We start from the raw sequence: 56,555 nt of genomic DNA, 5'->3' as shown, positions 1-56,555 counted from the left end.
TGAATATCCTGATGTTCATCTATATCGTCATGTCCCCTATCATGATTTTTGTCATCCTAACCATGGGCTGGAGCGGTATGCGCATCATGGGTGCCTACCTGCTGTTTGCCGCATGGATCAATTCCTGGCTGCCGCTCAACAGCGCGATTTCGTTCTATATGTTGCAAAACTACCACAATCGTATGCGCGACTTGGTATTAGCCATTGCCGGATCAGACGAACCCGGTCGGATATTGTCGCCGGCGGTCATCAACGGTATTTTCAACAGCACGCAGGATATGCTGGCATCGGCTTCCACCCTGATGGCCGCAACGCCGCTGGTCATGCTGTCCCTGTTGAGCGGTTCCATCTACGGCATGGTGCAGCTGGCACAGCGGATGAACATGGGCGGCAAAGATTATGTGGACGAAAGCAAAGCCGCACCGCAACTGGATCAATCCGAAGTGGTCGGTATGGCAAGAATGCTGCAAAACAGTTCCGCCGGCGGTACTTTGGGTACACAGAATTTCGCCCAAAACATCATGAGCAACGCCGATGCCACCAATCCTGCCGCCATCAGCCTGCAAACGAGCCAACAGGCAATAGACAGCGCACGGACATCCGCTGCAGCCAAAGTACAGATGATGGAAGGAGCTGCGGAAAGCAGAACACTGGCACAAATCGACAGCGATGGCAAAGTAACGCAGACAGGGATTGTTTATACGCAAACCGTGGATGGTAAAGATGTTGCACGTATTGCACATACTGGAGAACATGCCGTGGCAGCTAATGAGAAATTTGCTTTAGGCATTAGCGGCGATAAAGTTGTAAGCATTGGAGCAAAAGGAGAAATCAGCGATAGTGTTACCTACAAAGATACCGAAGGTAATAGCCACGACCTCACACAAGGAACTAATATAGGCAATACCGAAAGCATCCAAACCTCTTTCGGCACCATGAACTCGCACCAATTGAACAGTTCCATCAGCCAAAACCTGTCAGATGCACGCGAACAGGCACGCAGCATCGAACAGGCAACCAGCGACACCGTCAGCCACGGATTCAGTACCAGTATCAACCGTACCGGTTTCGCTTCCTTGGTATCCAATGATGCAGTGCTGGCTCAGCAGCAATTATCGGCAGGCGCAGCCTCGGCGGGCAAATACGATGCCGCCGCCGGTTCAGCCTTGCAGGCTGCCAGCAGCAACAGCAGCGCATATTTCAGTACTCTGACAGGACTATCGACAGGTACGGAAAGCGAACGCTTTGCAGCATTAGCGGCTCTTCATGGATTGTCTGCCGCCAATCCGGCCGGACATGCACAAGCCTATGCCAACATGGCTCAAGGGGCATTAGCCGTACAGGAGCAGAACCGTACCATGCGTACCGACAATCAGGCAACCATTGAGCAACAGATTTCATCCGACAATGCCGGCCAATTAGGCAGCTTCCAAAACCCTCTGAACAACAAAGAGCAGTTGGAGGCAGCCAACCCACAGGGACGTACCTCTTCATCGTTCGGAGATCCGAGAAACAGCAACACGCTGTCCAGTAACGGACACAGCCAACCGGAAGGATTAACACCCGCCGAACGTCAGAAGATTTTGGAATACAACCGAGCCAGAGTAGCCGAAATGACCGAATTCAATAACAGCGTTATGAAGGAAGTCAATGACCGCCCTGCTTTGCAGAAATTCTTCGATTACACACAGGCTGATGCGTGGAAGGCATGGCATAACGCGGGAGAACAATTGGATAAAGGCGATTACGGTGGTGCCGCTCTCGGGTATTTGACCAGCGGTCTGGAAGCGGCTTCATTGGGTACGGGACGTTTGCTCCGAGACATCACAGGAACACAGGATACAAGCCCGACCGGCTTATCCGATACAAACAACCCCGAACTTAATGCCAAAATCAGACAGATGGAAGCCAATCAGAAAATGATGAGTGGTTTTAATATGTCCGACACAACCAAAACCATAGACGGCAAACCGATTGAAGAAATCATCGGCAGAAATCCTGCGGCTCCGATAGCCAATTCCGTACCGACAACAGCCAGCAATGGCGGGGACGGAATGGCATTGCCAACCAGCCGGTCAGGTTTGACCCATTTACAGAGAAATGAAGCATTTGCCGGAGAGAAAATAAACGGCATCGAAACCCACAAAGGCACGCTGGCCATTGCCCATGCCATGGAGAAACTGTTTGATAACCAACAACAGGATGTCAGATTTAGCGCATTTAACGACCGATACCATGTAGAAGAAAGGCCGAGAAGCCTGCATACAAAAGGATTAGCAGTCGATATGGTGCTTGATCAAGAAGGGAAATCCTTGGACGCTTTAAGTACACGTCATTCCAACTGGGAACAGGCAGAGTCGCGCATCCACAAACTCATGCAGGATAACGGCTTCCAGAAAAAAGACTATTCTGTCGATTACGAATGGAAAGGCAAGAATGGAGCGACAGGAGATCATGTCCACTTCCAATTTAACAACCAGGAAGCCGCCAACCGTTTTGCCTCATTGGCAGAAGCCGGTCAGGTAAAAGGATTACTAGGAACGACATCCAGTAACAATGAAAGCACCCAAGCTTCAACTACTGGTAACAGCTCTTTCCTTTCTCAGACTGGTTCATCTTATGTTGGTCAAGGTCGTGTCCCATCACTCAGTAGCGAGCAAAAAATCAACATGTTGGCTATTTATGATGCAGCAAGAGCTAATGGATTATCACATGCTCAAGCATCTGCATTTACTGCCGAGGTAGGTCGTGAAAATAGCTTCCGTACAAACATAATGAGTGGCTCACATACGGATGATCATAATAATAAAACAAATAAAGGTATTATTTCATGGCAAAGCGGCAGAGAAAAACAACTTGATGCATGGATGAAAGAAAGAGGTTTAATGAATTCTGATGGCAGTTATAAACAAGGACAAGCTGCGGTTAACGCTCAAGTTGCATTTGCAATTCACGAGATGCGCAATGTAAATGCTTATAACAAAACGGAACAAATATTCTTAAACAATCCAAATGTAAGCTACCAAGAAGCAACAAAAGTGTTGGGAACCAACTATATTGCTTGGAGATATAACGATCCCGCTTATGCGGCAGGACACAGCAATCGTGATAGCTTTTACAATGCCTTGCAAAAAGCATTAACCGACCGTTCAGCAAAATAACAGACAGGCCACTAAGTGGCCTGTCTATTGAGGGAGATTCAAAATTATTCCTGAACTTGATAGCCGAACCTGGATACAGCATCCTCTATAGTACCAGTAAAATTATGACATGCTTTCAAATACAATTCAGCACTACCAACTAGGGTACCAGGCACCCCACCTGAAGGATTTCCTAGTGGAATAAGTGTTGGCTGCTGTCCAATTTTTTCAATGACAGGTCGAGACAAAGAGCAATTAACAATAAGTGTGTGCGGTTTTTTATTCCAACTAACACTTTTACTTTCATACGCTCTTTCCCCTCCTAGCAGAATTAATTTTATCCGAGACGTGTTAGCAGTATGAGATATATTTTCAAAAGATAATACCTTTGCGACCACACACGGTTCACGATAACAAGATTCTGAAATTGCTCCCTTTTGAATTCCTGTATGATTAAATTGGGTAATTAGATTAGAGTTCCTAGCTGAAACTTCATAGGAAATTAAGGTTAAAAATAAAGAAAGCACCAAATAGATATGTTTCATAACCTACCCTCAACATCAACTACAAATAGCAACTATAGCTGCCAAGCTCAATGCCACAATCAAGGCATAACGAAGCCATTTGTTTTTAGCAAGTGTAGCAATAATTTCATCAGTATCATTTCTGATTTTTTTGCGCCGACGTGCGCCCCACAAGATATGGTCTTCATCATAAATCATACGAATTTCCTAGCTTGGCAAGTTAATTGAGCAATGAATTAATTAAGGAATCCTATCAATGAAAAATAAAAAATTCACCTGTACAAAATATTTTATTTTATTAACAACTTTATTCATTTCTCCCTTGACACATGCCGATAAAATCTCAGGCTGCCTGAAAGGCTACATCAACACACCCGAATGCCGCCGCATGATTGCAAACTACTGGCAGCACGCTCCTTCTATCGAACGGATTGCCGTACAGGAAGGGGTTGAACCTGAGTTGCTCAAAGCCTTGATCGCATATGAAAGCAGTTACAACCATCGGGCTGTATCTCGGGTGCAGGCAACAGGTCTGACCCAAGTGATGCCCGGTACGGCTAGGGGAATGGGCGTACATCCCGACAAGCTGTATATTCCCACTGTTTCCATTCGTGCCGGTGCCCGTTATCTGCGTCAGATGTTCCGTGATTTCGGGCGTTTGGATTTGGCTCTGGCCGCCTACAACGCCGGCCCTGGCAGAGTAAGGAAAGCCGGTAGAAAAGTTCCGAATATAAAAGAAACCCAAAATTATGTGCGCAACGTGAGTGCATTATATACTGAATTCAAACGCAAAACAGCTTACGCAAACAACACAGGTCGTAACAACATAGCGGCCGTATCGGGCAAAAACACCTCCCCGTCCTCTGGCACACAGCCTGCCAAGTATTCCGCAAACAGTGCCTATCAATCCCATACGTCCAACGTCAATTAGCGGGCGGATTGCGTTACTTTGTGTAAACTTTATATCGGCAATTCCTGCCAATCTTTATTTTTAAAAAAGGAAACCGATATGTTACCGTTACACATTGCAGAACAGTTGAAGCAGTATATTCACGATTATTTAGACAACTGCCGTTACCGCAGCATGTCTCCCGGAACAATCGAGGGGTATCGGAGCAACCTGAAACAGTTTACCGGACTACTCCATTTAAGACCAAACAGTACCTATGTGACGGAGTTTGCCGAAATATGCACCGAACCGGTAATGATTGAAACCGTCATCCTGAAAACCGGTCAAAACCCGGATTTAACAGCCTACACCATCCGGCGTTACGTTTGTGCCTGGAGGGGATTCATTTGTTACCTAGTCAAAACCAAAGTGCTTGACCTATCCTATGACCGCTTTGAATTCGAATTACCGAAGCTACCCGAGGCATTACCCAAAGCCGTCGATATGGACGAACTGGAAAACCTTTTGGACTACGGCTTAGTCCACCATGACAACCCTAACTGGATCGATTGGCGCAATCTCTGTATTTTCGAATTGATGGCCTACTCCGGACTGCGCATATCGGAAGCAACCGGTTTAACCGTAAACGACGTATTTCTCAGTCAAAACCAAATCAGGGTAACAGGCAAAGGCAGCAAAACCCGTTTAGTGCCGATTACAGACTGTGCCGTTGATCGGATACGAAATTACCTGAAAGCACGGAGTGCGGCCAACATCAAAATCAAAAGCAACCATTTGTTTGTCGGGCGGCACGGCAACGGTATCGGTAACTCCACCATCAGGCTGCACCTGAAAGAATGGGCGAAGCAGTCAATGGGGACGGACCGGAGAATGACGCCACATATGCTCCGGCATTCCTGCGCGACGCATTTTGTCAAAAAAACACACAATCTCAGATTCGTACAAATGCTGCTGGGCCATAAAAACATTTCGACGACTCAGGTATATACTCATTTGGACACCGATTTCGTCAATACACTGTTCCACAACAACCACGACCGCAAAACGGGAGAATAACGTAACTGGGGCAAAATATCGTCTTACCATGAGCAGCGGCAGAAACTGCCGTAAATTTCAATCTGACACGGAGTATGACAAATGAAAAGTTTAGCGACCGCCATAACAGTCTTGACATTGGCAGCCTGTTCTACCAATCCGGACGGCAGTATCAACTGGTCGGACAACCCTCTAAATACTGCGGCAACGAAGATCGACCAAGGTATTCAGGCAGGCAACCGAAAACTGGATCAGTTACCGGGAACACAGGGCAAACGTTCCGATCTGACTTACGATGACTTGATAAAAATGGGCTATATCAGACGTAACCCGGACTATCCCAAACTGTCCCAACAGCGTTATGTGTTCACATCTAAGAACTGCAACAAAAGCCGTCAGACCTTATGCCTGCATCCGGACGCGAATATCGCCGAACGTCCATAACGCCTGAAAATCAGGGACGGATACGCTGTCCCTTTTCGTTGACGATATGGGTGCCGTTGAAATTCCATTGCATTCCGGCCCGCTTATTGCAGCGCACCATCTTGCCGCTGAATCTTGAAGCATGGGCATAACCGTGGATATGGATAGCGTTGCGCCCCTCCGGACGTATCTCCAGTACGCTGCCGCTTTCGGTAGTTACCCCCTCATCCCGGTAGGATTCGATGCCGAATACGATCAGTTCGCGGCCGCCGGCAGGCTTAACCATGACCACCTTCGACATACCGACATCGGTATTGGGCGCAAACCAGTCGGCAGCGATAATGGCCGGATCGTGGCACTCGGCCGTTTTGCTCCATACACCCCTGTATTGCACGGGTATCTCTTGTGCTGCCGCATATAAAGGCAGGGTTACAGCAAATGCGGCAATCAGTTTTTTCAGCATGGTGTAGCTCCTGGAAGTGTTTTCGGGTATCTATCCGTTCAGGGATCAAAGGCAACGTTTTCAGCCGCTTTTTTCAATTCCGCCCAGTCGTCCGGAGGATTACCGTTTTTCAGCATAGCCGCGAATACGGCGTACGCATCGGTTTTACTGCCGTAGGCACGTTTGGTTTTGTCGTCGTTGACCCACACATAGACAATGATTTTTTCTTTTTCGCTGTACCGGAAAAACAGACGGTACTGCTGGAAAAATTTGGCTCTGAACCAGTGCTTATACGCACTGCCGAGAGTATTGCCCTGACGGTAAACGTCCAAAGACGGATCAGTGGGAATAATCTCAAAAGCCAGCTTGTGAACGGCTGCCAGCATTTTGGCTGCCTTTGTGGCCTGATAGGTCTCCGGCTTCTTCTGTTTTAAGGCTTCCACCTCTTCCCGTAATTTGAGATATTGGCTCCAAAACAGTTCATGAACATAAATCTGCCAGCCGTTAATCTGTACGGTTTCGCGGACGATACTCACAGCGTTTCATCCAAATCAACTTCAACACCGGTAAGTAGTTGTTCGGTTTTTGAAAGTTCCTGTGCAGATATGGCACGGATGCTCTGCGGATTTTCCCGTATATCTCGTTCCAACAGACTTAAAAACGGCAACAGAGCGGGGTCGGTATTACCTGAGGCTTCAGATTTTTTGATGGTAACAACACCTTTCTCAGAGATAACGTATTCCAATTTATCCTGTTTACCCAGCCCCAGAGTTTTACGCACCAATTCCGGAACGGTGGTTTGGAAGCGGCTGGTCAGGGTTGAGGATGCTGTAAGCGGTAGAGGCATGACAATACTCCTTAAAAATTCACAATCAACAATGCAATTGCATTGCTTGAACATGGTAAGGACTTTGCATTACCTTGTCAATACCTGTCTGAAAATATCCGCCTGTTCCTCATCCAATCGACCAGTCCGTTTTTTATGCTCTTTACTGACGCGCAATACTGTCGATTCGCTGCATTTCAGGGTTTTGGCCGTTTGCGAAATACTGACCCCTTTAAGTCTCAGGGCAATAATGTCCTGATGCAGCCCTTTATCTGCCGGTCTGCCTTTGTAGCGGCCGTTTTTCTTCGCCAACGCAATGCCCTCTTTTTGGCGTTTGCGCCGGGTCTGCCAGTCTTGGTGTGCCATATTCAGCGCAATGCGCAGGAACATTTTCTGCATGGCGGCAAACAGCGGTTCGAACAGGTATTTGGGCAAAGAGTCGTCATCGCCCAACACCGCATCGAACTGGGTCAAGTCGAAAATCTCCGGCACTTGGATGACCGCTCCCTTTTCGGTAATCCGTGCAATCAGTTTTTCCGCCTCGCGAGGCGGCAGGCGGGTAATCCTGTCGATGCTTTCGGCAAATACCCAATCGCCGTTTTGCAGATCGGTCAACAGCCGCTGCAACTCCGGCCGGTCGGGCGTGATGCCGGAGGCTTTTTCGGCATAAATGCCGGCGATGTAGAATCCCTGCGCCTTAGCTTCGTCAACCAACCGTTGTTGTCGTTCCAGATTCTGCTCGTCCGTGCTGACCCGCATATAGATACGGGCAATTTTGGCATTCATGGCATACCTTCCTTTTTTTAAGTCCTGAAATTATACTGCCTTTTTTTAAATCATAGAAAAATAAAAAAAGGGGATATCTAGATATACCGTTTTTTAGCTCTACCCAAATAACAGATAAATACAAAAAAAAGCTGCCTGAAATTTTCAGGCAGCCTTCGTCATCAAGAGAACCGCAATCAGAGTTGCAGCAGGTTTCTCAAATAACCGCGCAGTTCCGGCATCGGTATCGGCCAATACGGATCGGTATCGAACCAGTTGTCAATTCCATTCCAAAACTGAGCCACAGTTGTGGTCTAAAATTGAGCCACCCTATGAGCGGTGTTTCATCCGGTAAGAATCATTGCCCGTCTCAAAAATATCGCAGCAATAAGTCAGGCGGTCCAGTAAAGCACCCGTCATCTTTTCATCCATAAACAGCTTCACCCATTCGCTAAAAGCCAAATTGGTCGTCATGACAATACTCGTCCTTTCATGCAGTTGACTCATCAGATGAAACAGCAGCGCACCGCCTTTCTGACTAAACGGCAGATACCCCAACTCATCAAGAATCAACAAATCGTACCGACATTGCTGTTCGGTCAGTTTCAGACGGCCTTCGTCTTTGTCTGCTTCCAATTTGTTGACCAAGTCCAGTACATTCCAAAAACGTACCCTAAATCCTTGTGTCGCAGCTTCGATACCCAGTGCTGTGGCAATGTGTGTTTTACCCGTACCCGGTCCGCCTACCAACACCACATTACGCTTTTGTCTGATATAGCCCCCGCCCAACAGCAGTTCCAAGGCCGGACGGTGTATCAAACTCTGCTCAAAATCAAAGTCGGCCAAACTGCGGTGTTGCGGAAACCTTGCCTGGCTAATCCGGTTTTGGGTGCTTCTTGCTGTTTTGGCTATATGTTCGGCAGTCAACAACCGCTCCAGAATATCCAGCGTACCCCGTTTGCGACGGATGCCGTCCACTACGATTTCATCCCATTGCTCCGCCATCGCACCGAGTTTCAATTCTTTCAGCAATCCAACCAAACGTTCATGCTGCATGATGTTTCTCCTTCACCGTATCCGTTTGTTTGCCCGACAAACTCAGTAAGCGGTCATAACGGCTGCAATCAACTGACGGCGGGACGGTAAGTGGGATGTCCCTGATATGGAAACGGGGTGAAGGCGGTTCTTTCAGACGGTTGATGATGTTCAATACCGCCTCCGGTGTCGGCATACCTTCGTCCAATGCCAATTCCGCCGCCGTCAATGCCAAGTCAGCATCGTATTCGGCCATCAGGTTCAGCAGTTTGACCATCACCCTGTCTCCTTTGGGCTGTTTAAGCAAACAGGCTTTCAGTCGCTCTATGACGGGCGGCAGCACCCAGCCGATAAAAGCCCTGCCGTCTCTTAACGCGCCGGGTTTCTTTTGCAGATAGGGCAAAAAATGCCAAGGGTTATAGCTGATGCCGTCCTTCACAAAGCTGCGCGGATGTTCGGCAATGCAGTCGGTATCGCTACAAAAGCGGACGGTCTGTGCGCCGATATAAGCCCTAACCGTATTGCCCGCCCATTCGACCGGTACGCTGTAACGGTGACGTTCGACGGTAACCAAAGACTGGTTGCTGACTTTGAGTATCTCCAAACGTTCTGCCGGATAGGGACGGAAAGCGGCCAACGAATGCTTCTCCCTTTCCCATATGTCGGTAACCGGCTGCCTGTATTCGGGATGTTTGTGCTGCTGCATCAGCCGTAGGCATTGCTGCTGCAGGTAGTCGTTGAGAGAGGTGAAGGAATCAAAAGCCAAAGTCGGTTTGAACAATCTTTCACGTAGGTAGCGTATCTGCCTTTCGACCTGCCCTTTCTCCCAGCCGGAAGCCGGGGTACAGGCAACCGGTTCAATGAGAAAATGGGTCATCATCTGTAAAAACTGCGCGTTAAATTCCCTCTCCTTACCTTTGCCGATGCGGGTAACGGCGGTCTTCATATTGTCGTAGATACCGCGGGTAGGTACGCCGCCGAAGAAAGCGAATGCGCGGTTGTGCGCATCCATCAACATATCGGCTTTCTGATTGGGATAAGCACAAATGAAAAAAGCCCTGCTGTGGCATAAGCGGAAATGGGCGATATTCACCTTGACGGTCTGTCCGGCCAAACAAACGGTTTCGATACTCCAGTCAAACTGATAAGCATCACCCGGAGCAAAAGCCTGAGCCATAAAGACCGGAACTGGTTTGGGTTGGTGCTGTTGACGGAATTTGCGGATAAATGCGGCAACGGCGCTGTACTGTCCGGTATAACCGGCATCTTTGATGCGTTCGAAATGCCGGCGTGCGGAAAGGTGTTGCTGTTTGGGCAGTTTGGCTTCTTGGAGCAATTGTTGGGCTAATGCGTCAAGAAAAGGACCGAGCTTGGGGTAATGGGTTTGTTCTCTGCGGTAGACGGGGGGTTCTACGGTGGCGTGCTGCAGATATTTAGCGACTGTATTGCGGGAGAGTTTGAGTTGTTTGGCGATTTCACGTTGTGAGAGTTTCTGCCGGTGAAAAAGCCGGTGCACTTTTGCGATGGTTTCCATACATAACATCCAGGTTGGGCTCCGCTGTGTGATAAAGCGGAGCAGTTTATAACAAACGGAGAGTGGCTCACTTTTGGAGCACAACTCCCCATTTCCCTGGCTCAGTTTTGCACGATATTTAACATTCAGACAGCACGGTTTCCTCCGCTTCCGCCGTTTCGCCCTCTTCGTTTTCAGACGGCATGGCGGCGTTTTCGGGCAGCACCAATTCGCCCAATTCGGTCAGCGGCGGCAGGTCTTCCAGACTTTCCAAACGCAGGTCGCTCAAAAACGCCGCGGTCGTCGCCCACAGCGCGGGGCGGCCTACGGAATCGCGGTGGCCGATTACCTCAATCCAGCCGCGGTCTTGCAGCGTCTGCATCACGTTTTGAGACACGGCCACGCCGCGGATGCTTTCGATGTCGCCGCGGGTAACCGGCTGCTGGTAGGCGATAATCGCCAGCGTTTCCATTACCGCACGCGAATAGCGCGGCGCACGCTGTTCCTGCAAACTGCCCAGCCGCTCGAATGCGGCTTGGGCAATCTGGAAACGCCAGCCTTCATGGGTATGCACCAGTTGCAGTGCACGGTTCTGCCAGCGCGTTTTCAGGTTGGCCAGCACGTCAATCAACTTGTCGGCCGACAACGGCGGCACGCACAACTCGCGCATGGTTTTTTCGCTGAGCGGTTCGGTTTGGGTGAGCAACGCGGCCTCGATAAGCGCGTCGGGTGGGAGTTTGTCGGTCATGGTTTTATTGGTTTTTCAGACGGCCTGATATGGCGTTAAGTAGTATGGTTTAGTGCGGTTAGTTATGCTTACTTTTTACGATAGACTTCATCTAAAGTTAAGCCACGTTCTGTGCGCCAATATTGCCAACCGTTACGATTGTTGCCCAGCACCAATGCTGCAGCCATACTCGGGCTGGTGCATAATTGTGCCGACTGCAAAACATAATAATCGGGATCTTTACTATCTGCCAAAAAGTTGCTTGCGAGCCATTGTTGGTAAATTTCCCTCCAGCCCGAGGACAATGTTTCAGAAATCTTTCGATAAATCATCGTGCCCTCAAGCAATAAAATTTGCTCTGTTTCCACATTAAACAGACCCTTCCCGCGTAAGATTTTATCTCTACTTCGGCAGAATACCGTAATAGTCCGACCTGTCCACGTATTAGGGATTGAATATTCGTTTATATTGTCTTTAGACGAGTTTTCTTGTGCAGGATGAATTTCAAATTGGGCTGTTGCTTCAAGCAGTGCCTCTACTTCAACAATAGACTTTTGTTTTTCATTAAAAAAATCCTGATTCAACACTGCTAGTAGTGTGTCGATTTCATCAAAAATATTTTCGCAATCGGAACGAATGGAATCATGTAAATGGCGGTGGGTGTTACCGGCCGTACCATTTTCTAACGAAAATCTGCCTGCGGCTTGAGCATGTTCGATAGCCGTTTTTTCCAAGCAATATAAATGATCGAGGGTTCGAAAATCATTGTTTAATACGACAATAAAAGCACGCTGCCAAAACGCTTTAGTTTTGTCATGTTGTTTAATACGGGTACTTAAATCCATCGTTTGGCCGATATAAAGCTGATTACCTCCAACTAGAAAATAAATACCCATATCCCCCGCTTCTTTCATCTCGTAAAAAAGATGTAAGTCGGTACGAGGGATTTCAATCAGGCGAATATTACTGTTACTGGTGCGTTCAACTTTACGGATTCCGCGCGGGTTTCCTGAAGGCAGAAAAATCCTAATGGTTTGGGAACGTGGTTTAGACATGATAGGCAGTTTAATATTTTCGTAAAATAAACAGATTATTTTTCAGACAGGCCGTCTGAAAGCTGAAATAAAATTAATCTTTCTTCTGCAACACTTTAAACCCGCGCTTTTCAGCTTCGCTTCGATCTTTCGTATCAATCGTGTAAACGTTGATGCTGCCGGTCTCTCCTCCGCATACTTCAGGATAGGCTTTGTCTAAAAGCTCGCTTTTTTCTGCCGCATAAACGCGGATGCCTTGCAGTTCTTTTTGCATGTCGGTGGGGCTGATACCTGCTTCGCACTGGCGGGAACCGTCGTGCTTGTACACTTGAATACGACTTTCATGGCTGCCGCCGGTTATGGGTAAGCAGGCGGTCAGCCATAAAGTGCCGGTCAATAAAGCGGCGCGGAAAATGGTTTTCATAAGGCACTCCTTCGGTAAGTCGGATTGCGGTCGGGCTGCGTAGGGCGGGCATCCTTGCCCGCCGTCGGTTTCCATTTTAATGCAAGGCAAACATTTATCGGAAGCGGCGGGCAAGGATGCCCGCCCTACTGTTTCAATCTTTTTCAGACGGCCTTTGTCCTTTACGCTCCGCTTTTCTGGCTTCGCGGGCGGCTTTCAATTCGGCTTCTTTCTGTTTGGCTTTTTTGAGCCATGTTTCCCACTGGTTTGGTGTTTCGAGTGTGATTCTGCCGATGTGGCCGTCGCGGAAATCGGTGAGGGTGTTTTCGGCGGCTTTTTGGTAGTTGATGCGGCCGCCGCTTAATACGGCTCCGCGTTTTTTGGCGATCCATTCGAGCCAGTCGGTGTCGTTCCAATGGCTGCTGGGGTCTTTGTCGGCTTGGTAGCGTGCCTGCAACAGCGGCAGGTAGTGGCGACGCAGGTAATCGACCAGCTCAAGGGCGACTTCTTCTTCGTCGAGCGCGTTGCGGCCGACGGCGCCGCTGGCGGCAAGGTTGTAGCCGCTTTCTTCGACGATGATTTTCGGCCACAGCATGCCGGGGGTGTCGTAGAGCCAGAAGTCGTCGGCGAGAAACAGGCGTTGTTCGGCTTTGGTGATGCCGGGTTCGTTGCCAGTTTTGGCGGATTTTTTGCCAATCATGCCGTTGATTAGGGTGGATTTGCCGACATTGGGAATGCCGCAAATCAAGACACGCAGGGGTTTGTCGATGCCGCCGCGGTTGGGCATCATGGCGCGGCAGGCGGCAGTGATTTTGGCGGTTGCGCCTTTTTCGGACGAATCCAGGGCGATGGCGCGGGTATCGGGGCGGCTGTTGTAGTGTTCGAGCCAGACGGCGGTGCGCTCGGGGTCGGCAAGGTCTTGTTTGTTTAGGATTTTGAGTTTGGGTTTGCCTTTGGAAAGCCGGGCGAGCAAAGGGTTTTCGCTGGAGGCGGGCAGGCGGGCGTCCAGCATTTCGATGACCATGTCTATGGTTTTGATACGCTCGGCGATGGCTTTTTTGGCTTTATTCATGTGGCCGGGGAACCATTGGATTGCCATGGGTGTATTCCTGTGAGTAAGGCCGTCTGAAAAGTTGAACGAGTCGTTTTTCAGACGGCCTGTGTGGTCGGGATGCTTGATGCCGTCTGAAAATCAACGGCCGGCAAGGTTCTGCGCCTGACGGTGGCGGACGAGAAGTTCGTATTTGCCTTTGAACCGTTCGGCGAGTTTTTCGACGACGTAAACGGAGCGGTGCTGTCCGCCGGTGCAGCCGACGGCAACGGTAACGTAGCTGCGGCTTTCTTCCTGCATCCGCGGCAGCCAGCGGTTGAGGAAGCGGTCGATGTCGTCGGCCATTTCCTGCACCTGCGGCTGTTTGTCGAGGTAGTCTTGAATCGGTTTGTCCATACCGGTGAAGGGGCGCAGTTTCTCGTCGTAATAGGGATTGGGCAGGCTGCGCATGTCAAACATGAAATCGGCGTTGGTCGGTGTGCCGTATTTGAAGCCGAACGATTCGAGAATCACCAACAACCCTTTGCGTTCGATGTCGAGCCATTGCTGGACGGCATGGCGGAGCTGTTGGGCGTTCATTTTCGAAGAATCGATGCAGTAGGCCAAATCGCGCAGCGGCGAGAGCCAGGCGCGTTCTTTTTGCAGGCTTTCCAAAAGGGTCATGCTGAGACCGGAAAACGGATGGCTGCGGCGGGTTTCGGAAAAGCGGCGCACCAAAACGCCCTCTTCGGCCTCGACAAACAGAATTTCGACTTCATGCCCTTCATCGCGCAAAAACTGAATCTGCGCTTGGGTTTGCGCGATGTTGATGCGCGAACGGATGTCCACGCTGACGCCGAGGTTGCTTTCTTCGCCGTGCTCGATGTGGTGCAACACCAGAGAGGGCAGCATTTCCAGCGGCAGGTTGTCGACGCAGTAATAGCCCAAATCTTCGAGCTGCTTGAGAGCGACGGACTTCCCAGAGCCGGAAAGCCCGCTGATTAATACGATTTTCATGCGTTTTGTTCGTTTTCTTTGAGTAATGACTGATGGCGTTCCAAAAATTCTTTGGTGCTGTCTTTACCGCGTAATTGCAGAATGTAGTTGCGCACCGCCGCTTCCACCAATACCGCCAGGTTGCGGCCGACGGCTACGGGCAGGGTTACGGAGCGGATGTTGACGTTTAGGATTGACTCGGTTTCGGTGCGGATGCTCAGGCGGTCGAGCTGCTTCATGTATTCGTCGTCGGCGGGCACGAGGTTGATGATGAGCTGAAGGATTTTTTTCGGACGGATGGAGGTTTCGCCGAAAATGTGGCGGATATTCAAAACGCCCAAACCGCGCACTTCCAAAAAATCGCGCAGCATCGGCGGGCATCGGCCTTCGAGCATTTCGGGGCCGGTGCGGAAGAGTTCGACCGCATCGTCGGCAATCAGACTGTGCCCGCGCGAAATCAGCTCAAGCGCCAGCTCGCTTTTGCCCAAACCGGAATGGCCGGTAATCAAAACGCCGATTTCAAACACATCGAGAAACACACCGTGTTTGACCGTAGAAACCGCCAGCGTTCGTTGCAGATAAATCCGCAATACGTCCATCAGATACGGACTTTCGAGCTTGGAAGTCAGGAGCGGAATGCTGCGGGTATGGCAGAAATCGCGCAGACGCGGGGAAACAGGCAAATCGTTGGCAACAATTACCAGCGACATCGGAATATTAAACAGCGCATCGAAATCATAGGCCAACTCGCCCGATTCCAAACGCGCCAAATATTCCGCCTCGGCCACGCCGACGACTTGGATTTGATTGGGGTGGATAAAATTCAGATGGCCGACCAGCGCCAAAACGGGCTTGTCGGCCTCGACACCGATGCGGCTGTCCGCACCTGAATTACCTGCCTCCCAAGCCAGTTGCAGCTTGTATTGGTTGTCTTGATAGACTTGGCGGACGGAAACACTGGGCATAACTTATTCTTCGGTCAGAAGACGGTGCACTTCTTCGGCCGTGGCAGCCGACATCAGCGCCTCGCGTACGGATTTTTGGGAGAAGCGCCCTGCCAGTTTTGACAAAACTTCCAAATGTTCGCCCGTCGCATTTTCGGGCACCAGCAGGATAAAAATCAGCGACACGGGCTTGCCGTCGGGCGCATCAAACGCCACCGGCTCGGCGGTGCGCACAAACACGCCGACCGCTTTTTTCACGCAGGCATGGCGGCCGTGCGGAATCGCAACGCCCTGCCCCAAACCGGTCGTCCCCAGCTTTTCGCGGGCAAACAGACAGTCGAACACATCCGCGCGCGGCAATCCGGCTTCATTTTCCAACAGCAAACCCGCTTGTTCAAACAAACGTTTTTTGCTACTGACTTCCAAGTCCAAAACGATATGGGACAAAGGCAGAATCTCGCCAATCAGGCTCATAAAAGGCTCTTTTTCAGAGGTATGGAACGGTATGATTGTACCTACTGTCGGTTTAAATCTCAATCCTAAACGGGGGTTTTACGTCAGGCGCTTCGGTGTTTTACTTTAGAAATCCGGAAGTGCCGGCCGTGAAGCAGATGGTCTGATCAAAAACAAAAGCCGTTGATTTAAAAATAAATAATGAAATCTTGACGCAAAACTTCCATGCCGTCTGATACTGCTTTCATACGGCATTCCTCAAGCGCGGGAAGTTACGCCTGTAAAAGGCCGTCTGAAAACCCGACAGCATTTTCAGACGGCCTGAGCAGTTTGGTTTCTACAGTTCAGACTCCCCACCAAGACGACCACAGATAATGCCCGGCCAGCCCAGCAAACCAAGCCAAACCGATGCGGTTGTTTTCCAAAAAAGTGCGGAAGCAGACGTCGCGGTTGCGGGTTTGGATGGCTCTGTATTGCTCGAACTGCCATTTCACCGTCAGCGGCAATGCAAGCCAATACGGCCAGCTCGCATGAATCTGCCAGCCTAAAACCACCATCAGCGCGCCAAACCAAAAGTGGCAGAGCGCGACCATTTTGATGTCGTGCTCGCCGAAGGTGACGGCGGAGGTTTTGATGCCGATTTTCAGGTCGTCTTCTTTATCGGCCATCGCGTAAATCGTGTCGTAAGCCAGTGTCCACAAAACATTGGCGACAAAAATCAGCCATGCAGTTGACGGAACGCCGCCGGTTACGGCGGCAAACGCCATCGGAATACCGAAGGAAAACGCCAGCCCGAGATAAAACTGCGGAATCGGGAAAAAGCGTTTGGTAAACGGATAAGTCATCGCCAAAAACAGCGCAGGCAGGCTCATCAGGCGGGCGGCGGTGTTGAGCGGAACGAGGCACAAAGCCGCCGCCATACACAAAATCACGGTCAGCAGCAGCGCTTCGGTTTTTGTCACCAAGCCTTTGGCAAACGGGCGGTTTTTCGTGCGCGCCACCGCGCCGTCGTATTTTCGGTCGGCAAAATCGTTGATGACGCAGCCGGCGCTGCGCATCAGAAACACGCCCGCGCAAAACGCAATCACAATATCGGTGTCCGGCTGCCCCTGCGATGCCACCCAAACCGCCCACAAAGTCGGCCACAGAAGCAGCAGCGTGCCGATAGGCTTGTCGGCGCGCATCAGCTTGGTGTAGATGACCAGCCGGCCGACGGTGTAGCGCGACAGGTATTTAAGGAGAAAACGTCTGATGTTCATGTAAGAATATTTTTATCATTTAAAAGCATGGGCTCTGCAAGCGGAAATTATAATCCAATTCCTGTCCGAAGGCCGTCCGAAAAATAAACGGTTTTTTTTCAGACGGCTCCAAACACCCTAGCTAAGTGATTTTGGGAAAAACCGCCCTGCTCATTTACGCATTTAAAATAAAATCCGCCAATTTAACAATTTTTAATCCTTGACACACAATAAACCCAAAATTTAAAACAACCAATTGATTCTAAAAAAATATTCGTTTGACCATATTTTAAAATTCCCCGCCGCGCCGCAAGCCTGCCCGCACCCGTGTTTCACACTGACAACAAAGTAGGCTACAATCCCAGCCATTACCGACTTCAAACCCTACAACAATAAAGGCATCATCATGTTAAAAGGCAGTCTGGTTGCGCTGATTACTCCGATGAATCAAGACAGCAGCGTCAATTATGAACAACTGCGCCAACTGATTGATTGGCATATCGAAAACGGTACGGACGGCATCGTCGCCGTCGGCACCACCGGCGAGAGCGCCACTTTGTCGGTTGACGAACATCTCAAAGTCATCGAAGAAACCGTCAAATACGTCAACAAACGTGTGCCCGTCATTGCGGGTACGGGGGCAAACAATACCGCCGAAGCCATCGAGCTTTCCAAAGCCGCCGAAGCAGTCGGCGCAGATTACACGCTGTCGGTCGTTCCTTATTACAACAAACCTTCGCAAGAAGGCATCTACCGCCATTTCAAAGCCATTGCCGAAGCAGTGGCGATTCCGATGGTCGTCTACAACGTTCCCGGCCGCACCGTTGTCAGCATGAGCAACGAAACCATCCTGCGCCTAGCAGAAATCCCCACTATCATCGGCGTAAAAGAGGCCAGCGGCAACATCGGCAGCAACATCGAGCTGATTAACCGCGCCCCCGAAGGCTTTACCGTATTGTCTGGCGACGATCCGACCGGATTGGCCTTTATGCTGTGCGGCGGACGGGGTGTGATTACCGTTGCCGCAAACGTCGCACCGAAACTTTTCGCCGATATGTGCCGCGCTGCCTTAGCGGGCGAAATTGCGACCGCCCGTCAGTTAAACGACCAACTCATCCCGATTTACAATACCATGTTCTGCGAACCCAGCCCCGCCGCACCGAAATGGGGCGCCGCCGCGCTGGGCAAATGCGCCCCGTATGTGCGCCTGCCGCTGGTCGAGCTGACCGAAGCCGGACAAGCCAAAGTACGCAGCGCGCTGGAAGCCGCCAAACTGATTTAACACCCACAGGAAGAAGATATGACCCGTATCAAACCGATCGCACTGACAGTCGCATTCATCAGCCTGACCGCCTGCTCGAGCGGCAAAAACGAGCAACCCAAACTCGACTACCAAAGCCAAAACCGCAAAGTCGTCAATCTGGAAGTCCCCCCGGATCTGACCAACCCCGATCAAGGTAATCTCTACCAACTGCCTGCCGGCAGCGGCTCGGTTCGCGCAACCGACTACAACAAACGCCGCACCCAAGCCGTTCAACAGAAAGCCAGCCAAAGCGTATTGCAGGGCGTGAAAGGCGTCCGCCTCGAGCGTGACGGCAGCCAGCGCTGGCTGGTCGTTGACGGCAAACAGCCCGCCGAAGTCTGGGCGCTGCTCAAAGCCTTCTGGCAGGAAAACGGCTTCGACATCAAATCCGAAGATCCCGCCATCGGCCAAATGGAAACCGAATGGGCGGAAAACCGCGCCAAAATCCCGCAAGACACCCTGCGCCGCCTGTTTGAAAAAGTCGGTCTGGGCGGCGTTTATTCCACCAGCGAACGCGATAAATTCATCATCCGCGTAGAACAAGGCAAAAACGGCACCACCGACGTCTTCTTCGCCCACAAAGGCATGCAGGAAGTGTATGCCGACAAGAAAAAAGACACCACCATGTGGCAGCCGCGCCCCAACGACCCCAACCTCGAAGCTGCGTTCCTTACCCGCTTCATGCAGTATCTGGGCGTAGATGCCAAACAGGCTGAAAACGCCCTCGGCCAAAGCGTCGCACCGCAAGCCTCACGCGGCGATTTGGCGCAAATCCAAAACGGCAGCCTGATTCTGAGCGGCGACTACAACCGCAACTGGCGCCGCACCGCACTCGCGCTCGACCGCATCGGCCTGACTGTATTGGGTCAAAACGCCGAACGCCACGCGTTTTTAGTACAACCCGCGCCGATGGAAGGCGAAGCCGTCAGCAACAAAAAACCCGGCTTGTTCAGCCGCCTGTTTAAAGGCAAAAAAGCCAAACAGCAAACCGCAGCCAAACAGCCCGAAATGATCGTGTACGTCGAGCCCGTCAACGGCGGCGCCCGCCTGCGTTTGCTCAACCGCGACGGCAGCGGCTACAACGGCAGCGATGCCGGCACCATCCTGAGCCGTCTGCACGCCGAGTTGCGCTGATTAAAATCCGTTTGAAAAACAAAGGCCGTCTGAAGTTTAAGACGGCCTTTTCTTCCATTTACTTCAAAAGTTAAAGCTGCACCTTCGAAGCAAATGAAAAGGCCTATGCCTTCATTACCGTTCGGCGCGGTATTGTGCGTCAGCTTTTTCAAACTTTTCCAAAACTTGCGTATTTGGTGCTTTATCAGCCAGCGACACCAGCCAAACAGTCAGCCAGCAGGCGATGAAACCCGGAACGATTTCGTACAGCGTTTCCATACCGGCTGCTTTCAAGGCGGGATTGACTTCGTTTGCCCACAATACGCACACAACTGCACCGGCAACCATGCCAAACAACGCGCCGTTGGCGGTCATGCGTTTCCAGAATACCGACAGAATCACCACCGGCCCAAACGCCGCGCCGAAGCCCGCCCAAGCGTAAGACACCAGCCCCAGCACTTTGCTTTCGGGATTGGCGGCAATCAGAATCGCAATGACGGAGACACACAAAACCATCACGCGGCCAACCCACACCAATTCTTTCTGCGCGGCATTCGGGCGCAGAAAGCCTTTGTAGAAGTCTTCGGTAATCGCGCTGGAACACACCAAAAGCTGACACGACAATGTGGACATCACCGCCGCCAGAATCGCGCTCAAAATCACGCCTGCAATCCACGGGTTGAACAGCAGCGTTGCCAAAGCAATAAAAATGCGCTCGTTGTTGCCTGCCAGCGCATGAATCTGCTCGGGGTGGCCGCCGAAATAGGCGATGCCGAAATAGCCGACTGCCACCGCGCCGGCCAGACAAACAATCATCCACGTCATGCCGATGCGGCGGGCACTGCTCAGAGATTTCACGTTTTCCGCCGCCATAAAGCGCGCCAGAATATGCGGCTGACCGAAATAGCCCAAGCCCCACGCGGCGGTGGAAATAATGCCCAACAGCGTCGTACCGGCAAACAGGCTGCCGTATTCCTTGCTGTTGGCCTGCGCCGCTGCGGCAATGGCGGCGTTCATCTCGTCCGCACCTCCCAGCGAAAGATAAACCATTACCGGCGTTAAAATCAGCGCAAAAATCATCAAAGTCGCCTGCACTGTATCCGTCCAGCTTACCGCCAGAAAGCCGCCGATAAAGGTATAGGCAATCGTTGCGCCTGCGCCCAGCCAAATTGCCGTTTCATAGCTCATGCCCTCAAACAGGCTTTGAAACAGCCGCGCGCCTGCGACCACGCCCGAAGCGCAGTAAATCGTGAAGAAAAACAGGATAATCACGGCAGAAATCACCTTCATCGCTTTTCCCTGTGCACCGAAGCGGTGGTAGAAATAATCCGGCAACGTCAGCGCATTGTTGGCGTATTCGGTGTGCACGCGCAAGCGGCCGGACACCAGCAGCCAGTTGAGCCACGCGCCGACGATCAAACCGATGGCAATCCAAGCTTCGCTCAAACCGCTCAAATACACCGCACCCGGCAAACCCATCAGCAGCCAGCCCGACATATCCGATGCGCCTGCCGACATCGCAGTGACAAACGGGCCGAGGCTGCGACCGCCGAGGATATAGTCGTCAAAATTGCGCGTAGAATAATAAGCGGCCATGCCGATCAGCAGCACCGCAATCAGGTAGAGGCTGAAAGTGATATACATCGGATTCATTGATTTTCCTTATTATCAATAACTTATCCGCACAAACAGAAAACAGGCGGGAAGCCTGTTTTGAAAAACATTCATTTTTGAACGGCATCAAATTGTAAACAATCGTCAGGCAGCATAACGCAAACTCACCTTTTTTGCAAAGCAGGCAAAAGGCCGTCTGAAAATCCGGTTTTTTCGATACAACCAAATTTTCAGACAGCCTTACCGGCTTTAAACCCGCTGCCGTTTCTCACAGCTTATCTGCGCCTCAAACCAGCTCTCTCCGCCCGGCAGGGCGATTTTGGAAACCAGTTTATCCAAATCTTTCAACAGGCCGTCTGAATTCGGGCTATTGATGATGGCGACGACCAGCAGGGGTTTGCTGCCGAGTTTGTAGCCTGCCAGCGCGCGCACGTTTTTCAGCGTGCCTGTTTTCAGACGCAGGTTGGCGCCGGCTTGTTTGAAGCGGGTTTTCAGCGTGCCATCCATACCTGCTCGCGGCAGGGTTTGAATGAACTCTTGGGAAAACGGACTGAAGTAGGCTTTTTCCAAAAGCTGCGCCATCATTTTGGCACTCAGGCGCGATTGGCGGGAGAGGCCGGCGCCGTTTTCCATCACCAATCCGCCGGCATCAACGCCGGCGGTGCCCAGCTCTAGCCGGACGGCGCGGCGGGCTTGAGAGAGCGCGGTTTCGGCGTTGCGGTCGCGGCCTAATTTGAGGAACACGGAACGGGCGATGAGATTGTTTGAATAGATGTTCATGTCGGCCAGAATATCGGCCAGCGGTTTGGATTGGTGCGCGGCCAGCGTTTTCGCGCCGTTTGGTGCAGCGGCGGTTTTGAGGCCGTCTGAAATTTCGCCGCCGGCCTGCCGCCATTGGTTGACAAAACTTTTGCCAGCAAATTCGCGGATGCCAAGCATATTGACAAGCATTTCTTTGCTCAAGCAGCTTTCGGGCATTTTTCCGGAAACGCGCAATACGCCGCCGGTGTAGCTCGCGCGGATATAGCGGTCGGGCGATTTGCACGCGGTGCTGCCGTCGACCAGCACGATTTTGTTTTCCAATGGAATTTCGGGCAGCGGCGGGTTAGTGGCGATTTCGATGTCGCCCAGCGCATTGCGCTCGGGTTTGAGCGCGACGGTTTTGTAGGCGAGCATATTCGGGTCGGGCGGAGTCATGAATGTGCGCCCTGCGTCGGAGGCGAATTCGGCAGAGTTTTTCACATCGCCCCACAAGCTGCGGTCGAGCGCGATTTGGCCTCTGATTTTGCGGATGCCTTTGTCGCGCAACTGCTGCTGCATGGCGGTTAAGCCGTCTTGGTCGAGCACGGGATCGCCGCTGCCGACCCAGTAAATGTCGCCGTTTAACACGCCGTTTGCGATATTGCCGCTGCTTTTGAGTTCGGTCGTCCAGCGGTAGTCTTTGCCTAAAGCGCGGAAAGCGGCAAAGGCGGTAATGAGCTTCATGGTGGAAGCGGGGTTCATCAGGGCATCGGCGCGGTGGTCGGCGATGACCTTGCCGCTGTCGAGTTCTTGAACGTAAACCGAGATTTCGTCCGGACGGATGCGCCCGAAATCCAAATCCGCCGCAGATGCGGCACCGGCGGCGATAAACAGGAATGAGCAGAGTGTTTTTCCGATGTTCATTTTTTATACGTCAATACGTTAACAGGTAAACAGACTGTAATTATAAAACAAAGGCCGTCTGAAAATCCGTTTCCCGTTTTCAGACGGCCTTTCGGTGTGGTTTTTTCAGACGGCCTTACTTCGCGTTTTCCTTATCGCTGCTCAAACGCTTCAAGCCACCGCCTAAGGCTTTGTAGAGGTCGGCCATGTTTTCCAAGCGGGTGAGCTGGATGGCGAGCACTTGGGTGTCGGCGGCGTAGCTGCTGCGTTCGGCGTCGAGCAAGTCAAGCGCGCTGGAGACGCCGTGTTTGTAGCGCAGGCCGATGAGGCGGCGGGCTTCACTGTATGCGCGGCTTTGTTTGTTTAGAGCGGCATAGCTTTTATCGAGCTGCTCGCGGGCGACCAACGCGTTGGAAACGTCTTGAAACGCGGATTGCACGGCGGCTTCGTAAGCGACAATCTGCGATTCTTTACGCAGTTTGGCAACGTCGAGATTGGCTTTGTTGGTACCCCAGTTGAAAATCGGCAGGGTAATGGTGGGGCCGAACGACCAAGTGCGGTTGGGGCCGGTAAAGAGGTTGCCCAATTCGGTCGAACCGCTGCCCAGCGAGCCGGTCAGGCTGATGGTGGGGAAGAACGCTGCGCGTGCCGCGCCGATGTTGGCGTTGGCCTGTTTGAGCGCAAATTCCGCCGCGCGCACGTCAGGGCGGTTGAGCAGCACTTCGGAGCTCAGGCCGGCGGGCAGTTTGGCGATTTTGAACTGTTTGCTCAGAGGCAGACCCTGCGGCAGGTTGTCGGGAATCGGCTGGTTAATCAGCTTGGCAAGGGCGTTGCGCGCCTGTTCGCGGTTTTTCACAGCATTTTCGTAATCGGCTTTGGCTGATTCAATCAGGGCTTCCTGTTGGCGCAAATCGACGGCGGAAATCACCCCGGCTTTGTGGCGGAGCTGGGAGAGTTTGTAGGTGGATTCGCGGGTTTTCAACACGCGTTGCGCCAATGCCATGGATTCTTCGGCGTAACGTTCGTTGAAATAGGCTTTGGCAACGGTGGCAACCAGCGTCAGATGCGCGGCGTCGCGGGTTGAGGCGCTGTTGAAATAGCCTTGCAGCGCGGCCTGGCTATTGCTGCGCACCCGGCCGAACAGATCAAGCTCGTAGGCGGCCACGCCCAGACCAACGGTGTAGGCTTCGGAAACGCTCGAACGGCCGGTTGCACTCAAATCTGCGGCGCTGCGCTGGCGGGTGGCATTGGCTGTGCCGTTGATGCTCGGCAGCAAATCGTTGCGGGCAATCATGTATTGTTTGCGGTAGATTTCGGCGTTCAACACGGCGGTGCGCAGGTCGGTATTGCGCTTGAGCGCGATGTCGATGAGGCTGTGCAGACGCGGGTCGGCGAAATAGTCCTGCCAACCCAATGAGGCCGCCTGAATACCGTTTTGCGCGGTGTCGTATTTGAAGGTTTCGGCTACGGCGACTTTGGGGTCTTCGTATTTCGGAATCATGGTGCAGGCCGATAAAACGGCCACGGCCAAAATGCCCAAGACGGGTTTGAAGTTTACATTGCTCATGTTTTATCCTTGAGGCCGTCTGAAAACTTGCGCTTTTCAGACGGCATTTCATTGCTTAGTGCTTGGTTTTATCCGAATCGTGTGCGGCAAGCGCTTCATGGGCGGCATGCTCCTGCTGTGCGATTTCCAGCTCGTGTTGCGACGGCTTGAAGAACTTACGCACCACAACATAGAACACCGGCACCAAGAATACCGCCAAAATCGTGCCAATCAGCATACCCCATACCACCGGCGTACCGATAGCACGTTGGCTGGCTGAGCTCGCACCAGAAGAGAAGTACAACGGTACCACACCCAAGATAAAGGCGAACGAAGTCATCAAAATCGGACGGAAACGCAAATGCGCCGCTTCAATCGCCGACTCCAACGCACTCTTGCCCTGTGCTTGCAGGTCTTTAGCAAACTCAATAATCAAAATCGCATTTTTCGCGCTCAAACCCATTACGGTAACGAAACCGACTTGGAAGAAAATGTCGTTGAGATAAGTTGCCGAGCCACCAAAGAAGTTACGTCCGGTTACGCCCAGAGCCGCACCGACCAAACCCAACGGAATCACCAGAATCACGGCAAACGGAATCGACCAGCTTTCATACAGTGCGGCCAGTACCAAGAAGATGGCGGCAGCCGACAAAGCATACAGGATGACAGTTTGCGAACCGGCTTTTGCCTCTTCGCGGGTTTGACCGCCCCACTCCAAGCTGTAACCGCCTTCCATTTCGCTGACCATCTGCTGTACGGCAGCCATCGCGTCACCGGAAGAATAGCCCGCAGCCGGGGAACCGGTCAGTTCCATTGCCGGATAGCCGTTGAAACGCACGCTTTGCTCCATACCGTTTTCCCATGAAGCAGTTGCAATGGTGGATAACGGTACTTCCACACCTGAGCTGTTCGGCACGGTCAGGTTCAGAATATCGGCGGGCTGCATACGGGCGGCAGCATCAGCCTGAACCATCACGCGTTGCAGACGGCCTTTATTCGGAAAGTCGTTGACATAAGACGAACCCAAAGCGTTGGACAATACGGTTTGGATGCTGGCAAAACTGATGCCTTGTGCGGCAGCGGCCTGACGGTTTAATTCGATTTTCAGCTGCGGCGCATCTTCCAAACCGGAAGAACGCACGGTACTGGCATCAAATACCGGACTTTGGCGCATTTTTTGCAGCAGTTCGTTACGCTTGGCCAGCAATGCGGCATGACCGGAATTGTTGCGGTCTTGCAGATAAATGGTCAGCCCTGAGCCGGTGCCCAATTCCATAATAGCCGGCGGTACGATGGCGATACCGAAACCGTCTTTTACCGTACCCATCATCGCACCTGTCAGCTTACCGGCAACGGAAGTCGCATCACTACCTGCGCCGCGTTCAGCCCAGTCTTTCAGGATGATGAAGCCCAAGGCCATATTCTGACCCGAACCGGAGAAGCTGAAGCCGGAGACGGCAATCACATCTTTTACTTCAGGCATGGACTTAGCCAAGCCGTTGATGTGCGCCAAAGTCGCATCGGTACGCTCTTTGGTCGCACCGGCAGGCAGTTGTACACTCAACATTAAGTTGCCTTGGTCTTCGGTCGGAAGGAACGAAGTCGGCAGGCGCATAAACAGAAATACGCCGACAGCCGTCAGAGCCGCATAAACCACCATCATGCGTCCGGCTTTTTTCAATACTTTGCCTACCCAGCCGCCGTAGCCTTTGGTCCACTGGTCAAACTTGCGGTTGAACCAGCCGAAGAAACCTTTTTTCTCTTCGTGATGCCCTTTCGGAATCGGCTTGAGCAGGGTCGCACACAAAGCCGGCGTGAGCGTCAGCGCCAAGAAGGCGGAAAAACCGATGGCGGAAGCCATGGTCAGCGAAAACTGGCGGTAAATATTGCCGGTTGCGCCGCTGAACATCGCCAACGGAACAAACACTGCCATCAATACGGCGGTAATACCGACCACCGCACCGGTAATCTGACCCATGGCCTTTTTGGTAGCCTCTTTCGGCGGCAACCCTTCTTCGGCCATAATCCGTTCGACGTTTTCCACCACCACAATCGCATCGTCGACAACAATACCGATCACCAATACCATTGCAAACATGGTCAATACATTAATCGACATCCCCATGTAAGAGATGAAGGCAAAACCGCCTAAAATGGAAATCGGTACGACAATGGTCGGAATCAGGGTATAGCGGACATTTTGCAGGAAGATGTACATCACGATGAACACCAGCACAATTGCTTCCAGCAGAGTATGCACCACCTTCTCAATCGACAACTCCACAAACAGCGAAGTATCGTAAGGGGCGGACCATTTCATGCCGGTCGGGAAAAACTGCTGCAAAGATTCCATTTTGGCTTTAACCGCCGCCGCCGCCGCCATTGCGTTACCGCTGTTGGAGAGCATAACCGCCATACCGGTAGTCGGGACGCCGTTTAAGCGTACTGAAGTAGAATAGTCTTGCGAACCCAGCTCGATTCTGGCCACATCTTTCAGATACACGTTGGCACCTTCGGTAGTCGAGCGGACGATGATGTTTTCAAACTCGGCCGCAGTACTCAACTGCCCCTGCGCAGTAATGGTCGCATTAATCGTCTGCCCGGAACTTGCGGGCAGAGAACCCAGCGAACCGGCGGAAATCTGGATATTTTGCGCACTCAATGCATTGGAAACATCGGAGAACGACAGATTGTAGTTTTGCAGTTTCTTCGGATCGACCCAAACGCGCATCGCGCGTTGCGCACCGAACAAGCGCACCTGACCGACGCCCTCAATACGCTGTAATTCGGGTACGACGTTGCGCTGGGCGTAGTCGTTCATCTCCTCGACCGTTTGGGTTTGCGAAGAGAGCATCACCACCATCAGGAAGTTGGAACGCGCTTTGGATACGGTTACACCGTATTGCTGCACGGTAGCCGGCAGGGTTGACAATACTTCCGACAATTTGTTCTGTACGTCTACCTGTGCCAAATCTTCATTGGTTTCAGGCGTAAAGGTAATGCTGACCGTACCCGAACCACTGGAATCTGCGGAAGTGGTCATATAGTCCAAACCTTCCACACCGTACATATTGCGTTCGATAACCGCCAACACACTGTCTTCCATCACTTGGGCCGACGCGCCCGGATAAGTGGCGGTCAGGGTAATGGTCGGTGCAGCAACCGACGGATACTGCGAAATCGGCAGCCTTTGAATACCGAAGATACCCGCCGCGATAATAAAAATCGCAATTACCCATGCAAAAATGGGGCGGTTAATAAAAAACTGTGACATTTAACGTATCCTTCTTATTGCTTTTCAGCAGAAGCGGCGGCAGCAGGGGCGGAAGCCGCTTGATCGCCGACTTTAGTAGCAGATGATTGTTGCGCAACTTCAGCCGGCGGCGTCCATTCTTTCGGCGTCACTTTTTTCGCACCGGTCATACCGGCAATCATGGTGCCGTCTACAATCACTTTGTCGCCCTCTTTCAGGCCGCCGGTAATAATCCAGTCGGAACCTTTCTGCTGGGCAACCGTCACCACGCGCGGTTCCATACCGCCCTGCGCGTTCACAATCAAAACCGTATCCTGCTTGCCGCGCGTCACCGCCTGCTGCGGCACCACAAACGCATTGGCAATATCGGCCTGATTAATCACCACACGCACATACAGACCCGGCAGCAAAACATTATCATCATTCGGAATCGTCGCACGCAGCGAAACCTGACCGGTCGATTCGTTCACATTCGGGTCGGCGAACAACAAACGGCCTTTTTGTCCGTACATTTTACCGTTCTCAAGCTTAATATCGACTTCCACGCCGCCGTTGACCGCTTTCAGTTTGCCGTCGGCAATGTTCTGACGCAGTTTCATCACATCGGTCGCCGACTGGGTTACATTGACATACATCGGATTGGTTTGGCGGATGGTCGCCAAAACTGTCGTATCCCCCGCGTTGACCAGCGTACCCTCGGATACGTTGGACTGACCGATAAAACCCGAAATCGGTGCGGTAATACGGCTGCGGCGCAGGCTGATATCGGCGGATTTAATCGCCGCCTGAGCCGCTTTTACACCCGCTTCGGCAGAACGTTTGGAAGTTACGGCCGCATCATATTCCTGCTTACTGATGGCATCGGCTTCAACCAACGGCTTGTAGCGCGAAATATCAGCGTTTGCTTTCGCCAGCGTGGCCTGCGCGGTCGCCAACTGGGCGCGAGCGCTTTCCAAGCTTGCCTGATAGGTCGAACTGTCGATTTGGTAAAGCGGCTGACCCGCTTTCACATAACTGCCTTCCTGAAACAGGCGCTTCTCGATGATACCGCCCACCTGCGCGCGAACCTGCGCAGTGCGGTACGATTCCAAACGGCCGGGTAGCTCGGTCGTCAGCGAAACGGTTTCCGGACGCACCGTCACCACGCCGACCACAGGCGCCGGCGCCTGCTGCTGCGCACCCGCGCCGCCTTTACCTCCCTGCGCCGCGTCGCCGCCTTTGCCGCAGGCCGAAAGCGCTAAGGCCACGGCAGCCGCAACGACAGCCGTGCGCAGGATTTTAGAAGCACTCGAAACTTGAAGTGTCATGACTTTTCCTATTCTTAAAATAAACCGACTTTATAAACATATATTTCAACAACCACAAATTCAGAGAACAACAGCTGGCCTGCCGCAACCGTTGCCGTCGGGCGCAGCAAGCATTTTGTGTTCAGAACCGAGCTGAATTTCAGACGGATTATACATACAACCTTGCATGGTTTGAAGCAGTTTTTTATAATCGGCCTATATTTTCATCCTTTACAAATACGGCACCGCCATGCGAAAAACCAAAATCGAAGCCCTCAAAACCAAAGAGCATCTCATGCTGGCCGCTTTGGAAACCTTTTACAGCAAAGGCATTTCCCGCTCTTCGCTCAACGAAATCGCCCAAAACGCAGGCGTAACGCGAGGCGCGCTTTATTGGCATTTCAAAAACAAAGAAGACCTCCTTGATGCAATTTTCCAGCGCATTTGTGACGACATCGAAAACTGCCTGCAAGGCGATTTGGAAAGAAATACCGACAGCTGGGAAAGTTTCTGCCAATCCATGCTGCGTTTCTTCGAGCGGTTGGAAAACAACCCCATCCATTATAAGTTTTACAACATCTTGTTTTTAAAGTGCGAGCACACCGAGCAAAACGAAGCCATCGTCGCACTGGTACAAAAATACCAGCAGCTCTGGCAACAGAAACTCAACACCATGCTCGCCGACAGCATCCGCCAGCAGTCTCTCCCCACCGACCTCGATACCGAACTGGCCGCACTCTTCATCAAAACCGGCATGGACGGCCTCATCCGCCAATACCTCTCGCCTGCCCAACCCTTCGAACTCAGCCGTGCCGCTCCGCGCATCGTCGGCATCATGCTCGACAACCTGCAAAACCATGTGCTGTTGCGTAAGGCCGTCTGAAACGGAATATCCAATTCAAACACCGTACCTTTGCAAAAATCAAAAAAGCCGTCTGAAAAATTTCAGACGGCTTTTTTGATATGCCTGTTGCGATACAGCCGATGTTTTGTACACGCAGACCCAAACCGTATTTTCAGACGGCCTAACCCGCCACCATGCCGCTGCCGCCCTGCAATTTTCCCTCCAGCGCGCGTTTGAACGCTGCGGCCAGCAGTTCGCAGGCCAGAGCCTTCCCAATGACAAAAGCATTGCATTCACCGGAAAGCAGCGCGTTCAGCCGTTTGATTGTCCATTGCGGATACGGGCGCGATTGCAGCTCGAGCGTGTCGCCGCTGTGGATTTCTCCGCCCTCAACTACCCGTGCATACCAGCCCGTCAGGCCGTGCTGGAACACAGTTTTCTGCATTTCGCTCCAGCCGCTGTTTTTGGAAAGACGGCTGCACGGGCGACGGGGCTGGGAAATTTCGACCAGGCAACTGCCGATACGGTAACGGTCACCAACGCAGATATGGCTTTCGTCCCATTCGGAAACGACGAAATTTTCGCCGTACACCGCCGTTTCGCGGTAATCCACCGCCTGCCCCGACAGCGCATTTAAGGCGGCAATGGATTGTTCCGCCATAAAAAACAGCGCCTTATCCACTCCGCCGTGATGTGCTTTCAGACTGACTTCGTTGCCGATGATGCCTGTTTCATCAATTTCAACACGCACCACGGGCGTTTTGCGGATGGCGGTTTCCAGTGTTTGGCCGTCTGAAAACGTCAGCTGCTGCGCGCGCCCGCTTTTGATGGTGAGGATTTGTGCCATTTTTTCTCCTTGAATGCTTGAGGCCGTCTGAAAGTTGGTGGGAGGGTGTCGGTACGGTTTTAGCCGCCCCCAACGGCTTAAACCGCACAAGCCTGCGTAAGCCGTATCGTACGAATCACACGAAATTGCTGATCCGTTTTTTTTCAGACGGCATCATTTGCAGGCGTCTTCAACGGCGTGGCGTACGGTTACGCCGCTTTGGGCGGCTAACCGTACCTACCGTCCTTAGAATATTTGAGGTCTTCTGAAACGGTTAATTTTTTCACGGGCATCATTCCCGCGCAGTCGGGAATTTACACTTGGTTTTCTGAAACTTATTTCAAAACAAGATATTGCCTGTTTTTAACTGAGGATTCCCGCCTGCGCGGGAGTGACGTCCGTGAAAGTTCCGGTGCGGAGCGCAGTAGCAAATGCAGGGGCTTCCGCCCGCCAGACTCAAAGGCCGTCTGAAAATCCGTTTTCAAAAACGTTTTCAGACGGCCTCTTTTTCAACTGTTCAACAGCCAATACTGCAAACCCGCCAGCGTTTTGGCGTCGCGGATTTCATCGTTGGCCAGCGCGGATTTAACGGCTTCACGGCTCATTAAAACGGTTTCGGTGATTTCGTCTTCGTCGTTACTCAGGGTACTGCCCAAGCGCACGCCTTGGGCTTGGTAGAGGTACATTTTTTCGTCGCAGAAACCGACGGCGGTGTAAAAGGTATGCAGCAGTTTGACGCTGTCGGCAGTGTACGGCGTTTCTTCCGCCAGCTCGCGCAGGGCACAGACCGCGGGATCTTCGCCGGCGTCGAGCTTGCCTGCGGGCAGTTCCAAAACGGCTTGGTCGGCGGCATAACGCCATTGGCGCACCAGCACGACTTCGTCGTTTTCGGTTACGGCCAACACGCAGGCCGCGCCGGGATGGCGGATGACGACGCGCGTGCTTTCATTGCCGTTGGGCAGACGGATTTTGTCGCGGCTGATGTTGATAAACGTGCCTTGATACATGGGCTCGCTGCTGAGTTTGGTTTCTTTGAGGTGGTCGTAAGTCATGGTGGTTCTTTCTGTGATGAGGCCGTCTGAAAGGGTTTTCGGACGGATTTTTCAGACGGCAGGGTTTTATAGACCGGGTGGGAATGTGGGAATGACTTTTTCAGACGGCCTGAACCTTCCCCCCAGCCCCCGCCCTGCGGGAGAGGGGACAGATTTTCGGGGAAACGAGCGTTTGCCGTCTGAAAACCGAAAAGTGGTGTACGGCGTAGGCTGGGTTCTACCGCAACCAATCTTTCAGACGGCCTATCCCCCTCAAACTACCCTACTCCGCTCGCCGCTCAATCTCCACACCAACTTCTTTGACGTCGGGCAGAATCCCGGGTTTGACGACCCTGACCCTGACCCAAAGTGCGCCGAAGTCCTGCAACACCAGCGTGGCAACGTGTTCGGCCAGCGCTTCGAGCAGCAGGAAATCCTGTTCGCGCAAGCTGCGGCGCAAGGTTTCGCAGACGTCGCCGTAGTGGACGGTATTGCCGATGCGGTCGTCAACTGCGGCTTTTTCGGCGACGCCGATGTCTAGATCAAGTATCAGGGTTTGCGGATGCTCGCGTTCCCAGCCGTAAAGACCGATGAGAGTCTCGGCCTTCATGCCGCGTAAAAAGATTTTATCCATTTGCACACCCTGTTTTTTTGATAAAATAGCCGCCTCATTTTAAGTCAAAGCATTCAGAATGTTCAACATACTCGCCGTTACCACGGCTTATCTCATCGGCTCGCTTTCGTTTGCCGTCATCGTGTCGAAATGCTTCGGCATGGACGACCCGCGTACTTACGGTTCGGGCAATCCGGGTGCGACCAATGTTTTGCGCAGCGGGAAAAAAGCCGCGGCGGCGCTGACGCTTTTGGGCGATGCGCTCAAGGGTGTGCTGGCGGTTTGGCTGGTACGCCATTTTCAGGACATGTTTGTTTTGGAAGACAGCACCATCGCGCTTTCTGCCGTGGCAGCACTGGTCGGGCATATGTGGCCGGTATTTTTCGGCTTTAAGGGCGGCAAAGGCGTGGCGACGGCGCTGGGCGTTTTGCTGGCTTTGTCATGGCCGACCGCGTTGGTTTGCGCGCTGGTCTGGCTGGTGATGGCATTCGGCTTCAAAGTTTCTTCGCTGGCGGCGCTGACGGCAACCCTTGTCAGCCCGCTTGCAGCTTGGTTTTTCATGCCCTACGGTTCTTGGGCCGCAGCGATGGCGGTGATTGCGGCATTGGTGCTCTACCGCCATAAAAGCAATATCCGGAACCTGATTCAGGGCAAAGAAAGCAAAATCGGCGACAAAGCCGGAAAAGACGGCCCACCTGAAAATTAATTACAAAAGCCCGTTTTAAGCTGGGCTTTTTCACGCCCTTACGGAAACCCGCTTGATTAGGCCGTCCGAAAAATTTATCGTTAACCCGTTATCCGTTTCCAAAGCAAAATATGCTCAAACGCTACGCCAAACCCCTCGCCGCCGCAGCTGCGCTGCTGCTCTCGGCCTGTTCGCTGGTGCGCTACCAGCCGCTCGAACCCATCACCAAAGTCGATTTAGACAAAGGCTACCGTCTCGAAAACCAACAACGCATCTGGGATAATAAAGACACTCTCGTCATCCTGATGTTTTCCGGCGGCGGCACACGCGCGGCGGCGCTGGGTTACGGCGTTTTGGAACAGCTCAACCAGCATAAAGTCCGCATCGGCGGGAAAGACCGCTCGCTCCTGGAAAACGTCGATTTGGTCGTCGGCGTGTCCGGCGGCTCGGTTTTGGCGGCCTATTATTCGCTGCACGGCGCACAGACCATTCCCTCGTTTTACCGGCGTTTTCTGCGCCAAAACTTCCAACGCCTTGTTACCAAACAAGTTTTCTCCGCCGCCAATCTCCCCCGCCTGGCTTCGCCCGAATACGGGCGCGGCGATTTGCTGCAAGAACAGTTTGAAACCCATCTCTTCGGAAAAGCTACCTTCGATGATTTGGAAAAACGCCGAAAAGGGCCGTTTGCCATTATTTCCGCCACCGACATGGGCTTGGGCGAGCGTATCAACTTTACCCAAGAATATTTCGACCCGATGTGCATCAACTTGGGCCGTCTGCGCATCGCCCGCGCCGTGGCCGCCTCCAGCGCCGTGCCGCTGGTATTCGCGCCGGTAACGGTCAACAACAACGGCGGCCACTGCGGCTACACCCTGCCCGCGCGTTACCGTTCCTCCTCCGCCGAAGGCTTGAACCGCTACCAAAACCGAACCCGCCGCGAGCTTTTGGACAACATCCGTCACTATGAAAACAGCCGCGGACGTCCCTACATCCACCTTCTCGACGGAGGCCTTACCGATAACCTCGGTCTGCGCAGCCTTCTGGACGTCGCCGATTTCTCCTCCGCCGGCATGAAGGAAGAAATAAGCCGCAATATCCGCCGCATTGTCGTCATCAATGTCAACGCGCAAAACCAAATCACCAATACCATCGACCAATCCGCCGCCATTCCCAGTCTTAGGGGCGTTGTCAGCGCGATTGTCGACATCCCCATCGACAAATATTCGCAAGATTCGCTGCGCCGCTTCCGCGCCCTTGCCGACCAATGGAACGCCAAGCAGCAAAGTCTGCCCGAAGAAAAACGAATCGCTCTCTCCTTCATCAGCCTCAACCTGCGCGATCTGCCTGAATCCGAGCTGCGCCGTAAAGTTCTAAACACACCCACCAGTTTCTACCTCCCGCCCAACGATGTGGACAACCTGCGCACCGCCGCCGCCGAGCTGATGAAACACTCGCAGGAATACCAAAAACTACTGCAAGAGCTCTCCGCCCGCCCCAACGCCGAAGCCCTGTTTGCCGAAGCGGAAGACATCCCCGGCGAAACCGCAAAATCCCGCAAGAGCAAGCGCAGCGGCAAAACGCAGCCCGTTCAGACGGCACCGCAGGCGGATTTGAATCCGGCAAACTACCGGCCGGCTTGGGAAGCGCGGCAATAACCGCTAAGGCCGTCTGAAAACGTTCAGACGGCCTCAAACACCCGTTTCCCCCGCCCCATCCGAATCTGATAAAATACCCGCCTTATCAAACACTTTCAGACGGCCTCACCCGCAAAAAAGGCCGTCTGAAAACCGCAGAGAAACCAAAAAATGACCACACCGCAATCCCCCCTCGTTACCCCCATCGACCGCCCCGTACTCGTACCGCCGAACGGCCACAACAAAGTCCTGCTCCACTCCTGCTGCGCCCCCTGCTCGGGCGAAGTCATGGAAGCCATGCTCGCCAGCGGCATCGACTACACCATCTACTTCTACAACCCCAACATCCACCCGCTCAAAGAATACATGCTGCGCAAAGAAGAAAACGTGCGCTTCGCCGAAAAATTCGGCATCCCCTTCATCGACAAAGACGACGACTACGAAAACGACCGAAAAGAATGGTTTGAAAAAGCCCGCGGCATGGAACACGAACCCGAACGCGGCATCCGCTGCACCATGTGTTTCGACATGCGATTTGAAAAAGCCGCCCAATACGCCCACGAAAACGGCTTCCCCGTTCTTACCAGCTGCCTCGGTATCTCGCGCTGGAAAGACATGAAACAGATTAACGACTGCGGCCACCGCGCCGTCGCCCCCTACGACGATGTCGTCTATTGGGACTTCAACTGGCGCAAAGGCGGCGGCAGCGCCCGCATGATCGAAATCAGCAAACGCGAAAACTTCTACCAGCAGGAATACTGCGGCTGCGCCTACTCCCTGCGCGATTCCAACGCCCACCGCAAATCACAAGGCCGCCGCCCGATTAAAATCGGCGTTTTGTACTACGGCGACGAATCCACGCAGTACGAAAAATAAACACACAACAGGCCGTCTGAAAAACCTGTCCCGATAAAGGCAACAGGATCTTCAGACGGCCTGAGGCTTTGGGAAAAGCGGCGTGAACCGATAAACAGTAGATTTCCAACACCAAATTTTGATATTCCTACAATCTGTCCCCTCTCCTGCCGTAGCGGGAGAAGGTTAGGGAGGGAGAGGTGCTTCGTAGAAGCACGCTCCATGTGGTTTTCAGAAAAATTTGCCGTTTCTAGAAGAAAACTGCCCACCCCAGCCCCGCCACGGTGCGATAGGGAGCAGATTGCAGCAACCCGACCGTTGCAGTTTTTGAATCCAAGCCAAGTTGAAAATGCTGAAATTATCAGCGTTTCAAACTTTCAGACGGCCTCAAAGATTCATTCCAAACAGTAGTTCGTCCCACAAGGAACCCCATGAAAAAATGCCTCATCCTCACCGGCGCCGGCATCAGCGCCGACAGCGGTCTGCAAACCTTCCGCGACGCAGGCGGGCTTTGGGAGGGTTACAAAGTCAGCGAAGTCTGCACCCCCGAAGCGCTCGCCCACAATCCCCGCCAAGTCATCGGGTTTTACAACCAACGCCGCCGCCAAGCCAATGCCGCCGTGCCCAACGCCGCACATAAAGCATTGGTCGGTCTGGAAAAATACTACCGCGTCCAAATCATCACCCAAAACGTCGACGACCTGCACGAACGCGCCGGCAGCAGCAAAGTCTTACACCTTCACGGCGAATTGAACAAACTGCGCAGCACCGACGACGAAACCGAAATCATCCCGTTCACCGGCGATCAAACCGACGCCATCCGCAGCAAAACCGGCGCCCCCATGCGCCCGCACATCGTCTTTTTCGGCGAAGAAGTCCCTGCCTTTCCCGAAGCTGCCGAAGCCATGCGCGACGCCGACACCGTCGTCGTCATCGGCACGTCCATGCAGGTTTATCCCGCCGCTTCCCTTATCCACTACGCCCCGCCCCACGCCAGCCGCTATCTGGTCGATCCCAACCCGCAGGGCGTTGGCGCCGATGTCGAAGTCATCCCCAAGCGCGCCGCCGAAGGCGTGCCGAAACTGGTGGAATACCTGATTTCTCAGGCAGAAAAATAAAGAAGGCCGTCTGAAGTTTCAGACGGCCTTATATCTTGCGCTTTCGCTTATAATTAACCCCTTCTTTTTCAAACCGTTTCCATCATGCCCCAACGCCGCATCTCGCCCGATTACGCCATTGTCCGCAGCGGCAGCGTCCGCCAGATCCACAAACTGCTGTTTACCAAAATGTCTTTCCCGCTACCCATGCTCTTTCGCGTGTGCGAAGGCGGAAAAACGCTGCGCCGGGCGGGCGGAGAGCTGCACATTCCGGCCGGAGGATTCGCAGCCGTTGCCGGCGGGCAGACATTTGACGTGTTGAACAAACCCGATGAAGGCAGCGGAATCTTCCGCAGCGAATGGATCGTGTTTGAGCAGGAACAGATCAACGCCTTTTGCGAACGTCACGGACTGGCGGGCAAATCTGGCCGACATTCGCCCGATTTCAGACGGCACAGGCTTAAACGAAGCATTTGCGCGCCTGAAAGCCGCATCGGAAACTCCGATCCCCCAAGCCGCGGCACAAGCGCGTTTGGAAGAAGTTTTGGCCTGGCTGGCCGAGGCCGGCTGCGTGTTTGCCGCGCACAGCGAACCCGACCTGACCCACCGTGTCAGGAAAATGATCGCCGCCGATACCGCGAAAAACTGGCAGGAAAACGACATGGCGGCGCAGTTTTCCATGAGCGTCGCCACATTCAGACGGCATCTGGCGCAAAAAAACACCGGCTTCCGCCGCCTGCTCGCCGACGTGCGCATGATGCGCGCGCTGACGCTGTTGCAGGTAAGCGGAAAACCGGTGTCGCAAATCGCCTACGAAGTCGGCTATCAAAGCCCGTCGCGCTTTACCGCGCGGTTTAAAGAACGCTTCGGCGTATTGCCGTCTGAAGTCCGTTCAGACGGCACCATCCAGAGCGAAAGCGGTAAATCCCCGTTTTATAGTGAATTAAAATAAAAAATCTACTTCGTTGACAGCGGCCGGGCTCAAAGAGGACGATTCGCTAAGGCGCTGAAGCGCCAAGTTCATCTGTCCCGTACTACCCGTACTGTCCGCGCCTTGCCGCCTCGTATCTTTACTTATTTTATTTCACTATAACGGCCTGTTTTCACAACAAATTTCGCCTCGCCAAGAGCATTGGCCTTCGTGAAAAAACCAACCAGCGCAGGCGTTGCATCCGCGCCGACGTTCGGCAGTTTGTCCACCTTCAAAGCCGTGAGTTTGAACTCATAACGATGCACTTCGCCCTTGGGCGGACACGCGCCGCCATAACCCGGCACGCCGAAATCCGTACGCGTCTGCAACGCACCTTTGGGCAGATTTTCATCTTTCGCGCCGATATTCGCCGGCAGCGAGCGCGCATCGGCGGGAATGTTCGCCACCACCCAGTGCATCCAACCCAAGCCCGTCGGCGCATCTTTATCGTGTACGGTTAACACAAAACTTTTCGTGCCTTTGGGCGGATTTTTCCACGACAGCGCAGGCGACTGATTGCCGCCGTCGCAACCGAAGCCGTAAGGCGCGCTCAAAACCTGTTCTTTTTTAAACTTGCCGTTTTTTGCCAAATTATCAACCGACAAGCTGAATTTTCCCTGCGCCAGCGCAGCGGTAGAAGCGGCCAGCAAACCCAATGCCAACAGTTTTTTCATCGTATTTTCCTTAATGTGAATCGTGAATGGGAAACCAGTATAGGCGGTGGAAGTTAACAAAAGTGTGCCGATTCGCTCATTTTCTGTCGGGTTTTAGCGTTTCAGACGGCCTGAGACTTTGCGCCTGCCTAACGGCTGAGACCTTTATGAAAATCAAAATGGCCGTCTGACACTTCGACTATGCTCAGCACCAGATCTTTCACAGACGTCATTCCCGCACAGGCGGGAACCACGTTTGATTTTCTGAAACTGTGTTAAAACAGGATATTGCCTGTTTTTAACCCTGGTTCCCCGCCTGCGCGGGAATGACGTCGGTTGAGGGGCAACCGTTTCAGACGGCCTCTAAACAGATGTATTTTAATTTTCACCTGCAAACCGCTTTCGCCCATTACAAACAAATCGAGGCCGTCTGAAAATTATTTTTCAGACGGCCTCAATACCTACCAAACAAAGCGGTTAAACGGTTCTCTATTTCGCCGCTACCCCTTTGTTTCCTTCCACAATTTTCAAGCCCGCCGAAACCAGGCTGCCGATGTCGGCGACGTTGGCCGGCATAATCAGGGTATTGTTTTCTTTGGCCAATTTGCCGAACGCTTCGACGTATTGTTCCGCCACTTTCAGGTTGACCGCCTCGTTGCCGCCCGGGGTTTGCAGAGCGTCGGCGATTTTGCGGATGGCGTCGGCATTGGCTTCGGCAACCAGGCGCAGGGCTTCGGCTTCGCCTTGTGCGCGGTTGATGCGGGCGATTTTGTCGCCGTTGGATGCATTGATTGCGGCCTGCGCTTCGCCTTCCGACTGCTGGATTTCCGCTTCGCGCTGACCGCTGGCAAGATTGATTTGTTCGATTTTGCGGCCTTCGGATTCGGCGATACGGGCGCGTTTTTCACGTTCGGCGGTAATCTGCGCCTGCATGGCGCGCAAAATTTCCTGCGGCGGCACCAAATCTTTGATTTCGTAACGCAAAACTTTCACACCCCACGATACGGCGGCTTCGTCCAAGGCGGAAACGACGATGCTGTTGATCTCGTCGCGCTCTTCAAAAGTTTTGTCCAACTCCATGCGGCCGATGACCGAACGCAGCGTGGTTTGGGCAAGCTGGGTAATCGCCATCACGAAATTGCTCGAGCCGTAAGAAGCAAGTTTGGGGTCGGTAACTTGGAAATAGATGATGCCGTCAACGGTAAGCTGGGTGTTGTCGCGCGTGATACAGACTTGGCTGGGCACGTCCATCGGGATTTCTTTGAGCGTGTGTTTGTAGGCCACGCGGTCGATAAACGGAATCAGAATGCTCAGGCCCGGATTGAGGATTTTGTGAAAACGTCCCAATCTTTCAACGATATAGGCTTCCTGCTGCGGCACGACGACAAACGATTTGAAGCCGAACACGACCACGACGATTAAAAGTAATACGGGGAAACTGTATAAAAATTCCATATTTTTTCCTTTTGATTTAATGTAAGTAAATCAACAAGATATTACCGTTTTTACCGGCAATCACGGCAGTTTGCGGCTCGGCAGCAGCCGCTTGGTTCTGCGCCTGCGCCTGCCAATGCGTGCCGCGGTAGGCGACTTCGTACATATCGCCGTGCAGGCGGCGCAGAATCTGCACGGTTTGGCCGATGTCCAAATCATCGGCGGCGGTTTCCGCTTCCGCGCGGCGGCGGCGCAACCAACCGTTTGCCAGCCAGATGCCGACAGCCGACAAAACGGCGGCGGTCAAAACCGAAGCCGAAATGCTGCCGCCCAGCCCCTGCACCAAGCCCGCGCCAAACAGCGCGGCGCTGACAACCATCAGATAAACCGTGCCGGCAAACAGCTCCAACACCAGCACCGCCGCCGCAGCGGCAAACCAGTAAGCCATGAGCACTCCTTTCTCTTTATAGTGAATTAAAATAAGAAATCTACTTCGTTGGCTGCGGCTGAGCTCAAAGAGGACGATTCACTAAGGCGCCGAAGCGCCAAGTTCGTCTGTCCCGTACTACCCGTACTGTCTGCGCCTTGCCGCCTTGTGTCTTTCTTATTTTATTTCACTATGATGATATGGCCGTCTGAAAAATCAAGCTGTTTTCAGACGGCCTGAATCAAAACACGGCCCGATAAATCAAATATACGCCGAAACCCAAGAAAAACAAGCCCGAAAGATTATCGAGCAGGCGGCTGTAACGGCTGTAAAACCGCTTGACCGCGCCGCCGGAAAACAGCAGCGCTACCGCAGAAAAATACAATACCGTTTCCGTCAGAATCAGCAGCAAAACGCCGGCAAACTGCCAAGTTTCCTGAATATCCGCCAATACAGCCGACATCACGCTGCCGAAATAAACCGCGATTTTCGGGTTGGAAAGATTGACCAAAAGCGCTTTTTTCGCCAAACGCTGCGGCTGTTTTTCAGACGGCACGGCAACCGCATCCATATCCGCAAAACTGATGCTGTCGCGCACCCGCGCCATTTTCCAGCCCAAATACATCAGATAGCCTCCGCCCAAACACATCAAAACCGACTCCACCGCCGGAAAATGCCTGAACAACACCGCCAGCCCGAGCATGGTGGCGCACGCCCAAAACATCACGCCCGTAACAATCCCGGCCACCGCCCAAAGCGCGTGTGTGCGCCCCTGCTGCGCGGCGGTGCGCATGATAAAGAAAAAATCCGGTCCCGGGCTCATCATGCCGAGCAGATGCAAAACAATAATGTTAAAAATCATAAGGTTATGAAATCCACGCCGTTTACAGGGGCCGTCTGAAAAAAAGGTCGCCGCGCGCCGGCGGCAAATATCCATCGAAAAACGCTTGGGCTATAATAACACCGTTTTTCCAAGCCATTAGGATTGAAACGATGAAAAAAACCGCACTCCTGCTGACCGCCGCCCTACTTGCCGCCTGCGGTCAGTCCGAACCGAAAAACGATGCCGCCGCAGCCGTTGGAAAAGCACCCAAGCCTTTGTTTAAAGTAAAATTTATCGCTCAAACCGCCGTCAACGGCCTCAAGCTCGGCGCAGGTAAAACAGGCAAAACCAACGACGGCAAACCGCAGATCGTCCGCCCGATTGAAGGCTTGGCCGAAGGCAACGCCGTCGAACTCATCGGCAGCCATACCAACGACTTGGAGGGCATACGCAGCAAATGTATGGAAAGCGACGCCGCCGGCAAACCCGTCGGCTGGACGAAAAACGGTGTTTGCGAAACCCTGTTTAAACAGTTCGCCGCCAACATCGCCGACAACGCGCCCGAGCTGACCGCCTACCTCATCGGCCACGCCGCCCTGCAACCCTATCAGGCCGACAAATCCGGCTATGCCGCCGTGCAAAACGGCCGCTATATTTTAGAAGCCGACAGCGAAGGCGTGTTTTATTTCCGCCGCCGCCACTACTGATTTTCAGACAGCCTCAAAGCAATAAAGGCCGTCTGAAAAACCGTTCCCACTGTTTGAAAGGAGAAAACTATGGAACAGCGCACCTTAGGCACCACCGGCATCCAAGTCAGCAAAATCTGCCTCGGCACCATGACTTGGGGCGAACAAAACACCGAAGCAGAAGCACATCAGCAGCTCGACTACGCCCTCGCCCACGGCGTCAATTTCATCGACACCGCCGAGATGTATCCCGTTCCCCCGCGCAAAGAAACCTACGCCACCACCGAACGCTACATCGGCTCATGGATTAAAGCGCGCGGCAAACGCGACGATTTCGTCTTGGCCAGCAAAATCGCCGGTCCCACCGCCAACAACGCCAACGGACTGGACCCCTATATCCGCAACGGCAACGACTTTTCCCGCGCCCAGATTTTCGAAGCCTGCGAAGCCAGTCTCAAGCGCCTCAACACCGATTATCTCGATTTGTACCAACTGCACTGGCCGGAACGCCAAGCCAACTATTTCGGCAGGCTCGGCATAGACAAACTGCCCGAAAACGAAACATTTACCCCGTTTGAAGAAATCACAGACGCGCTGAACGAACTGGTCAGACAGGGAAAAATCCGCGCCTTCGGCCTCTCCAACGAAACGCCGTGGGGTGTGATGCAATACCTCGCCCAACACCAAAAGCGCCCCGAAACCGCCCGCGTTGCCAGCATCCAAAACCCGTACAGCCTGCTCAACCGCAGTTACGAAGTGGGATTGAGCGAAATTTCCCTGCGCGAAAACCTGCCCCTTTTGGCCTACTCCCCGCTCGCTTTCGGCGTCCTTACCGGCAAATACCGCCACGGCGCCATGCCCGAAGGCAGCCGTTTGGCGCTGTTCAGCCGCTTCCGGCGCTACAACAAACCCCAAGGTTTCGCCGCCGTCGAGCGCTACGCCCAAATCGCCGAAGAAGCAGGATTAAGCCTGACCGCCTTGGCGCTTGCCTTTGTCAACGGCCGTCCGTTTGTCGCCAGCAACATCATCGGCGCCACCTCGTTGGAACAGCTCGCCGAAAACATTGCCAGTGCGGAAGTTATCCTTTCCGCCGACGTTTTGGCTGCGATCGACGCCGTTCACGCCGAAATCAGCAATCCCTGCCCTTAAACAGTTTCCAAACGATCCGAGATACGGAAAAGGCCGCCTGAACAATACCGGATATTGTTCAGGCGGCCTTTTTCCTGATTCGTCAGCCTTTGCGTTGCGGCAGTTTCGGTCTGACTTTTACGCTCAGAGGCAGATGGTCGGAAAGCTGCTGCCAGCGCCGGCTGCTGTGGACTTTGCGTTCTACCACATCCAGATTGCGGGTATAAACGCGGTCGAGGCTGAGTACGGGCAGACGCGCAGGAAAAGTCTTCGGACGCCTGCCGCCGGCATCGACAAAGGCTTCGTCAAGGTTCAGCTCCCTGCCAAGCGACTGCGCCGACTTTTCCCGCCAGTCGTTGAAATCGCCGGCAATAATCAGCGGACTGTCAGGAGAAACATGGCGTTCGACGTATTCGGAAATTGCCTGATACTGCTTGAGACGGTCGGGTTCGCGCAAATTAAGGTGGGCGCAGAGACAGACCAACGGCACCTCCCAGCCCTCGGGCAATACTTCGCAATGCAAAACGCCGCGCTGCTCAAGGCGGTTGACGCTGATGTCGAGGTTGTGGCGCGTGTCGATCGGCATATGGCTGAGAACGGCATTGCCGTGGTGGCGTTCGGGATAGACCGCGTTTTTGCCGTAACTGCGGTGAAACGAGAGCTTTTCGCCCAATACGTCGTAATGAGGCAGGCTGGGAAAGCCGTCGATACGGTTGCTGCGCGCAGCGTGGCGGCCTTGCACTTCCTGAAGAAGCAATACGTCCGAATTCAAATCCTGCAAGGCTTCTGCCATGCTGTCGAGCTGCACTTTCCGGTTGAGTGCGGACATGCCTTTGTGCATATTGTAGGAGGTAACGGTAACGGAAGCGGGAGACATAATGTGTTGTGCCTTTCGTTTATCGGCGTTTCCGCCGTCTGCTTTTTGTTTACAGTATAGCACTTCGGAAACCGGCTGCCTGCCGCCGCCGTGTAAAACCGCCCCTGCCTGAAGCCTGATGTTGCATTTACCGGTTCTTTGGACACAAACGCCAAGCAGAATGCCGTCTGAAAGCAAAAATTTCAGACGGCCTGCAATGCCGCCGTACCGTATTGTTGCGCACCAAAAACACGGCCGGTTTTTCTAGTAGAAAAATGTATGCGCGCCCAGATAGTTTTTCGCGTAATACGGTTTAGACAGTTTTTCCGTCTGCACGGTTTTACCGCTTGAAGGCGCGTGGATAAATTCGCCGTTGCCGATGTAGAGGCCGACGTGCGAATAGCGGCTCGAACCGCCGGTGTTGAAAAACACCAAGTCGCCGGCTTTCAGACGGCTGTCGGGGATTTTTTTCGAAGCGGCGGCCATGTCGCGGGCGGTGCGCGGCAGGTTGACACCGAGGGCGTTTTTATAGACAAACTGAATCATGCCGCTGCAGTCGAAACCGGCTTCGGTGCTGCCGCCGCCCCAACGATAAGGCGTGCCGACCAAGCCCATGCTTTGCAGCATCAGCTCCTGCTCGGCTTGGGTGCGGTCGATGTGGGTAATGCGCACAGGCTGAACGCTGCGGGCAACGGCGGCGTGGCGTTTTTTGGTTTTGGCGGTATTCGGCGGCGCACTCGTGCCGCAGGCGGCTAAGGCGGCGGCAACGGCGGTGGTCAGTAGAATTTTAACAATCGGTTTCATAAAACTTCTCCTTAGGTTTTTCAGACGGCCTTACAACAGCCCTTCAATCGGCAGCCATGACAACACCCTTGCCGTTACCCGTTTCCAGAATTTTGCTTCCGGCTCTTTGGTGTAGTTTTTGCGGTCGCGCGGGTCGTACCAGTGCAGGCGGTTGTGGCGGCCTAAGGTGACTTTGTAGGCGTACTCGGGGGTGGTGTTTTCCAGCGTGCGCTGCATACTGCCGGCGATTTCGGGGCTTTCGATGACGACGCCCATTTCAGTGTTGAGGCGGGCGGAGCGCGGGTCGAGGTTGAGCGAGCCGATGAAGATGCGTTTTTTATCGACGATAAAGGTTTTGGCGTGCAGGCTGGTGGCGGAACTGCCGGTCAGGCCGCGGTCTTTTTTAGTTTTGGGCACGGCGTGGTTGGGCTGCAATTCGTAAAGGCTGATGCCCGATTTGAGCAGCGGTTTGCGGTATTTCACATAACCGGAATGGACGGCGGCAACGTCGGTGGCTTGCAGCGAATTGGTAAAAACGGTGACGTCCACACCGCTTTTGACGATTTTGTCCAGCGCATTCATGCCCGATTTGGTCGGCACGAAATACGGCGACACGAGATACATGCTCTTTTTCGGCGTTTGCAGCGCTTCGGTCAGGCGGTCGAAAATCGGGGGTTTGTGGCGGTCTCGGTTCAGCCCTTTGGCAGGATCGTCGCTGATAAGGCGGGTTTTGACGTTGAACCACTTGATATTGTTTTGCTGCATGGCGCGGTAAAGCGCTGAATTTTCGACTTCTTTGCGGTAGTGCACCAACACGCCGTTGCGGTCGTCGTCGCTGTAGGCAAGCTGCTCGAAACCTTTTTCGGCGCTGCCGCGTTTGATGATTTTTGAGGCGTTATAAGAAGAATGGCTGGCCCAATAGCGGTCGAAATCTTCGGAAACTTCGGTAACAACGCGGCCGGTGGCGAGGATGTCCAAATCGGCGAACACGGTATCTTTGCCGACTTTGAAATATTCGTCGCCGATGTTGCGCCCGCCGAGAATGGTGGCTTTGTTGTCGGCGGTGAGGGTTTTGTTGTGCATCCGCCGGTTAAGGCGCGGGAAGTCGGTGATGTAGCCGAGTGCGCGCCATTTGCGCATGACAAAAGGATTGAACAGGCGGATTTCAATATTGGGATGGCTGTCGAGCGCGAGCAGGACATTGTCGAGGCCGTTGGTGTTGTTGTCGTCGAGCAGAAGGCGCACACGCACACCGCGCTCGGCGGCACGATGCAGCAGGTTGAACAGCATTTTGCCGGAAATGTCGTTGTGCCAGATGTAGTATTGGATGTCGAGCGTGTGGTCGGCGGCTTCAATCAGCGCGGCACGCGCGACAAAGGCTTCGTGCGCATCGTTGAGCAGATACACGCCCGAAGTTTCGGGATCGGCTTTACCGGCCTTACCGGCAGGTTTCAGCACAGCCTCCAAGCGCGGGGCGTCGGGAACGTCGAGATAGCTGCTCTCTGTGCGTTCTTCCAGCGGCGGCAGGGCGGCGCAGCCCAAGAGAAAAGCGGGAAGCATGATGGGAATGAGGTGCTTGATGTTCATTATGGTGTTTTTCAGACGGCATTGCAGCGGAAAAGTTGCACAAGCCGTCTGAAAAAATGTTTTTATCCTTATTGATGCCGGCATTTTACCTTATTTTTCCCGCCTGCCGTCAGGTTGAGGCCGTCTGAAAAATGCAGGCGGGCGAAAATCCGTTCGGAAAGCAGGGTAATCAGGCCGGTGCAGACAAAAGTCAGTTGGAACGCGGCATGCAGGTTTTCGTGCCCTATAGGCGTTTTCTGCCAAAGCTGGAGCATCATCGCGCCCAGCGCAATGCCTAAACTGATGGCAAGCTGCTGGTTAACCGCCATCAGACTGTTGCCGCTGCCGGTTTGGTAGGGGCGCAGGTCGGCGATTGTCAGCGTGTTCATCGCGGAAAACTGTATCGAGTTGCACACACCCATCACCAGCATCATCACAATCCACACCCAAAGCGGCGTCACGCCGTCGGGCAGCGCCAAACACATAATCAAAACCGCCATAAGCCGCGTGTTCCAAATCAAGACTTTGCGATAACCGAAGCACGTCATCACGGGTTTGATAAATGGTTTGACCAACAGCGAAGCGAACGCAACCGGCGCGACAAGCCAGCCCGACAGCCCCGCACCGAAACCGAAGGCCACCTGAAACAAAAGCGGCATCAGAAACGGCAGCGAGCTGATGCCCAAGCGGCTGATCAGATTGCCCGCCAGTCCGAGCCGGTAGGTGCGCACTTTAAACAGATGCCCCGCGTAAATCGGCGCCGGATGCGTCTGCGCATGGCGGTAGTAAAGCCACAACAGCCCCGTGCCCGAAGCGGCGAGCAGAAGCGGAAACACCGCCGAACGCGTGTGCGACACCGTTTCCACCGCCAGCGTCAATGCACAGGCCGCCGAAGCAAACATCAGATAGCCTCTCAAATCCAGCGAAGCGCGTTCGCCGCGCACATCAGGCATAATCCGCCGCGCCACCAGAAGCCCTGCCAAGCCGATGGGGATGTTGAGCAGGAAAATCCAATGCCACGTCGCGTATTCGACCAGATAACCGCCCGCCAGCGGCCCGACCACCGGCCCGATCAGCGCGGGCATCACGGCGTAATTGATGGCGTTGAGCAGTTGCGATTTTTCATACACGCGCAAAATCGTCAGCCGCGGCACAGGCACAAGCATTGACCCGCCCACACCCTGAACCACCCGCGCCAACACCAGCATGGGCAGGTTTTCCGCCGCCGCACACAACAGCGAACCGGCCATAAAAACCGTAATCGAACCGAGAAACACGTTTTTCGTGCCGAAGCGGTCGGCCAGATAGCCGCTCAAAGGAATCAGAAGCGCCACCGTCAACGCATAGGAAATCACCGCAAGCTGCATGTTCAGCGGCGATTCGTGCAAATCTTCGGCAATCGCCGGCAGCGCGGTGTTTAAAATCGTTGCATCCAGCATCTGCATAAAAATCGCCACAGCCAGCAAAAGCGGCAGCCAGCGGGACGGCGTAACGGCGGGCTTATCCATACTCGGCAATCGTTATTTATCAATCATTTATATTCCAGACGGTACGGCATATTGTAACGCAAACCGCGCAAGGCCGTCTGAAAGCGCGAAAAACGGCGGTAGGTTTTTTCAGACGGCATAAGGGCGGGTGCAGCAGGAATTAAAAATCTACTTCGTTGGCTGCGGCTTGCTGTACTGTCTGCGCGTTGCTTCCTTGTATCTTTCTTATTTTAATTCACTATAAAAAACACCCGCCCAGATGCCGTCTGAAACGGTTCATCCCCCAGCCGCCGTCATTCCCGCGCAGGCGGGAATCCACGCTTTAAAACAGGCAATATCTTGTTTTAAAAAAAGTTTCAGAAAACCAAACACAGATTCCCGCCTGCGCAGGAATGACGCCCGTGAAAGTTCGGCTGGTGAGCGTAGTGGTTCGATTACACTTACCAACCATCGAAGCACTTATTGAGCGTAACTGAAGCACTTGCGCTGAGCGTAGCCGAAGCGTCAAACGGCTATCTTTAATTTTTCAAAACGCTCAGGCCGTCTGAAACTTTTTCAGACGGCCTTCAAGCCCATGTTTTTAATGTTTGAAATAACCCCAGCCCCAACACCGTTCCGCATAATCCAAACGTATTTTGTTTGATTTCAAACAACCCGTCCGACAAAGCCGCCACAGTGCCGCTCTACCCGTTCAAACCCTTATCCGCACTATTTTCCGACATATCCGCGTCCGCCGTTCGGACTATTTTCAACAATAGCGCTTGACCCATTACAGGCAATTACTTAAAGTACCGACTTAATTTTTATAAATACAATCCGAGCAGTCTGAAACGGAACCACCATGAGCACAAAAACCCCACCAGAAATCATCCGTTATGAACGGATTCCGACCGATGCCTATTTCTTCGGCACCTGCGTCCTCGACATTTTCATGCCCGAAGCCGGCATGGATGCCATGACCCTCATCGAAAAGCAGGGCATCCACACCCATTTCCCGATGGGGCAGAGCTGCTGCGGCCAGCCCGCCTACTCTTCCGGCCATCCCAACGAAGCCTTCGACGTCGCCAAAGCGCAGCTCGACCTGTTTCCCCAAGACTGGCCGATTGTCGTGCCTTCCGGCTCTTGCGGCGGCATGATGAAACACCATTGGCCCGAGCTGTTTAAAGGTACCAAATACGAACAGCAGGCCAACGACATCGCCAACCGCGTCATCGAATTCACCCATTTCCTCATCGCCATCGGTTTCAAACCCGAAAACAAAGGCGCGCCCGTCAAAGTCGCCGTTCACACTTCCTGCGCTGCGCGCCGCGAAATGAACGTCCACTTGAGCGGCTGGCAGCTGATTGACGGCATGGAAAACGTCGAGCGCATCGTTCACGACCACGAAAGCGAATGCTGCGGCTTCGGCGGCACGTTTTCCGTCAAACATCCCGACATTTCCGGCGCCATGGTGACCGACAAAGTCGCCGCCCTCAAAGCCTCCCAAGCCACCGAAATCATCAGCGCCGACTGCGGCTGTATGCTGAACATCGGCGGCAAAATCGCCAAAGACGAGCCGGATATGCCCCGTCCGAAACACATTTCCACTTTCCTTTTGGAACGCATGGGAGGCAAAGCATGAGCGCGCGCGACAATATTCTGACCAAGCTGAAAAAGGCCGGCGCCTACCCGATGAGCGAACCCGATACCGCGCGTTACTACCACGACAACGAAATGGCGTGGAAAAGCGATGCAGGCCGTCTGAAACATTGGGCAACCGCCATGCGCGGCGTGAAAACCGAGATTTTCTGGGTAACGGAAGAAACCTGGCCGCAAGTGTTCCGCCAAGTCGCGCAGGAAAAAGGTTTGCGCAACGTCTTGCTGCCGCTGGAAACCGAACACGGCAAAAAAGCCAAGCAGGCTTTGGCCGATACCGAAATCAAGCCGCGCGCGTTTGACCGCGCCATCGAAGAATGGAAAAACGAGTTTTTCAGCGACATCGACGCCGGTTTCACTTCTTCCCGCTGCGGCATCGCCCGCACCGGCACCATCATGCTCTCGCCCTCGCCTGCCGAGCCGCGCAGCCTGAGCCTCGTTCCGCCCGTGCATTTCTGCCTGTTTGACGCGGCCAAGATGTACAACGAATTTCATCATGCAATGGCGGGGGAACAATTAGTGGAAAACGGCATGCCGACCAACGTGATTTTGGTTTCCGGCCCCTCCAAAACCGCCGACATCCAACTTACCCTCGCCTACGGCGCACACGGTCCGCGCGATTTGGTCGTATTGGCACTTTTGCCCGAACACATTTCCCCCGCCGATTTGGAGGACTGACGCATGACGACGCAAACCATTCAATTCCACATGAAGCCGGAAACCTTCAAACAAAACACTGCTTCATCGCTGCAAGACGTGCCTCTGCGCAAAAGCCTGCGCACCGCGATGGACATGCTGATGACCAAACGCAAATCCGTTCTGACCAACGAAGAAGAGCTGCAAAACCTGCGCGATTTGTGCGAACACGTCCGCCAACGTTCCCTTTCCAAACTGCCGCAGCTTTTGGAACAGCTTGAAGAAAACCTGACCAAACTGGGCGTGAAAGTCCATTGGGCGGAAACCCCTGCCGAAGCCTGCAACATCATCCACAACATCATCACCGCCAAAAACGGCAAACTGATGGTGAAAGGCAAATCCATGGTCAGTGAAGAAATCGAGCTGAACCACTTTTTGGAAGCCAAAGGCATCCGCGCCGTGGAAAGCGATTTGGGCGAATTTATCGTTCAGATGGCCGGTGAAAAACCGACCCACATCGTGATGCCCGCGATTCACAAAACCAAAGAACAAGTCAGCGAGCTGTTCCACAAAAACCTCAACACTCCGCTGACCGACGATGTGGACGCGCTCACCGGCTTCGCCCGCCAAGCCCTGCGCGATATCTACCGCACCGCCGACGTCGGCATGAGCGGCGTCAATTTCGCCGTGGCCGAAACCGGTACACTGTGTCTGGTTGAAAACGAAGGCAACGGCCGTCTTTCGACCACCGTTCCGCCCGTCCATATCGCCATTACCGGCATCGAAAAAGTCGTCGCCAAACTGTCTGACGTACCGCCGCTGTACAGCCTGCTGCCGCGTTCCGCCATCGGCCAAAACATCACCACCTATTTCAACATGATTACCGGCCCTCGCCGCAGCGGCGAGCTTGACGGCCCGCAGGAAATGCACCTCGTCCTGCTCGACAACGGCCGCAGCCAAGCCTATGTCGAAGAACAGATGCGCCGCACCCTGCAATGTATCCGCTGCGGCGCGTGTATGAACCACTGTCCGGTCTATACCCGCATCGGCGGCGCAGCCTACGGCACGACCTACCCCGGCCCCATCGGCGAAATCATTTCCCCGCACCTTTTGGGCTTGGACGCCACCCGCGATCTGCCGACCGCCTGCACTATGTGCGGCGCCTGCGTCGAAGTCTGCCCCGTGCGCATTCCGATTACCGAACAAATGCAGCGCCTGCGCGTCGAAGCGCAACGCGACCCGAACGAAACCGTTCCCCATCCGATCCGCGGACAGGGCGCATCGCATACGTTCGGCGAACAAATGGCCTGGCGCACGTTCAACGGCATTTTCAGCGGCAAAAAAGCCTACCGCGCCTTCGGTTGGGCAGCTTCCAAATTCCGCGCCCTGACCCCGAGCAAACAGCTCGGCTGGACGGATAACCGCGTGCCGATGAAACCCGCACCCAAAACGCTGCACGAAATGATGGCGGAAAAACTGCGCCAACACTGACAGCATCAAACCAAAGGCCGTCTGAAATTTTCAGACGGCCTTTACGCTGCCGCAAAACACCCCAATCGTTATCCCGCATTTGCATACCTTTTCTCAAAGCAATATTCACGAAACAAACCCTTTTTGCGACAATACTCCCCGCTGCCAGAGCGCAGTCAAACACAAGCAAACCACTTACTCAAAAGGAATTTATCCGGTGAAACGCATTTTCTTATTTCTCCTGACCAACATCGCCGTCCTCGTCGTCATCAGCATCATCCTGAGCGTACTCGGCCTCAGCGGCAACCCGAACAACGTCGCAAACCTGCTCGGCTTCTCTGCCGTCATCGGCTTTACCGGCTCGATTATTTCCCTGCTGACCTCCAAAATGGTCGCCAAAAGTTCCGTCGGCGCCGAAGTCATCACCCAGCCGCGCAGCGAAGAAGAAGCTTGGCTGCTTTCTACCGTTGAAGCCCAAGCGCGCCAATGGAATCTAAAAACACCCGAAGTCGCCATTTATCACTCTCCCGAACCCAACGCTTTCGCCACCGGCCCCACTAAAAACAACTCCCTCGTCGCCGTCAGCACCGGCCTGCTCGACAACATGACCCGCGATGAAGTCGAAGCTGTCTTAGCACACGAAATGGCGCACGTCGGCAACGGCGACATGGTCACGCTGACGCTGATTCAAGGCGTGGTCAACACCTTCGTCGTCTTCCTCGCGCGCCTCGTTTCCGGTATCGTTGCCAGAAACGACGACGGCAGCACCTCGCAAGGCACTTATTTCATCGTCAGCATGGTTTTGCAGATTGTTTTCGGTTTCCTTGCCAGCATCATCGTGATGTGGTTCAGCCGCCAACGCGAATACCGCGCCGACGCAGGCGCTGCCAAACTCGTCGGCGCACCGAAAATGATTGCCGCCTTGCAACGCCTGAAAGGCAGCCCCAGTGATTTGCCCAAAGAAATGAACGCCATGGGCATTGCCAGTGACAGCAAGGATTCGCTCCTGAGCACCCACCCCTCGCTGGACAACCGCATCGCCCGTTTGCAGTCGATGTAATGTTTAAAACTTATAGAAAAGCCGTCTGAAAATTCAGACGGCTTTTCTTTTCTGTAATACAGAGTATAAATTAGGCATTTCAATCTTACCCGAACCGGGTTTACTTCTTATTTTGTAATATGATAAGCCCCTTTCACACTAACAAGCTCATAAATAAAAGCCTACTGAATGCAGTAGGCTTTTATTTCTCAATCTATCAGCGTTTTTTACCGGTTACGGTTGCAACAGCCAAATCTTCGTTACGTTTCAGGGAAACGCTTTCTACACCTTCCGGCAGTTTGATGTCAGACAAGTGCAGGATGTCACCGGCAACGACTGAAGCGCAGTCCAGTTCCAAGAATGCAGGGATATTTGCAGGCAAAGCCAATACTTCTACGGAAGTATTCAACAAAGAAACGCGGCCACTTTGCAGTTTGACGGCTTGGGAAATTTCAGCATTTACGATGTGCAACGGAACACGGATGCGGACTTTTTGATCGGCTTTAACAGTTTGGAAGTCGATGTGTTGAACCTGTTGACGGAACGGGTGCATTTGGAAATCGCGCACGATAACGTCTTGGGTTTTGCCGTCCAAAGTCAGTTTGATCAATGCGGTGTGGAAAGACTCTTTTTCCAAAGCGTAGTAAACGGTTTTGTGATCGACTGCGATGGCAACCGGCTCTTGGCCTTCGCCGTAAAGAATCGCAGGGATTTGGCCTTCGCGACGCAGGCGGCGGCTCGCACCAGTGCCTTGGGCTTCGCGCAAAGAGGCTTGAATTTCGTATGACATAGCTAATACTCCAGATAAAATAAAATTCGTCGTCATCGGCCGCGACCAGCTTAAGACGACAGCTTGTTAAGGCAGCAAAACGCCGCCGTTGGTCAACACATCTTCGTTAAAGAGATATGAGACGGATTCTTCGTTGCTGATGCGGCGGACGGTTTCCGCCAGCAATCCGGCAATCGTTACCTGACGGATACGCTCACATTTTTTGGCTTCTTCCGACAGCGGAATGGTATCGGTCACAACCACTTGGTCGATATCCGAAGAAGCAATCCGCTTGATCGCTTCGCCGGAGAATACCGGATGGGAAGCATAAGCCAATACGCGGCGCGCACCGCGCTCTTTCAGCGCTGAAGCGGCTTTACACAAAGTGTTCGCCGTATCGATCATGTCGTCCACAATCAGGCAGGTACGGTCTTGAATATCGCCGATGATATTCATTACTTCAGCCACATTGGCTTTAGGGCGGCGTTTGTCGATAATGGCCAAATCCGTATTCAGCGCTTTGGCAACGGCACGGGCGCGGACGACACCGCCGACATCGGGGCTGACAACGGTTAAATCTTCAATACGCTGCTGCGCAATGTCGTTGAGCAGGATCGGGGTGGCATAAATATTGTCCACGGGAATATCGAAAAAGCCCTGAATCTGGTCAGCGTGCAAATCCACCGTCAACACACGGTCGATACCGGCGGAATACAGCATATTGGCAACCAGCTTGGCCGAAATCGGTACGCGCACCGAGCGCGGACGGCGGTCTTGGCGGGCATAGCCGAAATACGGAATCGCTGCGGTAATACGGCCGGCAGAAGCACGTTTTAACGCATCGGCCATAGTCAGAATTTCCATCAGATTGTCGTTGGTCGGCGCACAAGTCGGCTGCAGAATAAAGACATCGCGTCCGCGCACATTTTCCAAAAGCTCGATGGCAACTTCGCCGTCCGAAAATTTGCTAACGGTCGCATTGCCCAAAGTAATATCCAAATGCTTGACCACGCGTTGCGCCAATTCGGGATTAGCATTGCCGGTAAACACCATCAAACTATCATATGCAGCCATATCTTCTTCATCCGGTTTTACAGTTAAATTCTGCTCAGAAAACGCCATGCCGACCTCTGCTTGTGTATCCTGACATCAAGGCCGCCATTATACGCACCTTAACATATAAAACCAATACCTTAGCAGGGCTAAATTTATTGATGCCAGCAAAAAAGCGTGCAAGAAAACTTACACGCTTTTTATTGGCTGGGGAGGAAGGATTCGAACCTTCGCATGCTGGAATCAAAATCCAGTGTCTTAACCGCTTGACGACTCCCCAATAAAGGTGGCTGGGGAGGAAGGATTCGAACCTTCGCATGCTGGATTCAGAATCCAGTGTCTTAACCGCTTGACGACTCCCCACTGGAGAATTTTTTGGCTGGGGAGGAAGGATTCGAACCTTCGCATGCTGGAATCAAAATCCAGTGTCTTAACCGCTTGACGACTCCCCAACTTTTTCATCTATATGAAACAACGGATGGACACCCAATCCTTCAATACAATATGCTTCATATTTTTCAGAAACCTGTCGGTATATGTTTTCGGCCTTTTCCTTGCTTTCCGCACTTACAAAAACGCAGGCACCGGAACCCGTCATCAGCGCATTGCCGTAAGCAGAAAGATCGAGATAAGCCTGCCAAACTTCGGGATATTCTTCGAATACCACCGCCTGCATATCATTTTGAAACGGTTGCAGGGTTTGGAAAGACGGCATTATGCTTGGTTTGGAATTTCGTGTCAAGCGCGGGTGTGAAAAAATTTTGCCCGTCGCCACATGAACCGGCGGTTTTACCACGACATACCATTGTTTCGGCACATCAATTTCGGTCAGTTTTTCGCCGATACCTTTGGCAAACGCGCTGCGGCCGAAAATAAAAAACGGCACGTCCGCCCCCAGTTTTACACCCAAATCCATCAACGCTTGGCGGTCGAAGCCGCATTTCCAGAGCGCGTTCAAAGCCATCAACACCGTCGCTGCATCGGAACTGCCGCCGCCCAAACCGCCGCCGGTCGGGATATTTTTATCCAGCCAGATTTCCACACCCGATTTCGTACCCGAGGCCGTCTGAAGCAGGTCGGCGGCGCGGTAAGCCAAATCCTGCTCGGAAGTGATACCTTCGACGGGCGTGTGCATAATGATTTTGCCGTCGTCGCGCAGGCTGAAATAAACCGTGTCATACAGGCCGATGAGACAGAAAATGCTTTCCAGCTCGTGATAGCCGTCTTCCCGCCTCCTTGTAATCCGCAAATCCAGATTCAGCTTGGCGGGCGCAGGAAACGGCAATGCTTTGCCCGGAATGTCTGCCATCATGTTCAACCGCGGGCGGCGCAGCGGGTTTGGCTGCTGGGTTTGGGACGGTTGTTCATTTCGTCAAACACCAACCGGATATTCAGCTTGTTACCTTCCAGCAATAGAATACGCGGGCGGCCTTCGCCGTTTAAGGTACGCGAAACCGTCCAGCCGAACTGCTGCAAACGGCCGTCTGAAGTCATTTTGTAAGGCGTGCCGGCCACGCGGCGGCCGTTTGCCCAAATGTGTAAATATTGAACGGGCAGCTCGTAGCCGAGCAACTGGCGGCTCAATTCTTCCGCAGTTTGCGCACGGTAAACTTTGCCTTTGTTATCGACCGCCAACACGCCTTGCGCGTCTTGGCAGAGCTGGCCGACGGTGCTGCCCAGCGGTGTGTTGACGCTGATCGTCTGCACTTGGTTTTGGTACGCCCAATCGAAATTGGCATACGAGCCTTTTCCCTCGACTTTGACCGACAAACGGCCATCGGCGGTAAAATCTTCGACCTTCTGCGCTTCAGGCCAGTCGCCGCTTTGCGGCGTGCTCACACAGGCCGCCAGCAATATCGCGCTGGCGTAGGAAAACAATAATTTTGCGTTCATCTTCACTTCCTTTCCGTCTGTTTTTATAGATGTTTTTTATAAATAACTCAGGCCGTCTGAAAAAATAGTGGAGTAATTTTTCAGACGGCCTCTGCCTTTATCTGGCTTTTTTGGCTTTCGCCGTTTTTTCAGACGACACAGCCACGCCGAAACGCTGCATGGTCACTTTAAGCAGCTTCACGTTACCGCCTTTTTTTAGCCCTTCCGCCCAAACCGTTTTCGCCTGTTCCTGCTCGCCCAGTTTCCACAAAACCTCGCCCAAATGCGCGGAAACTTCCGCATCGGGCGTTTCCTTGTGCGCGAATTGCAGATACGGCAGCGCGGCCTGCGCATCGCCTTTCAGATAATATGCCCAGCCCATGCTGTCGTTGATGGCACCGGATTCCGGCTCGAGCTGGTAGGCCGTCTGAATCAGTTTGAACGCCTCGTCAAAGTTTTTCTGCGCATCCGGCGAAGTCAGCAGCG

General features: G+C 53.3%; 56 protein-coding genes and 3 tRNA genes (2 of these 59 only partly in view). 19 read left to right on the top strand and 40 right to left on the bottom strand.

The features are described 5' to 3' along the window. Positions 1–3,161, top strand: the 3' portion of a protein-coding gene (locus BG910_RS11015; RefSeq protein ID WP_089036876.1) for a phage tail tip lysozyme. It extends 1,381 nt beyond the left edge of the window; only the last 3,161 of its 4,542 coding nucleotides appear in the window; the start codon falls outside the window, past its left edge; its stop codon occupies positions 3,159–3,161. A gap of 44 nt (positions 3,162–3,205) precedes the next feature. Here BG910_RS11015 and BG910_RS12445 read toward each other — a convergent pair whose 3' ends face one another. Both BG910_RS12445 and BG910_RS12440 read right to left on the bottom strand, forming a co-directional pair. Further along, complete coding sequence (locus BG910_RS12445; RefSeq protein ID WP_157694082.1) at positions 3,206–3,685, bottom strand: hypothetical protein; 480 nt, start codon at positions 3,683–3,685, stop codon at positions 3,206–3,208. 15 nt (positions 3,686–3,700) lie between these two features. Further along, positions 3,701–3,862, bottom strand: coding sequence for a hypothetical protein (locus BG910_RS12440; protein WP_157694081.1), 162 nt, complete (start codon positions 3,860–3,862; stop codon positions 3,701–3,703). Between the two features lie 58 nt (positions 3,863–3,920). Between BG910_RS12440 and BG910_RS11010 the strand changes: the two genes are divergently transcribed. The 3 genes from BG910_RS11010 (at position 3,921) to BG910_RS11000 (ending at position 6,053) form a co-directional block, all read left to right on the top strand. Further along, positions 3,921–4,595, top strand: a complete 675-nt coding sequence (locus BG910_RS11010; protein WP_198344799.1) for a lytic transglycosylase domain-containing protein — start codon at positions 3,921–3,923, stop codon at positions 4,593–4,595. 78 nt (positions 4,596–4,673) lie between these two features. Next, positions 4,674–5,630 carry a site-specific integrase gene (locus tag BG910_RS11005; RefSeq protein ID WP_089036875.1) on the top strand — a complete coding sequence of 319 codons (957 nt, stop codon included), beginning with the start codon at positions 4,674–4,676 and terminating at the stop codon, positions 5,628–5,630. A gap of 81 nt (positions 5,631–5,711) precedes the next feature. Then, the gene (locus BG910_RS11000) at positions 5,712–6,053 is read left to right on the top strand and encodes a hypothetical protein (protein WP_089036874.1); all 342 of its coding nucleotides are present in this window, start codon (positions 5,712–5,714) and stop codon (positions 6,051–6,053) included. A gap of 10 nt (positions 6,054–6,063) precedes the next feature. Here BG910_RS11000 and BG910_RS10995 read toward each other — a convergent pair whose 3' ends face one another. From BG910_RS10995 to ptsN, 13 genes are all read right to left on the bottom strand, one after another. Beyond that, entirely contained in the window at positions 6,064–6,495 is a 432-nt protein-coding gene (locus BG910_RS10995; RefSeq protein ID WP_089036873.1) for a hypothetical protein, read from the bottom strand. 38 nt (positions 6,496–6,533) lie between these two features. Then, positions 6,534–7,010 carry a type II toxin-antitoxin system YhaV family toxin gene (locus BG910_RS10990; protein ID WP_232462205.1) on the bottom strand — a complete coding sequence of 159 codons (477 nt, stop codon included), beginning with the start codon at positions 7,008–7,010 and terminating at the stop codon, positions 6,534–6,536. Further along, positions 7,007–7,321: a type II toxin-antitoxin system PrlF family antitoxin gene (locus BG910_RS10985; protein ID WP_157694080.1), complete on the bottom strand. Its 315-nt coding sequence runs from the start codon at positions 7,319–7,321 to the stop codon at positions 7,007–7,009. Before BG910_RS10985 ends, BG910_RS10990 begins: the two co-directional genes overlap by 4 nt. Positions 7,322–7,390: 69 nt before the next feature. Continuing rightward, on the bottom strand, positions 7,391–8,086 hold the full coding sequence (locus tag BG910_RS10980; protein WP_089036871.1) for a recombinase family protein: 696 nt from the start codon (positions 8,084–8,086) through the stop codon (positions 7,391–7,393). A gap of 309 nt (positions 8,087–8,395) precedes the next feature. Next, entirely contained in the window at positions 8,396–9,124 is a 729-nt protein-coding gene (istB, locus tag BG910_RS10975; protein WP_332457770.1) for an IS21-like element helper ATPase IstB, read from the bottom strand. Continuing rightward, positions 9,111–10,643 (bottom strand): IS21 family transposase, encoded by a 1,533-nt coding sequence (istA, locus tag BG910_RS10970; RefSeq protein ID WP_089035300.1) that lies wholly within the window; start codon positions 10,641–10,643, stop codon positions 9,111–9,113. Before istA ends, istB begins: the two co-directional genes overlap by 14 nt. 109 nt (positions 10,644–10,752) lie before the next feature. Next, positions 10,753–11,361, bottom strand: a complete 609-nt coding sequence (scpB, locus tag BG910_RS10965) for an SMC-Scp complex subunit ScpB (RefSeq protein ID WP_089036870.1) — start codon at positions 11,359–11,361, stop codon at positions 10,753–10,755. 68 nt (positions 11,362–11,429) lie between these two features. Next, entirely contained in the window at positions 11,430–12,395 is a 966-nt protein-coding gene (locus tag BG910_RS10960) for a GIY-YIG nuclease family protein (RefSeq protein WP_089036869.1), read from the bottom strand. Between the two features lie 73 nt (positions 12,396–12,468). Continuing rightward, on the bottom strand, positions 12,469–12,798 hold the full coding sequence (locus BG910_RS10955; RefSeq protein WP_198344798.1) for a hypothetical protein: 330 nt from the start codon (positions 12,796–12,798) through the stop codon (positions 12,469–12,471). Between the two features lie 133 nt (positions 12,799–12,931). After that, the gene (ylqF, locus tag BG910_RS10950) at positions 12,932–13,876 is read right to left on the bottom strand and encodes a ribosome biogenesis GTPase YlqF (protein ID WP_089036868.1); all 945 of its coding nucleotides are present in this window, start codon (positions 13,874–13,876) and stop codon (positions 12,932–12,934) included. 93 nt (positions 13,877–13,969) lie between these two features. Then, entirely contained in the window at positions 13,970–14,824 is an 855-nt protein-coding gene (gene rapZ, locus BG910_RS10945; RefSeq protein ID WP_089036867.1) for an RNase adapter RapZ, read from the bottom strand. Beyond that, on the bottom strand, positions 14,821–15,768 hold the full coding sequence (gene hprK / locus BG910_RS10940) for an HPr(Ser) kinase/phosphatase (RefSeq protein ID WP_089036866.1): 948 nt from the start codon (positions 15,766–15,768) through the stop codon (positions 14,821–14,823). The genes rapZ and hprK overlap by 4 nt, the downstream gene beginning before the upstream one ends. 3 nt (positions 15,769–15,771) lie before the next feature. After that, entirely contained in the window at positions 15,772–16,221 is a 450-nt protein-coding gene (gene ptsN / locus BG910_RS10935; protein WP_089036865.1) for a PTS IIA-like nitrogen regulatory protein PtsN, read from the bottom strand. 204 nt (positions 16,222–16,425) lie between these two features. Between ptsN and BG910_RS12435 the strand changes: the two genes are divergently transcribed. Continuing rightward, entirely contained in the window at positions 16,426–16,575 is a 150-nt protein-coding gene (locus BG910_RS12435; RefSeq protein ID WP_157694079.1) for a hypothetical protein, read from the top strand. Here the strand turns inward: BG910_RS12435 and ubiA are convergent. Continuing rightward, positions 16,545–17,459, bottom strand: a complete 915-nt coding sequence (gene ubiA, locus BG910_RS10930) for a 4-hydroxybenzoate octaprenyltransferase (RefSeq protein WP_089036864.1) — start codon at positions 17,457–17,459, stop codon at positions 16,545–16,547. The genes BG910_RS12435 and ubiA overlap by 31 nt on opposite strands. 385 nt (positions 17,460–17,844) lie before the next feature. Between ubiA and dapA the strand changes: the two genes are divergently transcribed. Then, on the top strand, positions 17,845–18,720 hold the full coding sequence (gene dapA, locus BG910_RS10925) for a 4-hydroxy-tetrahydrodipicolinate synthase (RefSeq protein ID WP_089036863.1): 876 nt from the start codon (positions 17,845–17,847) through the stop codon (positions 18,718–18,720). Between the two features lie 18 nt (positions 18,721–18,738). Beyond that, positions 18,739–19,875, top strand: a complete 1,137-nt coding sequence (gene bamC / locus BG910_RS10920; RefSeq protein ID WP_089036862.1) for an outer membrane protein assembly factor BamC — start codon at positions 18,739–18,741, stop codon at positions 19,873–19,875. Positions 19,876–19,989: 114 nt separating this feature from the next. Here bamC and putP read toward each other — a convergent pair whose 3' ends face one another. From putP to BG910_RS10895, 5 genes are all read right to left on the bottom strand, one after another. Beyond that, positions 19,990–21,507 (bottom strand): sodium/proline symporter PutP, encoded by a 1,518-nt coding sequence (gene putP, locus BG910_RS10915; protein WP_089036861.1) that lies wholly within the window; start codon positions 21,505–21,507, stop codon positions 19,990–19,992. Positions 21,508–21,717: 210 nt separating this feature from the next. Further along, entirely contained in the window at positions 21,718–23,133 is a 1,416-nt protein-coding gene (dacB, locus tag BG910_RS10910) for a D-alanyl-D-alanine carboxypeptidase/D-alanyl-D-alanine endopeptidase (RefSeq protein ID WP_089036860.1), read from the bottom strand. 115 nt (positions 23,134–23,248) lie between these two features. Beyond that, a complete protein-coding gene (locus BG910_RS10905; RefSeq protein ID WP_089036859.1) occupies positions 23,249–24,679 on the bottom strand; it encodes an efflux transporter outer membrane subunit in 1,431 nt (476 codons plus the stop codon). Positions 24,680–24,734: 55 nt separating this feature from the next. Next, complete coding sequence (locus tag BG910_RS10900) at positions 24,735–27,932, bottom strand: efflux RND transporter permease subunit (RefSeq protein WP_089036858.1); 3,198 nt, start codon at positions 27,930–27,932, stop codon at positions 24,735–24,737. A 14-nt stretch (positions 27,933–27,946) separates the two neighbouring features. Then, positions 27,947–29,218, bottom strand: a complete 1,272-nt coding sequence (locus BG910_RS10895; RefSeq protein ID WP_089036857.1) for an efflux RND transporter periplasmic adaptor subunit — start codon at positions 29,216–29,218, stop codon at positions 27,947–27,949. 229 nt (positions 29,219–29,447) lie between these two features. On the opposite strand from BG910_RS10895, the gene mtrR reads away from it, so the two are divergent. Further along, positions 29,448–30,080: a multidrug efflux system transcriptional repressor MtrR gene (gene mtrR, locus BG910_RS10890; RefSeq protein ID WP_089036856.1), complete on the top strand. Its 633-nt coding sequence runs from the start codon at positions 29,448–29,450 to the stop codon at positions 30,078–30,080. A gap of 142 nt (positions 30,081–30,222) precedes the next feature. Here mtrR and BG910_RS10885 read toward each other — a convergent pair whose 3' ends face one another. The 3 genes from BG910_RS10885 to BG910_RS10875 form a co-directional block, all read right to left on the bottom strand. After that, complete coding sequence (locus BG910_RS10885) at positions 30,223–30,888, bottom strand: MOSC domain-containing protein (protein WP_089036855.1); 666 nt, start codon at positions 30,886–30,888, stop codon at positions 30,223–30,225. 488 nt (positions 30,889–31,376) lie between these two features. Continuing rightward, positions 31,377–31,919: an NUDIX hydrolase gene (locus BG910_RS10880; RefSeq protein ID WP_089036854.1), complete on the bottom strand. Its 543-nt coding sequence runs from the start codon at positions 31,917–31,919 to the stop codon at positions 31,377–31,379. 262 nt (positions 31,920–32,181) lie between these two features. Then, positions 32,182–32,532, bottom strand: a complete 351-nt coding sequence (locus BG910_RS10875) for a dihydroneopterin aldolase (RefSeq protein ID WP_089036853.1) — start codon at positions 32,530–32,532, stop codon at positions 32,182–32,184. A 58-nt stretch (positions 32,533–32,590) separates the two neighbouring features. On the opposite strand from BG910_RS10875, the gene plsY reads away from it, so the two are divergent. The 5 genes from plsY to BG910_RS10850 all read left to right on the top strand — a co-directional run bounded on the left by plsY (position 32,591) and on the right by BG910_RS10850 (position 37,734). Beyond that, positions 32,591–33,217, top strand: coding sequence for a glycerol-3-phosphate 1-O-acyltransferase PlsY (gene plsY, locus BG910_RS10870; RefSeq protein WP_089036852.1), 627 nt, complete (start codon positions 32,591–32,593; stop codon positions 33,215–33,217). Positions 33,218–33,327: 110 nt separating this feature from the next. After that, positions 33,328–34,851: a patatin-like phospholipase family protein gene (locus BG910_RS10865; protein ID WP_089036851.1), complete on the top strand. Its 1,524-nt coding sequence runs from the start codon at positions 33,328–33,330 to the stop codon at positions 34,849–34,851. A gap of 150 nt (positions 34,852–35,001) precedes the next feature. Further along, the gene (locus tag BG910_RS10860; RefSeq protein WP_089036850.1) at positions 35,002–35,706 is read left to right on the top strand and encodes an epoxyqueuosine reductase QueH; all 705 of its coding nucleotides are present in this window, start codon (positions 35,002–35,004) and stop codon (positions 35,704–35,706) included. 410 nt (positions 35,707–36,116) lie between these two features. Then, positions 36,117–36,803 carry an SIR2 family NAD-dependent protein deacylase gene (locus tag BG910_RS10855; RefSeq protein WP_089036849.1) on the top strand — a complete coding sequence of 229 codons (687 nt, stop codon included), beginning with the start codon at positions 36,117–36,119 and terminating at the stop codon, positions 36,801–36,803. 349 nt (positions 36,804–37,152) lie between these two features. Further along, a complete protein-coding gene (locus tag BG910_RS10850; RefSeq protein WP_157694078.1) occupies positions 37,153–37,734 on the top strand; it encodes a helix-turn-helix transcriptional regulator in 582 nt (193 codons plus the stop codon). Positions 37,735–37,856: 122 nt separating this feature from the next. Here the strand turns inward: BG910_RS10850 and BG910_RS10845 are convergent, their stop codons facing one another. The 4 genes from BG910_RS10845 to BG910_RS10830 form a co-directional block, all read right to left on the bottom strand. Beyond that, on the bottom strand, positions 37,857–38,426 hold the full coding sequence (locus BG910_RS10845) for a YbhB/YbcL family Raf kinase inhibitor-like protein (RefSeq protein ID WP_089036847.1): 570 nt from the start codon (positions 38,424–38,426) through the stop codon (positions 37,857–37,859). A 468-nt stretch (positions 38,427–38,894) separates the two neighbouring features. Beyond that, the gene (locus BG910_RS10840) at positions 38,895–39,860 is read right to left on the bottom strand and encodes an SPFH domain-containing protein (protein WP_089036846.1); all 966 of its coding nucleotides are present in this window, start codon (positions 39,858–39,860) and stop codon (positions 38,895–38,897) included. Positions 39,861–39,876: 16 nt separating this feature from the next. Then, positions 39,877–40,287 carry an NfeD family protein gene (locus BG910_RS10835; protein WP_089036845.1) on the bottom strand — a complete coding sequence of 137 codons (411 nt, stop codon included), beginning with the start codon at positions 40,285–40,287 and terminating at the stop codon, positions 39,877–39,879. Between the two features lie 220 nt (positions 40,288–40,507). Then, entirely contained in the window at positions 40,508–41,128 is a 621-nt protein-coding gene (locus BG910_RS10830) for a LysE family transporter (protein WP_198344797.1), read from the bottom strand. Positions 41,129–41,259: 131 nt separating this feature from the next. Here BG910_RS10830 and BG910_RS12620 point away from each other — a divergent pair, with 131 nt between their 5' ends. Both BG910_RS12620 and BG910_RS10820 read left to right on the top strand, forming a co-directional pair. Further along, positions 41,260–41,796, top strand: a complete 537-nt coding sequence (locus BG910_RS12620; protein WP_198344796.1) for a hypothetical protein — start codon at positions 41,260–41,262, stop codon at positions 41,794–41,796. Between the two features lie 69 nt (positions 41,797–41,865). Continuing rightward, positions 41,866–42,924, top strand: coding sequence for an NADP(H)-dependent aldo-keto reductase (locus tag BG910_RS10820; protein WP_089036844.1), 1,059 nt, complete (start codon positions 41,866–41,868; stop codon positions 42,922–42,924). Positions 42,925–43,006: 82 nt separating this feature from the next. Here BG910_RS10820 and BG910_RS10815 read toward each other — a convergent pair whose 3' ends face one another. The 4 genes from BG910_RS10815 to BG910_RS10800 form a co-directional block, all read right to left on the bottom strand. Then, positions 43,007–43,780, bottom strand: coding sequence for an endonuclease/exonuclease/phosphatase family protein (locus BG910_RS10815; protein ID WP_089037246.1), 774 nt, complete (start codon positions 43,778–43,780; stop codon positions 43,007–43,009). 243 nt (positions 43,781–44,023) lie between these two features. Next, positions 44,024–44,563: a C40 family peptidase gene (locus tag BG910_RS10810; protein ID WP_089036843.1), complete on the bottom strand. Its 540-nt coding sequence runs from the start codon at positions 44,561–44,563 to the stop codon at positions 44,024–44,026. Positions 44,564–44,593: 30 nt separating this feature from the next. Further along, complete coding sequence (locus BG910_RS10805; protein WP_089036842.1) at positions 44,594–46,129, bottom strand: phospholipase D family protein; 1,536 nt, start codon at positions 46,127–46,129, stop codon at positions 44,594–44,596. Between the two features lie 68 nt (positions 46,130–46,197). Next, positions 46,198–47,616 (bottom strand): MFS transporter, encoded by a 1,419-nt coding sequence (locus BG910_RS10800; RefSeq protein ID WP_089036841.1) that lies wholly within the window; start codon positions 47,614–47,616, stop codon positions 46,198–46,200. 820 nt (positions 47,617–48,436) lie between these two features. On the opposite strand from BG910_RS10800, the gene BG910_RS10795 reads away from it, so the two are divergent. The 4 genes from BG910_RS10795 (at position 48,437) to htpX (ending at position 52,396) form a co-directional block, all read left to right on the top strand. Then, the gene (locus BG910_RS10795; protein WP_089036840.1) at positions 48,437–49,216 is read left to right on the top strand and encodes a (Fe-S)-binding protein; all 780 of its coding nucleotides are present in this window, start codon (positions 48,437–48,439) and stop codon (positions 49,214–49,216) included. After that, the gene (locus BG910_RS10790; RefSeq protein ID WP_089036839.1) at positions 49,213–49,908 is read left to right on the top strand and encodes a LutC/YkgG family protein; all 696 of its coding nucleotides are present in this window, start codon (positions 49,213–49,215) and stop codon (positions 49,906–49,908) included. The genes BG910_RS10795 and BG910_RS10790 overlap by 4 nt, the downstream gene beginning before the upstream one ends. 3 nt (positions 49,909–49,911) lie before the next feature. After that, entirely contained in the window at positions 49,912–51,357 is a 1,446-nt protein-coding gene (locus BG910_RS10785) for a LutB/LldF family L-lactate oxidation iron-sulfur protein (protein WP_089036838.1), read from the top strand. Between the two features lie 196 nt (positions 51,358–51,553). Further along, on the top strand, positions 51,554–52,396 hold the full coding sequence (gene htpX, locus BG910_RS10780; protein ID WP_198344795.1) for a protease HtpX: 843 nt from the start codon (positions 51,554–51,556) through the stop codon (positions 52,394–52,396). A gap of 196 nt (positions 52,397–52,592) precedes the next feature. Here the strand turns inward: htpX and BG910_RS10775 are convergent, their stop codons facing one another. The 8 genes from BG910_RS10775 to BG910_RS10740 all read right to left on the bottom strand — a co-directional run. After that, a complete protein-coding gene (locus tag BG910_RS10775) occupies positions 52,593–53,165 on the bottom strand; it encodes a 50S ribosomal protein L25/general stress protein Ctc (protein ID WP_089036836.1) in 573 nt (190 codons plus the stop codon). A gap of 66 nt (positions 53,166–53,231) precedes the next feature. After that, the gene (locus tag BG910_RS10770; RefSeq protein ID WP_089037245.1) at positions 53,232–54,218 is read right to left on the bottom strand and encodes a ribose-phosphate pyrophosphokinase; all 987 of its coding nucleotides are present in this window, start codon (positions 54,216–54,218) and stop codon (positions 53,232–53,234) included. Positions 54,219–54,401: 183 nt separating this feature from the next. Then, positions 54,402–54,477 (bottom strand) — tRNA-Gln (locus BG910_RS10765). Between the two features lie 7 nt (positions 54,478–54,484). Continuing rightward, positions 54,485–54,560, bottom strand: a tRNA-Gln gene (locus tag BG910_RS10760). A 13-nt stretch (positions 54,561–54,573) separates the two neighbouring features. Continuing rightward, positions 54,574–54,649, bottom strand: a tRNA-Gln gene (locus tag BG910_RS10755). After that, positions 54,628–55,506 carry a 4-(cytidine 5'-diphospho)-2-C-methyl-D-erythritol kinase gene (gene ispE, locus BG910_RS10750; protein WP_089037244.1) on the bottom strand — a complete coding sequence of 293 codons (879 nt, stop codon included), beginning with the start codon at positions 55,504–55,506 and terminating at the stop codon, positions 54,628–54,630. The genes BG910_RS10755 and ispE overlap by 22 nt, the downstream gene beginning before the upstream one ends. A 5-nt stretch (positions 55,507–55,511) precedes the next feature. Continuing rightward, entirely contained in the window at positions 55,512–56,090 is a 579-nt protein-coding gene (lolB, locus tag BG910_RS10745) for a lipoprotein insertase outer membrane protein LolB (protein WP_089036835.1), read from the bottom strand. 97 nt (positions 56,091–56,187) lie between these two features. Next, positions 56,188–56,555: the 3' end of a tetratricopeptide repeat protein gene (locus BG910_RS10740; RefSeq protein WP_089036834.1), read on the bottom strand. The gene runs 1,507 nt beyond the window's last position; only the last 368 of its 1,875 coding nucleotides appear in the window; the start codon falls outside the window, past its right edge — the gene reads right to left on this strand; it ends in the stop codon at positions 56,188–56,190.

The organism is Neisseria chenwenguii, from assembly GCF_002216145.1.
In the GTDB taxonomy this organism is placed as follows: Bacteria; Pseudomonadota; Gammaproteobacteria; order Burkholderiales; family Neisseriaceae; genus Neisseria; species Neisseria chenwenguii.
This window is presented reverse-complemented; position numbering and strand designations above follow the sequence as displayed.

Bases quoted from the DNA above. Each gene is read 5' to 3' on its own strand.
- BG910_RS12445 (WP_157694082.1), bottom strand. From the start codon at position 3,685: ATGAAACATATCTATTTGGTGCTTTCTTTATTTTTAACCTTAATTTCC.
- BG910_RS12440 (WP_157694081.1), bottom strand. From the start codon at position 3,862: ATGATTTATGATGAAGACCATATCTTGTGGGGCGCACGTCGGCGCAAA.
- BG910_RS11010 (WP_198344799.1), top strand. From the start codon at position 3,921: ATGAAAAATAAAAAATTCACCTGTACAAAATATTTTATTTTATTAACA.
- BG910_RS11005 (WP_089036875.1), top strand. From the start codon at position 4,674: ATGTTACCGTTACACATTGCAGAACAGTTGAAGCAGTATATTCACGAT.
- BG910_RS11000 (WP_089036874.1), top strand. From the start codon at position 5,712: ATGAAAAGTTTAGCGACCGCCATAACAGTCTTGACATTGGCAGCCTGT.
- BG910_RS10995 (WP_089036873.1), bottom strand. From the start codon at position 6,495: ATGCTGAAAAAACTGATTGCCGCATTTGCTGTAACCCTGCCTTTATAT.
- BG910_RS10985 (WP_157694080.1), bottom strand. From the start codon at position 7,321: ATGCCTCTACCGCTTACAGCATCCTCAACCCTGACCAGCCGCTTCCAA.
- BG910_RS10980 (WP_089036871.1), bottom strand. From the start codon at position 8,086: ATGAATGCCAAAATTGCCCGTATCTATATGCGGGTCAGCACGGACGAG.
- istA (WP_089035300.1), bottom strand. From the start codon at position 10,643: ATGTTATGTATGGAAACCATCGCAAAAGTGCACCGGCTTTTTCACCGG.
- scpB (WP_089036870.1), bottom strand. From the start codon at position 11,361: ATGACCGACAAACTCCCACCCGACGCGCTTATCGAGGCCGCGTTGCTC.
- BG910_RS10960 (WP_089036869.1), bottom strand. From the start codon at position 12,395: ATGTCTAAACCACGTTCCCAAACCATTAGGATTTTTCTGCCTTCAGGA.
- BG910_RS10955 (WP_198344798.1), bottom strand. From the start codon at position 12,798: ATGAAAACCATTTTCCGCGCCGCTTTATTGACCGGCACTTTATGGCTG.
- ylqF (WP_089036868.1), bottom strand. From the start codon at position 13,876: ATGGCAATCCAATGGTTCCCCGGCCACATGAATAAAGCCAAAAAAGCC.
- rapZ (WP_089036867.1), bottom strand. From the start codon at position 14,824: ATGAAAATCGTATTAATCAGCGGGCTTTCCGGCTCTGGGAAGTCCGTC.
- hprK (WP_089036866.1), bottom strand. From the start codon at position 15,768: ATGCCCAGTGTTTCCGTCCGCCAAGTCTATCAAGACAACCAATACAAG.
- ptsN (WP_089036865.1), bottom strand. From the start codon at position 16,221: ATGAGCCTGATTGGCGAGATTCTGCCTTTGTCCCATATCGTTTTGGAC.
- BG910_RS12435 (WP_157694079.1), top strand. From the start codon at position 16,426: ATGCCGTCTGATACTGCTTTCATACGGCATTCCTCAAGCGCGGGAAGT.
- ubiA (WP_089036864.1), bottom strand. From the start codon at position 17,459: ATGAACATCAGACGTTTTCTCCTTAAATACCTGTCGCGCTACACCGTC.
- dapA (WP_089036863.1), top strand. From the start codon at position 17,845: ATGTTAAAAGGCAGTCTGGTTGCGCTGATTACTCCGATGAATCAAGAC.
- bamC (WP_089036862.1), top strand. From the start codon at position 18,739: ATGACCCGTATCAAACCGATCGCACTGACAGTCGCATTCATCAGCCTG.
- putP (WP_089036861.1), bottom strand. From the start codon at position 21,507: ATGAATCCGATGTATATCACTTTCAGCCTCTACCTGATTGCGGTGCTG.
- dacB (WP_089036860.1), bottom strand. From the start codon at position 23,133: ATGAACATCGGAAAAACACTCTGCTCATTCCTGTTTATCGCCGCCGGT.
- BG910_RS10905 (WP_089036859.1), bottom strand. From the start codon at position 24,679: ATGAGCAATGTAAACTTCAAACCCGTCTTGGGCATTTTGGCCGTGGCC.
- BG910_RS10900 (WP_089036858.1), bottom strand. From the start codon at position 27,932: ATGTCACAGTTTTTTATTAACCGCCCCATTTTTGCATGGGTAATTGCG.
- BG910_RS10895 (WP_089036857.1), bottom strand. From the start codon at position 29,218: ATGACACTTCAAGTTTCGAGTGCTTCTAAAATCCTGCGCACGGCTGTC.
- mtrR (WP_089036856.1), top strand. From the start codon at position 29,448: ATGCGAAAAACCAAAATCGAAGCCCTCAAAACCAAAGAGCATCTCATG.
- BG910_RS10885 (WP_089036855.1), bottom strand. From the start codon at position 30,888: ATGGCACAAATCCTCACCATCAAAAGCGGGCGCGCGCAGCAGCTGACG.
- BG910_RS10880 (WP_089036854.1), bottom strand. From the start codon at position 31,919: ATGACTTACGACCACCTCAAAGAAACCAAACTCAGCAGCGAGCCCATG.
- BG910_RS10875 (WP_089036853.1), bottom strand. From the start codon at position 32,532: ATGGATAAAATCTTTTTACGCGGCATGAAGGCCGAGACTCTCATCGGT.
- plsY (WP_089036852.1), top strand. From the start codon at position 32,591: ATGTTCAACATACTCGCCGTTACCACGGCTTATCTCATCGGCTCGCTT.
- BG910_RS10865 (WP_089036851.1), top strand. From the start codon at position 33,328: ATGCTCAAACGCTACGCCAAACCCCTCGCCGCCGCAGCTGCGCTGCTG.
- BG910_RS10860 (WP_089036850.1), top strand. From the start codon at position 35,002: ATGACCACACCGCAATCCCCCCTCGTTACCCCCATCGACCGCCCCGTA.
- BG910_RS10855 (WP_089036849.1), top strand. From the start codon at position 36,117: ATGAAAAAATGCCTCATCCTCACCGGCGCCGGCATCAGCGCCGACAGC.
- BG910_RS10845 (WP_089036847.1), bottom strand. From the start codon at position 38,426: ATGAAAAAACTGTTGGCATTGGGTTTGCTGGCCGCTTCTACCGCTGCG.
- BG910_RS10840 (WP_089036846.1), bottom strand. From the start codon at position 39,860: ATGGAATTTTTATACAGTTTCCCCGTATTACTTTTAATCGTCGTGGTC.
- BG910_RS10835 (WP_089036845.1), bottom strand. From the start codon at position 40,287: ATGGCTTACTGGTTTGCCGCTGCGGCGGCGGTGCTGGTGTTGGAGCTG.
- BG910_RS10830 (WP_198344797.1), bottom strand. From the start codon at position 41,128: ATGATTTTTAACATTATTGTTTTGCATCTGCTCGGCATGATGAGCCCG.
- BG910_RS12620 (WP_198344796.1), top strand. From the start codon at position 41,260: ATGAAAAAAACCGCACTCCTGCTGACCGCCGCCCTACTTGCCGCCTGC.
- BG910_RS10820 (WP_089036844.1), top strand. From the start codon at position 41,866: ATGGAACAGCGCACCTTAGGCACCACCGGCATCCAAGTCAGCAAAATC.
- BG910_RS10815 (WP_089037246.1), bottom strand. From the start codon at position 43,780: ATGTCTCCCGCTTCCGTTACCGTTACCTCCTACAATATGCACAAAGGC.
- BG910_RS10810 (WP_089036843.1), bottom strand. From the start codon at position 44,563: ATGAAACCGATTGTTAAAATTCTACTGACCACCGCCGTTGCCGCCGCC.
- BG910_RS10805 (WP_089036842.1), bottom strand. From the start codon at position 46,129: ATGAACATCAAGCACCTCATTCCCATCATGCTTCCCGCTTTTCTCTTG.
- BG910_RS10800 (WP_089036841.1), bottom strand. From the start codon at position 47,616: ATGGATAAGCCCGCCGTTACGCCGTCCCGCTGGCTGCCGCTTTTGCTG.
- BG910_RS10795 (WP_089036840.1), top strand. From the start codon at position 48,437: ATGAGCACAAAAACCCCACCAGAAATCATCCGTTATGAACGGATTCCG.
- BG910_RS10790 (WP_089036839.1), top strand. From the start codon at position 49,213: ATGAGCGCGCGCGACAATATTCTGACCAAGCTGAAAAAGGCCGGCGCC.
- BG910_RS10785 (WP_089036838.1), top strand. From the start codon at position 49,912: ATGACGACGCAAACCATTCAATTCCACATGAAGCCGGAAACCTTCAAA.
- BG910_RS10775 (WP_089036836.1), bottom strand. From the start codon at position 53,165: ATGTCATACGAAATTCAAGCCTCTTTGCGCGAAGCCCAAGGCACTGGT.
- BG910_RS10770 (WP_089037245.1), bottom strand. From the start codon at position 54,218: ATGGCTGCATATGATAGTTTGATGGTGTTTACCGGCAATGCTAATCCC.
- ispE (WP_089037244.1), bottom strand. From the start codon at position 55,506: ATGGCAGACATTCCGGGCAAAGCATTGCCGTTTCCTGCGCCCGCCAAG.
- lolB (WP_089036835.1), bottom strand. From the start codon at position 56,090: ATGAACGCAAAATTATTGTTTTCCTACGCCAGCGCGATATTGCTGGCG.